The 50,899-nt window shown below is 63.2% G+C and carries 54 protein-coding genes; 17 read left to right on the top strand and 37 right to left on the bottom strand.

The window, feature by feature from the left end:
• The first annotated feature begins 441 nt into the window (after window positions 1–441).
• Window positions 442–1,200, top strand: coding sequence for a hypothetical protein (locus QRN22_RS25605; RefSeq protein ID WP_231570248.1), 759 nt, complete (start codon window positions 442–444; stop codon window positions 1,198–1,200).
• A gap of 9 nt (window positions 1,201–1,209) precedes the next feature.
• Here QRN22_RS25605 and msrC read toward each other — a convergent pair whose 3' ends face one another.
• Both msrC and QRN22_RS25595 read right to left on the bottom strand, forming a co-directional pair.
• A complete protein-coding gene (gene msrC / locus QRN22_RS25600; RefSeq protein WP_042556659.1) occupies window positions 1,210–1,692 on the bottom strand; it encodes a free L-methionine (R)-S-oxide reductase MsrC in 483 nt (160 codons plus the stop codon).
• Window positions 1,689–2,579: an ATP-binding protein gene (locus tag QRN22_RS25595; protein ID WP_042556660.1), complete on the bottom strand. Its 891-nt coding sequence runs from the start codon at window positions 2,577–2,579 to the stop codon at window positions 1,689–1,691. The genes msrC and QRN22_RS25595 overlap by 4 nt, the downstream gene beginning before the upstream one ends.
• Window positions 2,580–2,678: 99 nt before the next feature.
• Here QRN22_RS25595 and QRN22_RS25590 point away from each other — a divergent pair, with 99 nt between their 5' ends.
• On the top strand, window positions 2,679–4,988 hold the full coding sequence (locus QRN22_RS25590; RefSeq protein ID WP_042556661.1) for a hybrid sensor histidine kinase/response regulator: 2,310 nt from the start codon (window positions 2,679–2,681) through the stop codon (window positions 4,986–4,988).
• 4 nt (window positions 4,989–4,992) lie between these two features.
• Here the strand turns inward: QRN22_RS25590 and QRN22_RS25585 are convergent, their stop codons facing one another.
• The 3 genes from QRN22_RS25585 to msrB all read right to left on the bottom strand — a co-directional run bounded on the left by QRN22_RS25585 (window position 4,993) and on the right by msrB (window position 6,441).
• Complete coding sequence (locus tag QRN22_RS25585) at window positions 4,993–5,445, bottom strand: MarR family winged helix-turn-helix transcriptional regulator (RefSeq protein WP_042556662.1); 453 nt, start codon at window positions 5,443–5,445, stop codon at window positions 4,993–4,995.
• On the bottom strand, window positions 5,438–5,926 hold the full coding sequence (locus tag QRN22_RS25580) for a glutathione peroxidase (protein WP_042556663.1): 489 nt from the start codon (window positions 5,924–5,926) through the stop codon (window positions 5,438–5,440). Before QRN22_RS25580 ends, QRN22_RS25585 begins: the two co-directional genes overlap by 8 nt.
• 116 nt (window positions 5,927–6,042) lie before the next feature.
• Window positions 6,043–6,441: a peptide-methionine (R)-S-oxide reductase MsrB gene (msrB, locus tag QRN22_RS25575; RefSeq protein WP_042556664.1), complete on the bottom strand. Its 399-nt coding sequence runs from the start codon at window positions 6,439–6,441 to the stop codon at window positions 6,043–6,045.
• A 147-nt stretch (window positions 6,442–6,588) separates the two neighbouring features.
• On the opposite strand from msrB, the gene QRN22_RS25570 reads away from it, so the two are divergent.
• The 3 genes from QRN22_RS25570 (at window position 6,589) to htpX (ending at window position 9,367) form a co-directional block, all read left to right on the top strand.
• Entirely contained in the window at window positions 6,589–7,800 is a 1,212-nt protein-coding gene (locus QRN22_RS25570; protein ID WP_042556665.1) for a pyridoxal phosphate-dependent aminotransferase, read from the top strand.
• A 21-nt stretch (window positions 7,801–7,821) separates the two neighbouring features.
• A complete protein-coding gene (locus QRN22_RS25565) occupies window positions 7,822–8,268 on the top strand; it encodes a hypothetical protein (RefSeq protein ID WP_042556666.1) in 447 nt (148 codons plus the stop codon).
• 226 nt (window positions 8,269–8,494) lie between these two features.
• A complete protein-coding gene (gene htpX, locus QRN22_RS25560; protein ID WP_042556667.1) occupies window positions 8,495–9,367 on the top strand; it encodes a protease HtpX in 873 nt (290 codons plus the stop codon).
• Window positions 9,368–9,425: 58 nt separating this feature from the next.
• Here htpX and QRN22_RS25555 read toward each other — a convergent pair whose 3' ends face one another.
• A complete protein-coding gene (locus tag QRN22_RS25555) occupies window positions 9,426–10,076 on the bottom strand; it encodes a thiopurine S-methyltransferase (protein ID WP_042556668.1) in 651 nt (216 codons plus the stop codon).
• 106 nt (window positions 10,077–10,182) lie between these two features.
• Between QRN22_RS25555 and QRN22_RS25550 the strand changes: the two genes are divergently transcribed.
• Window positions 10,183–10,950, top strand: a complete 768-nt coding sequence (locus QRN22_RS25550; protein ID WP_042556669.1) for a DODA-type extradiol aromatic ring-opening family dioxygenase — start codon at window positions 10,183–10,185, stop codon at window positions 10,948–10,950.
• Here QRN22_RS25550 and pabB read toward each other — a convergent pair.
• The 4 genes from pabB to QRN22_RS25530 all read right to left on the bottom strand — a co-directional run bounded on the left by pabB (window position 10,947) and on the right by QRN22_RS25530 (window position 15,732).
• A complete protein-coding gene (pabB, locus tag QRN22_RS25545) occupies window positions 10,947–12,299 on the bottom strand; it encodes an aminodeoxychorismate synthase component I (RefSeq protein WP_042556670.1) in 1,353 nt (450 codons plus the stop codon). The genes QRN22_RS25550 and pabB overlap by 4 nt on opposite strands.
• Before the next feature lie 197 nt (window positions 12,300–12,496).
• Window positions 12,497–14,179 (bottom strand): DEAD/DEAH box helicase, encoded by a 1,683-nt coding sequence (locus QRN22_RS25540; protein ID WP_042556671.1) that lies wholly within the window; start codon window positions 14,177–14,179, stop codon window positions 12,497–12,499.
• Between the two features lie 324 nt (window positions 14,180–14,503).
• Window positions 14,504–14,902 carry an ester cyclase gene (locus QRN22_RS25535; RefSeq protein WP_042556672.1) on the bottom strand — a complete coding sequence of 133 codons (399 nt, stop codon included), beginning with the start codon at window positions 14,900–14,902 and terminating at the stop codon, window positions 14,504–14,506.
• Window positions 14,903–14,958: 56 nt separating this feature from the next.
• A complete protein-coding gene (locus QRN22_RS25530) occupies window positions 14,959–15,732 on the bottom strand; it encodes a spermidine synthase (RefSeq protein WP_156152820.1) in 774 nt (257 codons plus the stop codon).
• A 167-nt stretch (window positions 15,733–15,899) separates the two neighbouring features.
• On the opposite strand from QRN22_RS25530, the gene QRN22_RS25525 reads away from it, so the two are divergent.
• The 3 genes from QRN22_RS25525 to QRN22_RS25515 all read left to right on the top strand — a co-directional run bounded on the left by QRN22_RS25525 (window position 15,900) and on the right by QRN22_RS25515 (window position 18,366).
• The gene (locus QRN22_RS25525) at window positions 15,900–17,246 is read left to right on the top strand and encodes a class II 3-deoxy-7-phosphoheptulonate synthase (protein ID WP_042556673.1); all 1,347 of its coding nucleotides are present in this window, start codon (window positions 15,900–15,902) and stop codon (window positions 17,244–17,246) included.
• Between the two features lie 152 nt (window positions 17,247–17,398).
• Complete coding sequence (locus QRN22_RS25520) at window positions 17,399–17,566, top strand: DUF2897 family protein (RefSeq protein WP_082045928.1); 168 nt, start codon at window positions 17,399–17,401, stop codon at window positions 17,564–17,566.
• Between the two features lie 44 nt (window positions 17,567–17,610).
• Window positions 17,611–18,366 (top strand): CPBP family intramembrane glutamic endopeptidase, encoded by a 756-nt coding sequence (locus QRN22_RS25515; RefSeq protein WP_042556674.1) that lies wholly within the window; start codon window positions 17,611–17,613, stop codon window positions 18,364–18,366.
• A 52-nt stretch (window positions 18,367–18,418) separates the two neighbouring features.
• Here QRN22_RS25515 and QRN22_RS25510 read toward each other — a convergent pair whose 3' ends face one another.
• The 8 genes from QRN22_RS25510 to QRN22_RS25475 form a co-directional block, all read right to left on the bottom strand.
• Window positions 18,419–18,949 carry a hypothetical protein gene (locus QRN22_RS25510; protein WP_156152821.1) on the bottom strand — a complete coding sequence of 177 codons (531 nt, stop codon included), beginning with the start codon at window positions 18,947–18,949 and terminating at the stop codon, window positions 18,419–18,421.
• Window positions 18,950–19,066: 117 nt separating this feature from the next.
• A complete protein-coding gene (locus tag QRN22_RS25505) occupies window positions 19,067–19,654 on the bottom strand; it encodes a hypothetical protein (RefSeq protein WP_042556675.1) in 588 nt (195 codons plus the stop codon).
• Window positions 19,651–20,241, bottom strand: coding sequence for an RNA polymerase sigma factor (locus tag QRN22_RS25500; RefSeq protein WP_042556676.1), 591 nt, complete (start codon window positions 20,239–20,241; stop codon window positions 19,651–19,653). The genes QRN22_RS25505 and QRN22_RS25500 overlap by 4 nt, the downstream gene beginning before the upstream one ends.
• 2 nt (window positions 20,242–20,243) lie before the next feature.
• Window positions 20,244–21,905, bottom strand: a complete 1,662-nt coding sequence (locus tag QRN22_RS25495; protein ID WP_042556677.1) for a vWA domain-containing protein — start codon at window positions 21,903–21,905, stop codon at window positions 20,244–20,246.
• A 70-nt stretch (window positions 21,906–21,975) separates the two neighbouring features.
• Window positions 21,976–23,418 (bottom strand): aminotransferase-like domain-containing protein, encoded by a 1,443-nt coding sequence (locus QRN22_RS25490; RefSeq protein ID WP_042556721.1) that lies wholly within the window; start codon window positions 23,416–23,418, stop codon window positions 21,976–21,978.
• Window positions 23,419–23,631: 213 nt separating this feature from the next.
• Window positions 23,632–24,441 carry an OmpA family protein gene (locus QRN22_RS25485; protein WP_042556678.1) on the bottom strand — a complete coding sequence of 270 codons (810 nt, stop codon included), beginning with the start codon at window positions 24,439–24,441 and terminating at the stop codon, window positions 23,632–23,634.
• On the bottom strand, window positions 24,438–24,710 hold the full coding sequence (locus QRN22_RS25480; protein WP_179540036.1) for a DUF4398 domain-containing protein: 273 nt from the start codon (window positions 24,708–24,710) through the stop codon (window positions 24,438–24,440). Before QRN22_RS25480 ends, QRN22_RS25485 begins: the two co-directional genes overlap by 4 nt.
• A gap of 90 nt (window positions 24,711–24,800) precedes the next feature.
• Window positions 24,801–25,634, bottom strand: a complete 834-nt coding sequence (locus tag QRN22_RS25475) for a substrate-binding periplasmic protein (protein WP_042556680.1) — start codon at window positions 25,632–25,634, stop codon at window positions 24,801–24,803.
• A 98-nt stretch (window positions 25,635–25,732) separates the two neighbouring features.
• Between QRN22_RS25475 and QRN22_RS25470 the strand changes: the two genes are divergently transcribed.
• Window positions 25,733–26,686, top strand: coding sequence for an alpha/beta fold hydrolase (locus tag QRN22_RS25470; RefSeq protein ID WP_042556681.1), 954 nt, complete (start codon window positions 25,733–25,735; stop codon window positions 26,684–26,686).
• Between the two features lie 55 nt (window positions 26,687–26,741).
• On the opposite strand, the gene QRN22_RS25465 is transcribed toward QRN22_RS25470, so the two are convergent.
• Window positions 26,742–27,488, bottom strand: coding sequence for a sulfite exporter TauE/SafE family protein (locus QRN22_RS25465; RefSeq protein ID WP_042556682.1), 747 nt, complete (start codon window positions 27,486–27,488; stop codon window positions 26,742–26,744).
• An 88-nt stretch (window positions 27,489–27,576) separates the two neighbouring features.
• Here QRN22_RS25465 and QRN22_RS25460 point away from each other — a divergent pair, with 88 nt between their 5' ends.
• Entirely contained in the window at window positions 27,577–28,533 is a 957-nt protein-coding gene (locus tag QRN22_RS25460) for a LysR family transcriptional regulator (RefSeq protein ID WP_042556683.1), read from the top strand.
• Between the two features lie 10 nt (window positions 28,534–28,543).
• Here QRN22_RS25460 and QRN22_RS25455 read toward each other — a convergent pair whose 3' ends face one another.
• Window positions 28,544–29,473: an electron transfer flavoprotein subunit alpha/FixB family protein gene (locus QRN22_RS25455; protein ID WP_042556684.1), complete on the bottom strand. Its 930-nt coding sequence runs from the start codon at window positions 29,471–29,473 to the stop codon at window positions 28,544–28,546.
• Complete coding sequence (locus QRN22_RS25450) at window positions 29,474–30,223, bottom strand: electron transfer flavoprotein subunit beta/FixA family protein (protein ID WP_042556685.1); 750 nt, start codon at window positions 30,221–30,223, stop codon at window positions 29,474–29,476.
• 313 nt (window positions 30,224–30,536) lie between these two features.
• Between QRN22_RS25450 and QRN22_RS25445 the strand changes: the two genes are divergently transcribed.
• The gene (locus QRN22_RS25445; RefSeq protein ID WP_042556686.1) at window positions 30,537–32,201 is read left to right on the top strand and encodes an electron transfer flavoprotein-ubiquinone oxidoreductase; all 1,665 of its coding nucleotides are present in this window, start codon (window positions 30,537–30,539) and stop codon (window positions 32,199–32,201) included.
• A gap of 181 nt (window positions 32,202–32,382) precedes the next feature.
• Here the strand turns inward: QRN22_RS25445 and QRN22_RS25440 are convergent, their stop codons facing one another.
• From QRN22_RS25440 to QRN22_RS25430, 3 genes are all read right to left on the bottom strand, one after another.
• The gene (locus tag QRN22_RS25440; protein WP_042556687.1) at window positions 32,383–32,949 is read right to left on the bottom strand and encodes a DUF1285 domain-containing protein; all 567 of its coding nucleotides are present in this window, start codon (window positions 32,947–32,949) and stop codon (window positions 32,383–32,385) included.
• 42 nt (window positions 32,950–32,991) lie between these two features.
• A complete protein-coding gene (locus QRN22_RS25435) occupies window positions 32,992–33,597 on the bottom strand; it encodes a DUF4823 domain-containing protein (RefSeq protein WP_042556688.1) in 606 nt (201 codons plus the stop codon).
• Window positions 33,598–33,697: 100 nt separating this feature from the next.
• Window positions 33,698–34,336, bottom strand: coding sequence for a TetR/AcrR family transcriptional regulator (locus tag QRN22_RS25430; protein WP_027906448.1), 639 nt, complete (start codon window positions 34,334–34,336; stop codon window positions 33,698–33,700).
• A gap of 74 nt (window positions 34,337–34,410) precedes the next feature.
• Between QRN22_RS25430 and QRN22_RS25425 the strand changes: the two genes are divergently transcribed.
• Complete coding sequence (locus QRN22_RS25425; RefSeq protein ID WP_042556689.1) at window positions 34,411–35,544, top strand: aminotransferase class V-fold PLP-dependent enzyme; 1,134 nt, start codon at window positions 34,411–34,413, stop codon at window positions 35,542–35,544.
• 219 nt (window positions 35,545–35,763) lie between these two features.
• Here the strand turns inward: QRN22_RS25425 and QRN22_RS25420 are convergent, their stop codons facing one another.
• The 13 genes from QRN22_RS25420 to QRN22_RS25360 form a co-directional block, all read right to left on the bottom strand.
• A complete protein-coding gene (locus QRN22_RS25420; protein WP_042556690.1) occupies window positions 35,764–36,546 on the bottom strand; it encodes a TatD family hydrolase in 783 nt (260 codons plus the stop codon).
• A gap of 92 nt (window positions 36,547–36,638) precedes the next feature.
• Window positions 36,639–36,995 carry a PilZ domain-containing protein gene (locus QRN22_RS25415; protein ID WP_042556691.1) on the bottom strand — a complete coding sequence of 119 codons (357 nt, stop codon included), beginning with the start codon at window positions 36,993–36,995 and terminating at the stop codon, window positions 36,639–36,641.
• Window positions 36,996–37,029: 34 nt separating this feature from the next.
• Window positions 37,030–38,016, bottom strand: coding sequence for a DNA polymerase III subunit delta' (locus QRN22_RS25410; RefSeq protein ID WP_042556692.1), 987 nt, complete (start codon window positions 38,014–38,016; stop codon window positions 37,030–37,032).
• Window positions 38,009–38,641 (bottom strand): dTMP kinase, encoded by a 633-nt coding sequence (gene tmk, locus QRN22_RS25405; RefSeq protein ID WP_042556693.1) that lies wholly within the window; start codon window positions 38,639–38,641, stop codon window positions 38,009–38,011. Before tmk ends, QRN22_RS25410 begins: the two co-directional genes overlap by 8 nt.
• Window positions 38,638–39,702: an endolytic transglycosylase MltG gene (gene mltG / locus QRN22_RS25400; protein WP_042556694.1), complete on the bottom strand. Its 1,065-nt coding sequence runs from the start codon at window positions 39,700–39,702 to the stop codon at window positions 38,638–38,640. The genes tmk and mltG overlap by 4 nt, the downstream gene beginning before the upstream one ends.
• 3 nt (window positions 39,703–39,705) lie before the next feature.
• Complete coding sequence (gene pabC, locus QRN22_RS25395; RefSeq protein WP_042556695.1) at window positions 39,706–40,518, bottom strand: aminodeoxychorismate lyase; 813 nt, start codon at window positions 40,516–40,518, stop codon at window positions 39,706–39,708.
• Complete coding sequence (fabF, locus tag QRN22_RS25390; protein WP_042556696.1) at window positions 40,518–41,762, bottom strand: beta-ketoacyl-ACP synthase II; 1,245 nt, start codon at window positions 41,760–41,762, stop codon at window positions 40,518–40,520. Before fabF ends, pabC begins: the two co-directional genes overlap by 1 nt.
• A gap of 213 nt (window positions 41,763–41,975) precedes the next feature.
• Window positions 41,976–42,212, bottom strand: a complete 237-nt coding sequence (gene acpP, locus QRN22_RS25385; protein WP_003245177.1) for an acyl carrier protein — start codon at window positions 42,210–42,212, stop codon at window positions 41,976–41,978.
• A gap of 192 nt (window positions 42,213–42,404) precedes the next feature.
• Entirely contained in the window at window positions 42,405–43,148 is a 744-nt protein-coding gene (fabG, locus tag QRN22_RS25380) for a 3-oxoacyl-ACP reductase FabG (protein WP_042556697.1), read from the bottom strand.
• Window positions 43,149–43,162: 14 nt separating this feature from the next.
• Entirely contained in the window at window positions 43,163–44,101 is a 939-nt protein-coding gene (fabD, locus tag QRN22_RS25375; protein WP_042556698.1) for an ACP S-malonyltransferase, read from the bottom strand.
• A gap of 99 nt (window positions 44,102–44,200) precedes the next feature.
• Window positions 44,201–45,217 (bottom strand): phosphate acyltransferase PlsX, encoded by a 1,017-nt coding sequence (gene plsX, locus QRN22_RS25370; protein ID WP_042556699.1) that lies wholly within the window; start codon window positions 45,215–45,217, stop codon window positions 44,201–44,203.
• A 3-nt stretch (window positions 45,218–45,220) separates the two neighbouring features.
• Window positions 45,221–45,403, bottom strand: a complete 183-nt coding sequence (gene rpmF / locus QRN22_RS25365; protein WP_025167420.1) for a 50S ribosomal protein L32 — start codon at window positions 45,401–45,403, stop codon at window positions 45,221–45,223.
• 12 nt (window positions 45,404–45,415) lie between these two features.
• A complete protein-coding gene (locus tag QRN22_RS25360; protein ID WP_042556700.1) occupies window positions 45,416–45,943 on the bottom strand; it encodes a YceD family protein in 528 nt (175 codons plus the stop codon).
• 111 nt (window positions 45,944–46,054) lie between these two features.
• On the opposite strand from QRN22_RS25360, the gene QRN22_RS25355 reads away from it, so the two are divergent.
• The 4 genes from QRN22_RS25355 (at window position 46,055) to QRN22_RS25340 (ending at window position 50,288) form a co-directional block, all read left to right on the top strand.
• The gene (locus QRN22_RS25355) at window positions 46,055–46,633 is read left to right on the top strand and encodes a Maf family protein (RefSeq protein ID WP_042556701.1); all 579 of its coding nucleotides are present in this window, start codon (window positions 46,055–46,057) and stop codon (window positions 46,631–46,633) included.
• A 277-nt stretch (window positions 46,634–46,910) separates the two neighbouring features.
• Window positions 46,911–47,855 (top strand): aliphatic sulfonate ABC transporter substrate-binding protein, encoded by a 945-nt coding sequence (locus QRN22_RS25350; protein ID WP_197077073.1) that lies wholly within the window; start codon window positions 46,911–46,913, stop codon window positions 47,853–47,855.
• Window positions 47,856–47,953: 98 nt separating this feature from the next.
• Window positions 47,954–48,877 (top strand): sulfurtransferase, encoded by a 924-nt coding sequence (locus tag QRN22_RS25345; protein ID WP_042556703.1) that lies wholly within the window; start codon window positions 47,954–47,956, stop codon window positions 48,875–48,877.
• Between the two features lie 253 nt (window positions 48,878–49,130).
• Window positions 49,131–50,288, top strand: coding sequence for a YeeE/YedE family protein (locus tag QRN22_RS25340; RefSeq protein ID WP_231570247.1), 1,158 nt, complete (start codon window positions 49,131–49,133; stop codon window positions 50,286–50,288).
• Window positions 50,289–50,899: the final 611 nt, after the last annotated feature.

The following is a 50,899-nucleotide window of genomic DNA, read 5'->3' as shown; positions in this document are numbered from 1 at the left end:
ACCCCTGTTACCGCCGTGAAAGGGCGGTGTCCTAGGCCACTAGACGAAGGGGACGTTGCCCGGAATTTCCGGCTTCCTCGTTGTGCTTTTCAGCATTACCGTGGAAGTGGCGCGCATTCTATGGAGCCTTTCAACGGTCGTCAACCTCTCAAATAAATATTTTTAAAATCAACGACTTCACCCGGGATTTCAGCCACCCGGAGAGAGCCGTGGCCCCTTCTTGCCAGCAGTCCCTATAGAGGATGGCAGTCAAGCGTGTTGCTGCCATGCTGGCAAGTGGCCCACAATGCGAATGATCGGCGGCTCGGCTTGCCTACGGGCTATGGCCACAGGGTCTGCGCTGCTCCCCTGGCTCGGCGCAATCACCGCTAGGAGCCTACTCAACTAAGCACTACACTCGTGTCGAAAGGCGCTCTAGAGGTTAAAACGATGTCCTCGTTGATGATTACCATGGCGATAGTAGCTGGCATCACCTTGCTGGTGCTCATCGCCTATCTGAATCAACTGGCCGAAAACAACAAGCGCAAGAAGGCACGCCTCAAGGCGGACCTGGGCGAGCGCTACCGGCGTATCGCCGATCTCAACGAGCAGTTCGCCGGCCAACTGATGAGCCCGGAGCTGAAACTGCTGCTCAGCCGCCTGCAGTTGCACTTCGCCGAACGCCTGCTGGAAGTCGACAAGAAGGATGCGGCCTATGCCGCCATGGCCGAGGAACTGCGCAAGTTCATTGGCCAGGGCGAAGCCATCGCCGTTCGCAACGCGCCCTTCCCGGTGACCGATGATGAACGCGCCAAACTGGTTCGCGCTCAACTGGAAGCCCTGCATGGCCAGATCACCAAGGCGGCGCAGACCGGTCTGTTACCGGTCGATGAGGCCAAGCACTGGGCACAGGAAACTCGCCACATGCTGGCCCAGCTCTATATAGAGCTGTACGGCAATCAGGCCCGTCAGGCGCTGCAGCAGCAACAGAACGGCCATGCACGCCTCGCTCTGGAGCGCGGTGTGCAGTTCCTGCAGAAGCAGGCCGACACCGCACGCTACCAGGCACAGTTGGCGCAGTTCCAGAAACAGTTGGCGCGCGTAAACGCCACGCTGGTCAGCCCGGAGCGGCAGGAAGGCGACGAGTCCAGCGAGCTCAACGAAGGGCTGAAATCACTGGAAGGCGATGGTGACTGGAAGAAGAAGGCGCTGTACGACTAGCGCCTCCCCTCAGCAATCACTCGCCTGTAGCAGCACAGCCGCAAGGCCTTCGATACCGCGCTGGTCTGCCTCGCTGAAGCGACCGATCAGCGGGCTGTCCAGGTCCAGCACACCGATCAGCCGGCCGTCCTTGATCAACGGCACGACCAGCTCACTGTTCGACGCACTGTCGCAGGCGATATGCCCGGCGAAGGCATGCACGTCCTCGACCCGCTGGGTTTGCAGCGATGCCGCCGCAGCGCCGCATACGCCGCGGCCGAACGGGATGCGCACGCAGGCGACCTTGCCCTGGAATGGCCCCAGCACCAGTTCATCGCTCTTGACCAGATAGAAGCCGGCCCAGTTGAGCCCTTCGAGCTCGTGGAAGACGAAGGCGCTGAACTGCGCAGCGTTGGCGATGAAATCCCGCTCGCCACTCAGCAGCGCCTCCAATTGGGCGGTCAACAGCGGGTAGCCGTCGAGGCCGGCACCACTTTCACTCAAATCGATCATCGCGACGTCTCCAGCAGTTGCAGGCCCACCCACTGGCGGGCGAATTGATAGGCACAACGGCCGTTGCGATTGCCACGCCCGGTCGCCCAGCGCACGGCAAGCTTTTCCAGATCCTCGTTCCACTGCCACTGCAGGCCGTTCTCCGCCGCCTGAACCTCGATCCAGTGACGCACCACATCCAGGTAATGCTGCTGGGTGAAGGGATAGAAGGACAGCCACAAACCAAAACGATCCGACAGCGCGATCTTGTCCTCGACCGCCTCGTTCGGGTGCAACTCGCCATCGACGACCTTGGTATTGGCGTTGTCACTCTCGCGCTCCGGCACCAGGTGGCGACGGTTGGAGGTGGCGTACAGCAGCACGTTCTCCGGCGAGCGCTCCAGGGAACCGTCGAGCACGCTCTTGAGCACCCGGTAATCGCCCTCGCCAGCCTCGAACGACAGGTCATCGCAGAACAGGATGAAGCGCTGCGGCAGTTTCATCAGTTGCTCCACCACACGCGGCAGATCGGCCAGGTGATCACGCTCGATCTCGATCAGGCGCAGCCCGGCGCTGGCATGTTCGGCCAGCAGCGCACGTACCAGAGACGATTTTCCGGTACCGCGAGCGCCCCACAGCAGCGCGTGGTTGGCCGGCATACCCTGAACGAACTGGCGGGTATTGCGCGCCAGTTGCTCGCGCTGGGTGTCGACACCGATCAAATCGCTGAGGCTCATGTCCAGGCTCACCTTCAACGGCTGCAGATAGCCGCCGCGTCCTTCACGCTGCCAACGAGCGGCCAGGCTGCGCTCCCAGTCCAGCGGCTCGCGGGTGGCAGGCAGCAACGGCTCCAGACGTGTCAGAACGCTGTCGGCACGTTGCACAAAATCAAGCAAGCGGGAATCCACGGTCAGTTCCTCGAATCATCAGTATGTGAGGCAGGTGTGCCGAAAAGCAGGCCATATCGACTATGCTTGAGCAGCGATCGGAACGAGACAGCGCCTTATATGGAAATCCCACTGACACAGCGGCTGTCATTCAAACAGGCCGGTATCACCGTCATGGTGGCGTTCATCATTGGCACGCTGCTCAGCCTGGTGCAGATAGGCGTCGATTATGCCAGCGAAGATGCCGCCATCAACCGCGAGATTCGTGCGCTGATGGAGATCAGCCACAATCCTGCCGCGCGTATCGCCTACAACATCGACGCCGAACTGGCACAGGAGCTGGTCGCTGGCCTGTCACGCTCGCCCGCCGTGACGGGCGCACGCATCGTCGACAGCAATGGCGAATCCCTGGCCAGCACCACGCAGCCCCCGGCGGAAAGCAACTATCGAATCTTCAGCGACTTCCTGTTCGGCAACAGCCGCCATTTCGAAACTCGCCTGTCGGTCGAGCATGCGCCTGACGAACAACTGGGCATGCTGCAACTGGACATCGACACCTACGCATTCGGCAGCAACTTCCTCAAGCGCTCGCTGCTGACCCTAGTCAATGGTTTTACCCGGAGCCTGCTGCTGTCGGTGATTCTGCTGGTGCTGTTCTATTTCATGCTGACCAAGCCACTGAACCAAGTAATCCAGGCGCTCGCCGATCGCGACCTGCGCACCCCGGATCGCACCCGCCTGCCCTGCCCGCCCGGCCACGAGCGCGACGAGATCGGCGTGCTGGTGGATGTCGCCAACCGCCAGTTCGCCAGCATCGCCACCGAGATCGAGCATCGACGCAACGCCGAAGACCGCCTGACCGACTACCTGGGCGAACTGGAAGCCATCGTTTCCGCCCGCACAGTCGAACTGAAGGCCGCCAACAGCCGCCTCAGCCGCTCCAACGAAGAGCTCGAGCAAGCCCGGCACGACGCCCTGGCAATGGCCCAGGCACGCTCCATTTTTCTGGCCAACATGAGCCATGAGATCCGCACCCCGCTGAACGGCCTGCTGGGCATGCTGGCACTATCTCTGGAAGGTCCATTGGGCAGCGAGCAGCGCCAGCAACTGTCGATCGCCCATGATTCCGGCAAGGTGCTGGTCGACCTGCTCAACGATATTCTCGACCTGTCGAAATTCGAGGCCGGGCAGCTGGAACTGGAACGCATCGCCTTCGACCCAGGCGCACTGGTGGAAGGTACCGCGAGCCTGCTATCGCAGAATGCCCTGCCCGGCGTGGAGCTGACCTGCCTGATCGACCCGAACCTGCCTGCCCAGTTGCTCGGCGACCCGACGCGGGTGAGGCAGATCATCAGCAACCTGCTGTCCAATGCCCTGAAGTTCACCCGTGAGGGCCGCGTCGATATCCGCATCAGCGCGGAGGCGGAGCGGGTTCGCATCGAGGTCTGTGACACCGGCATCGGCATCCCCGCCGATGCCCAGGCACGTATCTTTCAACCCTTCACCCAGGCAGGCGCGGACATCACCCGGCAATTCGGCGGCACAGGCCTGGGCCTGGCGCTGACCCGACGCCTATGCGAAGCCATGCAAGGCCAGCTGGAACTGCAATCCACGCCCGGCAGCGGCAGCCGCTTCACCGCAACGCTGCCACTGCCGAGCCTGCAGGCGGCGCCAACAGCACCTCGGCTATCTGGGCGTGTACTGGCGATCTGCGCAGCCGACACCGGCCTCGCCGAACTGCTGCCCACCCTGGTGGAAAGCTGGGGCCTGGATTACCGGCGCCTGGACAGTGCCGAACAGGCCAGTGACATCGATGCCGACGTGCTGATCAGCGACTGCCCGAGCTGCATGAAGCGCCTGCGCCAGCGCACGGCGACGCCGATCATTCTGGTGACTGCCTACGGCAGCTTCCTCGACACCGAACAGGCCATCGCGCTATCGCCGCTGGAGCAGGTCGCCAGGCCCCTGACCCGCCAACACCTGCTACAGGCGCTCGGCCACGCCCTGCAGGAGCCCGCTGAGAACCCGGCAGGCTCACAGGCACCTGCCGCGGCGCCACGCAAGCAGGCGCGTGTATTGCTGGTCGAGGACAACCCGGTCAACCAATTGGTGGCCAAAGGCATGCTCAGCAAGCAGGGCATCGACGTGACGCTGGCCAACAACGGCGAGCAGGCACTGGAACGACTGCAGGAGGAGACCGTCGATCTGGTGCTGATGGATTGCAACATGCCGATCATGGACGGCTACGAAGCCAGCCGACGCATTCGCGCCAACCCCGCCTGGCAGCATCTGCCGATCATCGCCCTGACCGCCAACGCGCTTTCCGAAGAGCGCGAGCGCTGCCTCGCAGCAGGTATGAGCGATTACCTGGCCAAGCCCTTCCGTCGCGAAGAGCTGCTCGGCCTGCTCGACAAGTGGCTGCCAGCCTGACGGTTCAAGGCACCTGAAGACTGCGCATGCGCTGCAGCAACTGATCCAGTTGCGCGCGCAGCGGCTCCAGTTCCGCGCTGTCGACAGCGTGTTCGCAGAGCAGTTCGCGCTTCAGTTCTGGCACTTGGGCGCGCAACTCGCGCCCAGCGGCGCTGAGCCCCAGATGCACTTCGCGCTCATCCTCGGCACTACGTCGACGCTGCACCAGGCCGGCTTGCTGCAGGCGCTTGAGCAGAGGCGTCAGGGTGCCCGAGTCGAGCAGCAAGCGTTCGCCAAGAGCCTTCACCGTCGGTTGCTCAGGCGGCGTTGCATCCCACTCCCAGAGCACCAGCATGGCCAGATACTGGGGATACGTCAGTTGCAACCTGTCGAGCATCGGCTTGTAGGCACGCACCACCATGCGGGAAGCGGCATACAGCTTGAAACACAGCCGCTGATCGAGTTGCAGTTCATCCATCGAGCAGCGCTTCGATGGCAGCGCTCAGCGCCTGGGGCTTGGTGGTGGGCGCGTAGCGTTTCACCTGGCGGCCATCGCCACTGATCAGGAACTTGGTGAAATTCCATTTGATGCGTTGCGTGCCCAACAGGCCGGGCGCCTCGCGCTTGAGCTGCACGTACAGCGGGTGCGCGCCATCACCATTGACCTCGATCTTGCGAAACAGCGGGAAACTGACGCCGAAATTCAGCTCGCAGAAGCTGGAGATCGCCTTCTCGTCACCCGGCTCCTGCTTGCCGAACTGATTGCAGGGAAACCCCAGCACCACCAGCCCTTTGTCGGCGTACTGCTTCCAGAGGCTTTCCAGGCCCTGATACTGCGGGGTGAAGCCGCACTGGCTGGCGGTGTTGACCACCAGAATCGCCTTGGCGCCGAAATCCGCCAGGCTCTTACGCTCGCCGCTGATCGTGATGCAGGGTATCGCCAACAGGTCTTGGGTCATGGGTGCGGGCTCGCCGGGGTAAAGGAGCGAGAAGAATAGTCGGCAATTGAATTGCACACAATTCAATTGCTCAAAAACAAGGCCCGTCATAAGCGGGCCGAATGATGACTCGCGCTCTACGCCTGGCGTGGCACGTGCTTGAGCGACACCGAGTTGATGCAATAACGCAACCCGGTCGGGCGCGGGCCATCGGGAAATACGTGTCCCAGGTGAGCGTCACAGTTGCTGCAGCGCACTTCGATACGGTGCATGCCGTGGCTGAAGTCTTCCAGCTCGGTGATGACCTCGGCGTTCAGCGGCTGGAAATAACTCGGCCAGCCGCAGCCGGAATCGAACTTGGCATCGGAGTCGAACAGTGGCGTGCCGCAGCACACGCACTGGTAGACGCCAGGCACCTTGCTGTCGTGGTACTCCCCAGTGAACGGACGTTCCGTGCCGCCCAGCCGGCAGACGTTGAACTGCGTGTCCGACAACTCCTCGCGCCAGGTTTCCAGTGGTTTTTCGAGCTTGCTCACAGGCCGTCCTCCTCGGGATAAAAAAGCCCTATCTGTATCTTTGCCCGACTCAGGCTGACACGTATGATTCGACACCTCAACCCGCCACGGCTCGCCGCCGCCTCGGCCCGCTGAAGGCCGCACCTCTTCGATTCGGGATTCTTCACCATGCAGGTCAGCAAATCCAACAAGCTCGCCAACGTCTGCTACGACATTCGCGGTCCGGTGCTCAAGCACGCCAAGCGTCTGGAAGAAGAAGGCCAGCGCATTCTCAAGCTGAACATCGGCAACCCGGCCCCCTTCGGTTTCGAAGCACCCGATGAAATTCTTCAGGATGTGATCCGCAATCTGCCTACTGCACAGGGCTACAGCGACTCCAAGGGCCTGTTCAGCGCGCGCAAGGCGGTGATGCAGTACTACCAGCAGAAGCAGGTGGAAGGCATCGGTATCGAGGACGTCTACCTCGGCAACGGCGTATCCGAGCTGATCGTCATGGCCATGCAGGCACTGCTCAACAACGGCGACGAAGTGCTGATCCCGGCCCCGGATTACCCGCTGTGGACCGCTGCCGTGGCCCTTTCCGGTGGTAACCCGGTGCACTACCTGTGCGACGAACAGGCCGGCTGGTTTCCGGACATCGCCGACATGCGCGCCAAGATCACCCCGAACACCAAGGCCCTGGTGCTGATCAACCCGAACAACCCCACCGGCGCGGTCTACTCTCGGGAAGTACTGCTGGACATCGTCGAGCTGGCGCGCCAGCACAACCTGGTGGTGTTCTCCGACGAGATCTACGACAAGATTCTCTATGACGAAGCCCAGCACATCTGCACCGCCTCCCTGGCGCCGGACGTGCTCTGCCTGACCTTCAACGGCCTCTCCAAGTCCTATCGCGTGGCCGGCTTCCGCTCCGGCTGGGTAGCCATTTCCGGGCCCAAGCACCGTGCCACCAGCTATATCGAAGGCCTGGATATACTCGCCAACATGCGCCTGTGCGCCAACGTGCCGAGCCAGCATGCGATCCAGACCGCCCTCGGTGGCTACCAGAGCATCAATGACCTGGTACTGCCCAACGGCCGTCTGCTGGAACAGCGCAACCGTACCTGGGAACTGCTCAACGACATTCCGGGTGTCAGTTGCGTCAAACCCATGGGCGCGCTGTATGCCTTCCCGAAGATCGACCCCAAGATCTGCCCGATCCACAACGACGAGAAGTTCGTGCTCGACCTGCTGCTCTCCGAGAAACTGCTGGTGGTTCAGGGCACCGCGTTCAACTGGCCGTGGCCGGACCACTTCCGGGTCGTCACCCTGCCCCGCGTCGATGACCTGGAGCAGGCGATCGGCCGAATCGGCAGCTTCCTCAAGACCTATCGCCAGTAACGGCATCGGGGACCGAGAGCCATGGACCTGCAGATAGACGACTTCTACAAGGACGCCGCCAGCGGTCTGCTGGCGCTGTATCAGGTATTCCCGCGCAAGGCCGCGTTGTACGTGGAAGACCTGATCGGCCGCGAGGAGCCGGATGAGTTCGGCCTGCCGAGCAAACGCCACCAGGCCTGCCTGGACGCTCTGCTGTGGCTCGCCGACGAGGGTTACCTGCGTTACGAGTCGACTATCGGCTACGACGCAGTCGACCAGGCGGTCCTGACGGAAAAAGGCTTCCTGCGTCTGTCGCGCAGCCTCCCCCACGCCCTGCCCGATGGCGAGGTGCCTCCTCCGGCAGTACACCGGGTGATGGCTACCCTGGCCTTTCAACTGCGTGAAGCCCTGGCTCAGCAACATGGTGAACGGATTGCGCGACTGACCCGCCAGCTCTTCGAACAGCGCGCTGCAGCGCCCCGCTCCTAGCGGCAGAGGTGCCGGGAAAACCGCAATAAACGCGGTTTTTCTCGGCCTCGATTGAAATAAACCGGAAAAACCCCATCTAAGCAGCTGTCCCCCTGCTGCGCAGTGGTCCCTGACAGGGGCCGTGCGACACAGTTTGAAATAGTCACTCGGTTGAATAGCCACAGGGCGAGCCCTTATATAGCCGCCGTATCGAGCCTGTATTTCCCGTGAGGAGTCGTTTCACACCATGATGCGCATTATGTTGTTCCTGGCTACCAACTTGGCGGTGCTGGTCATCGCCAGCATCACCCTCAAACTGCTGGGGGTTGATCGCTTTACCGGCCAGAACCACGGCAGCCTGCTGATTTTCTGCGCCGTCTTCGGTTTCGCCGGCTCGCTGATCTCGCTCTTCCTGTCCAAATGGATGGCGAAGATGAGCACCGGCACCGAGATCATCACTCAACCCCGCACGCGCCATGAACAGTGGCTGCTGCAGACCGTCGAAGAGCTGTCCCGCGAAGCCGGCATCAAGATGCCGGAAGTGGGTATCTTCCCGGCCTACGAGTCCAACGCGTTCGCCACCGGCTGGAACAAGAACGATGCACTGGTCGCCGTCAGCCAAGGCCTGCTCGAGCGCTTCTCGCCCGATGAAGTGAAAGCCGTACTGGCCCACGAAATCGGCCACGTCGCCAATGGCGACATGGTTACCCTGGCGCTGATCCAGGGCGTGGTGAACACCTTCGTGATGTTCTTCGCCCGCATCTTCGGCAACTTCGTCGACAAGGCGATCCTCAAGAACGAAGGCGGTCACGGTATCGGTTACTTCGTGGCGACCATCTTCGCCGAGCTGGTACTGGGCATCCTGGCCAGCATCATCGTCATGTGGTTCTCGCGTAAGCGCGAATACAAGGCGGACGAAGCTGGCGCCCGACTGGCCGGCACCGGCGCCATGATCGCTGCACTACAGCGCCTGCGTGCCGAACAGGGCGTTCCTGTACAGATGCCTGACAGCCTGACCGCTTTCGGTATCAATGGTGGCCTGAAGAACGGCCTGGCCGGCCTGCTGATGACCCACCCCAAGCTGGAAGATCGCATCGAAGCCCTGCGCCGCCTGGGCTGATAGCGACACGAACGAAAAAGGCGACCGCGAGGTCGCCTTTTTTGTGCCTGCCATTCGCTCAGAGCAGCCGCAATCGATAGACGCGCTCATCCATGCGAGTGAGCCCTCGGGCAGTGAATCGTTCCTCCATGGCGTCCTGGCTTTCCAGCAGTTGGCTATCCCAGACACTGCCGGACCAGCCGCTCACCTCCTCATCGCTGACGGAAAAGGGTGGCCCGTTCATCAACGACTGATCGTAGTCCAGGGTCACCAGCAACCCCTGGCTTCCTCCAGGCAGCACGCTCTGCAGATGGCGGACATAACGCTCGCGCATCTCGGCTGGCAAGGCGATCAGAGCTGCGCGGTCGTAGAACAGCGCACAATCTGCGAGCTGTTCGCTGCCGAGCGCGAAGAAATCACCACAGTACAGCTCGATCCTTCCGTGCCGGTAAACCAGAAATGCCCCCTCCTGAGTGACCGTCGCGTCCAGACCCTGCTCGGCGAAGAATGCCTCGACGGCGGTGCGTGCCAGCTCCACGCCAATCACCCGATGCCCCCGCTCGGCCAGCCACACCATATCCAGGCTTTTGCCACACAAGGGCACCAGCACCCGAGCGCCATCCGCTGCCGTAAAACCAGGCCAATAGCGGCGCAGGAACGGGTTGACCTCGGCCGCATGAAAACCGATCTGATTATTCTGCCAACGCGTTTGCCAGAACGCTTCCTGCATGATGCCTCCACGAAACAATCGATAAAACAGATAAAAACAGCTATCAAATAGCCGTTGTTCACCCAGCCTAGCTGATAGATCATCATCCTACCTTCAGGAGATCATCATGTTACCCAGCCTGTTCATTTCCCATGGTTCACCCATGCTTGCCCTGCAGCCAGGCGCCAGCGGCGTTGCTCTCAGCCGTCTTGCTGGGGAGTTGCCGAAACCACGCGCCATCGTGGTGGTATCGGCGCATTGGGAAAGTGCCGAATTGCTGGTGATGAGTGCGGCTCAACCGCAAACCTGGCACGACTTCGGCGGCTTCCCCCCGGAACTCTATCAGGTGCAATACCCGGCGCCCGGCAACCCGCAACTGGCAGAGGACATCCTGCAGTGCCTGAAGACCGCCGGCCTGCCTGCCCGTGCCGATGAGCGCCGGCCGTTCGACCACGGCAGTTGGGTACCGCTGTCGCTGATGTATCCGCAAGCGGACATTCCGGTGGTGCAGGTGTCGCTGCCAAGTCACAAGGGCGCAGCCCTGCAGGTGCAGGTTGGCGAGGCGCTGGCCGGGCTGCGTGAGCAGAACGTGCTGCTGCTCGGTTCCGGCAGCATCACTCACAACCTCGGCGAACTGGACTGGCGTGCCGCTCCGGAAACGGCGACGCCCTGGGCTGCGGAGTTCCGCGACTGGGTGGTCGACAAGCTGCAGCGTGATGACCTGCAGGCGCTGCTCGACTACCGCCAGCAAGCGCCTCATGCCCGTCGCAATCACCCCAGCGAGGAGCACCTGCTGCCGCTATTCTTCGCCCGCGGTGCCGGCGGCACCTGTCAGATCGAACACCAGGGTTTCACCCTCGGAGCGCTGGGCATGGACATCTACAGCTTCGCCTAGCAGAAGCGCTCCAGGGTGCTGAGCAGGACCTGCACCTTGGTAATCGACTCCTGATACTCGGTCTGCCAGGCCGAGTCGGCAACGATACCGCCACCGCCCCAGCAACTCATGGTGCCGTGCCTGGCCAGCAGGCTGCGGATGGCGATGGAGCTGTCCATCTCGCCGCGCACGTCCAGATAGAGCAGCGAACCGCAATACAGACCGCGCCGGGTGGGCTCCAGTTCGTCGATGATCTGCATTGCGCGAATCTTCGGCGCGCCGGTGATGGAGCCGCCCGGAAAGGCGCCCAGCAACAGGTCCAGCACATCCTTGTCGGCAGCCAGCTCACCGGTCACCGCACTGACCAGATGATGTACGTTCGGGTAGCTCTCCAGTGCGAACAGCTCGGGCACGCGCACCGAGCCGATCCGGCAACTGCGCCCCAGATCGTTGCGCAGCAGATCGACGATCATCAGGTTCTCGGCGCGGTCCTTGGGGCTTTCGAGCAAGGCGCGGGCATTGTCCGCATCCTCCTGATCGCTGCGCCCACGGGGCTGAGTCCCCTTGATCGGTCGGGTTTCCACCTGCCCCCTGCTGACCCGAATGAAGCGCTCTGGCGAAAGGCTCAGCACCGCACCGCCATCTGCCAGCGTCAGGTAGCCGGAAAACGGCGTCGGGCAGGCCTGGCGCAGGGCGCGGTAGGCCTGCCAGGGCTCACCCTGGTAGCTGGCACGAAAGCGCTGGGCGAAGTTGACCTGATAGCAGTCACCGGAAGCGATATAAGCATGAATGCGGGCGATGGCACGGGCGTACTCATGTGCCTCGATGTCGGCCTGGAAGGGCCCAAGCAAGGCGAATGGCGCCTCTTGCGACGCGACTGGTGGCGTGCACCGGAACAGGGCGAGCAAGCGCGCCTGCTCGCTGCTGGAGAGCGATGGGTGAAACACCAGTTGGCTGGTCTGTGCATGGTGGTCGCTGATCAATGCCCAAGGGTACAAGCCGAATACGGCGTCGCCAAGACCCAGGTCATCCCTGGCCTGCTCGGGCAGCGCCTCGATGCGACGACCGAAATCATAGCCGAGGTAACCGAGCAGGCCACCCGCGAACGGCAACTCGAGCCCGGCCGGTAGCTCGGCCTCACCCAGAGCCGCCAGCCCCTCGCGCAGGCGCGCGAAGAAGTCCATGCCTGACTCACCCTCCTCCGCGCTCAGCGTCGCCTGAGGCCAGGCGCTGAGCAGGTCGTAACGCCCACGCGACGCGATCGGCCGACCGGAATCCAGCAACACCGCACCCGGTGCCTGGCGCACCCGTTCGAAATAAGCGGCGGGATCTGCCTGATACGGCAGGGAGTGGACGAGACAGGTAGGCATTCAATGCATCACACGGACAAGGACGGCCGATTGTAGAGCCGCAGAGGGGATAGTCCTAGGGTCTGTTGCCGTTTCAGCACGACCGCGCCACAGCGGCAACAGACGCTGGCTTCCAGCGCCTGGCTGAACGAGCTTTTCGAGGCCCGGAAACGACTCGGGGGAGCCAATGGCTCCCCCGAGTTCTACAGCATCGCGGATCAGTCTTCGCGATAACGACGCAGCTTCAGCGGCTTGCCGGCAACACGGGTGTCCTTGAGCTTGCTCAGCAGACGCTCGAGGCCATCTTCCGGCAGCTCCACCAGGCTGAAGCTCTCGCGGATCTGGATCCGACCGATCGCTTCACGAGCCAGACCACCTTCGTTGAGGATAGCGCCCAGCAGGTTCTTGGCAGCGATGCCATCACGCGCACCCAGCGCGGTACGGCAACGCGCACGACCTTCGCCCAGCGGCATCGGCGCGCGGCGCTCGCGGGAATCGCTACGCTCACCACTGCGCTCGCCCTCACGCTCGCGACGCTCACGCGGAGCACCACCAACGCCCGGCACCAGCGGCTGCTCGCGCTCGACGCTGGCCAGATCCAGAGGCTGACCATTGGTAGCCTTTTTCAGCAGCGCAGCGGCCAGGGCACGTGGCGTGCAGCCGATGTCAGCGGTCAGGCGATCGAGCAGCTCACCATGGCTGGCCTCGGCATCGGCAACCAGCGGCGCCAGGCCATTGGTGAGCTTCTTGATGCGCGCATCGAGAACCTGCTGGCCGTTTGGCAGTTTGACTTCACCAACCTTCTGACCCGTTACTCGCTCGATTACCTGCAGCATGCGACGCTCGCGCGGCGTTACCAGCAGCAGCGCACGACCTTCGCGACCGGCACGGCCGGTACGACCGATACGGTGCACGTAGGACTCGGGGTCGTACGGCATGTCGACGTTGAATACGTGGGTGATACGCGGCACGTCGATACCACGGGCAGCGACGTCGGTAGCGACGACGATGTCCAGACGGCCATCCTTGAGGGACTCGATCACGCGCTCGCGCTGGTTCTGGGCGATGTCACCATTCAGGGCGGCAGCCTTGTAGCCTTTGGCTTCCAGCGCAGCGGCCAGATCCAGCGTCGCCTGCTTGGTACGCACGAAGGCGATCAGCGCGTCGAATTCTTCGACTTCCAGCAAGCGCAGTACGGCGTTGGTCTTCTGATCGGCATGGATCATCAGATGCGCCTGCTCGATACGCGAAACGGTCTGCGTCTTGGCCGCGATCTTGATGTGCTGCGGATCACGCAGGTGCTTTTCAGCGATGGCGCGGATCGAGTGCGGCAGGGTCGCGGAGAACAGCACGCTCTGGCGGCTTTTCGGCATGGCTTCGAAGATCACTTCGAGGTCATCCATGAAGCCCAGCTTGAGCATTTCGTCCGCTTCATCGAGCACCAGGTACTGGATGGTCGACAGCACTTTCTCGTCGCGACGCAGGTGGTCGACCAGACGGCCCGGGGTGGCAACGATAACCTGCGCGCCCTGGCGGATGGCCTTGAGTTGCGGGCCCATAGGCGCACCACCGTAGACGGCGACCACGTTGAGGCCGGGCATCTGCTTGGAGTAGGTTTCAAACGCGGTGGCGACCTGCAAAGCCAGCTCGCGGGTCGGCGCCAGAATCAGCGCCTGGGGCTCGCGCTTGGCCGGATCGATTTTCGACAGAATCGGCAGCGCGAACGCTGCGGTCTTGCCGGTACCGGTCTGAGCCTGGCCGATCATGTCCTGGCCGGAGAGAATCACCGGAATGGCCTGGTACTGGATGGGCGAAGGCTCTTCGTAGCCGACGGCGGTCAGGGCGGAGAGAATATTGGCGTGAAGGCCGAGTGCGGCGAAGCCGCCGGTTTCCTGGGTCATGGGTCTGCCTCTAGTGCATCCGCAAAGACCCATGTTCCAAAGCTGCACATGCCATGTAGGACCTTGTGGGTCACCCTGGCAGCCATGTCGGCGGGGATTTGCGAAAACGTGGTGAAAAGTGAATCGTCAAGATAGCCCGCATGGCGGACTGGCTGCCGAAAATAGCTTCCGGGCGAGTTGCACTACTTGAACGTGGCCATGAATTGGCCGGCGCGTACTATACCGGAATTCATATAGACGTGTGCGTTTTTTCACACAATAAACAGTCCATTGCGGCCCGTCAGACAACCTGCGGCATTGTGCCACGGGCCGTATTGCCGGTGGTCAGACCCTGCTCGTCAATTGCGCCTCGATGGCGGCTTTATCCACCACCGACCAGACTTCGGCGATCTTTCCGTCGCGAAACGCGTAGAACACGTTTTCGCTGAAGGAAACTTTGCGACCATTGCCTGGCAGATCGAGAAAGCGGCCTTTCGGTGCGCAATGAAAATCCAGGCGACTGCCGATGGTCGATTCTTCACAAGTCAGCAGACGGATGTTGAAGCGCAGATCGGGGATTTCCTGAAAGTCGCGCTCGAGCCTCTCTCGGTAACCGGTGAGGCCCAGGCGACGACCGTTGTGCACCGCGTCGTCGTGAACGAAATTCCCCAGGTTCACCCAGTCCTGACGATTCAGGCAGTCGATATAGGCGCGGTACACCGCCGGAAGGTCTTGCTCACTCATGGTAATACTCCGTCAGAATGGTTTACTGACAGTGCATACGCCGGTTAATTCCTGATTCAGCTGGCCATGCGCACGGCGTCGATCAATGGCTGCAGCGAATAACCCAGGCGCGCCTGCAAGGCTTCGGCGCGGCGGCTCACTGCCTCGCGGTCGAATTGCTGGTCCAGCTCGGCGGGCACCAGCACCACCACATTGCCCTCGATCACCGGGCACTCCCAATAATGCCGGTGATAGAGGCCACGCAGCAGCGCAGCACCCAGCGGCTTGCCGTCGTCACCGGCCCACTGGTTGATGATCAACCAGCCGCCCGGGTTGAGCTTGGCGCGGCAGTCATCGAGAAAGCGCCAGGCCAGATGACCGACACCCGGACCGGTGTCGGTATAGAGATCGACGAAGATCAGGTCGGCACTCTCCGCACTGGGCAGCAGCTCCATGGCATCACCGATGCGCATGGTCAGGCGCGGGTCGTCCTCCAATCCCAGGTATTCCATGGCCAGGCGTGGCACATCGGGGCGCAGCTCGATGGTTTCGACATCGTCGAGCGGCAGGAACTTCAGGCACGCCTGGGTCAGGTTGCCGGCCCCCAGGCCAAGGAACAACGCAGTCTCCGGTGCCTCGTGGCACAGCGCGCCAGCGAACATGGCGCGGGTGTAGTCGTACTCCAGCCAGCTTGGATCGGCAGTGAACACACAGCTCTGCTCGATCGACTCGCCGAACTCGAGAAAGCGGTATTCTCCGATTTCCACCACGCGGATAACGCCAAAGGCGTCGTGCACCTCGGCCAGCACGACCTCGTCCTTCATTTCCTCCACCGGAGGCAAGCCAGGCATACGCAGATTCTCCACCATCGCGTTCCCCGGCTCAGGCCGGGCTGGCATCGATTGTCGATGATCGCGCGCACTCAGGTCACGCGATAAATGCCTGACGATAGCCTCAGCGCGCCTTGGCACACCCGGCGATCGGTTACCATGGCCGATCACCAACAAGAGATGCCGCCATGAGTCAGCCCTGGAGCCCCGATAGCTGGAGAGGCAAAGCCATCCAGCAACAACCTGTCTACCCGGATGCCGCGCAACTGAGCAAGGTCGAGCAGACCCTGGCCAGCTTCCCGCCGCTGGTGTTCGCCGGCGAGGCGCGGGAACTGCGCAAGCAGTTCGCCGAGGTGACCCAGGGCCGGGCGTTCCTGCTGCAGGGCGGCGATTGCGCGGAGAGCTTCGCCGAGTTCAGTGCGGCGAAGATCCGCGACACCTTCAAGGTGCTGCTGCAGATGGCCATCGTCATGACGTTCGCAGCTGGCTGCCCGGTGGTCAAAGTCGGGCGCATGGCCGGCCAGTTCGCTAAGCCGCGTTCGGCCAATGACGAAACCATCGACGGCGTCACCCTGCCCGCCTACCGTGGCGATATCGTCAACGGCATCGGCTTCGATCCGGTCAGCCGTGCTCCCGACCCTCAGCGCCTGCTGCAGGCCTATCACCAGTCCACTGCCTCACTGAACCTGTTGCGCGCCTTCGCCCAGGGCGGCTTCGCCGACCTTCATCAGGTCCACCAGTGGAACCTGGACTTCATCGCCAACTCGGCACTGGCTCAGAAGTATCACCAGCTGGCCGATCGCATCGACGAGACCCTGGCGTTCATGCGCGCCTGCGGCATGGACGGCGCGGCGCAGGTTCGCGAAACCAGCTTCTTCACCGCCCACGAAGCCCTGCTACTCAACTACGAAGAAGCCTTCGTACGCCGCGACAGCCTGACTGGCGGCTTCTACGACTGCTCGGCACACATGCTGTGGATCGGCGATCGCACCCGCCAGGTGGACGGCGCCCATGTCGAATTCCTGCGCGGCGTGGGTAACCCCATCGGCGTCAAGGTTGGCCCGAGCATGACCGACGAGGACCTGATCCGCCTGATCGACATCCTCAACCCGGACAACGACCCAGGTCGCCTCAACCTGATCGTACGCATGGGCGCCGACAAGGTCGAAGCCGGCCTGCCACGCCTGATCCGCACCGTGCAGCGCGAGGGCCGCCAGGTACTGTGGAGCAGCGACCCGATGCACGGCAACACCATCAAGGCATCGAGCGGCTACAAGACCCGCGACTTCGCGCAGATTCTCGCTGAGGTTCGTCAGTTTTTCGCCGTGCACCATGCCGAAGGCAGCTATGCCGGCGGCATCCATATCGAGATGACCGGCCAGGACGTCACCGAGTGCATCGGCGGTGCCAAGCCGATCACCGAAGCCGGTCTGTCGGACCGTTATCACACCCATTGCGACCCGCGGATGAACGCCGATCAGTCTCTGGAACTGGCGTTCATGATTGCCGAGACGCTGAAACAGGTCCGCCGCTAGCGCGTTAGAGGCAACGGTGGGTCAGGCCACATTGATTCACCGTCATCAGCCCGCCTGAAGCTGCTTTAACCTGAACGAAGACAACCGACAGACGGTCTTCTGTACAGAGCCGATCGACACCGAGGCTCACCTATCCATAGAAGGAGTCGCACATGCCCTGGTATGCCTGGTTGATCCTGATTGTGGCGATCGGCTCCATCGTCGGTGGCCTGTTCATGCTGCGTGATACGGCGAAGAAACTGCCACTCAGCGACGAGCAACTGAAACGCATCCACGAGCGCAACGTCGAGCAGGATGCCAAGGACGCTCAGGATCGCTGATCCCATTCGAGCGCTGTAAACTGCGTCTCCGCTCAGGAGGCGCAATGCCCTTATCTCTTCGACTGCTATTGCCGCTTTGCCCCCTCGCCACCGGCGTGACCCTGGGCTTCATCGAGCCTGTGGGGCTGTCAGTCGCCTGCCTGTTCATCGCCCTGGTACTTGCCCCCAACCACCTGCCTGCGAGGATCCGGGACAGCCTGGTGATGATTGCCAGCCTGTTGCTGGCCGCGCACCTGCTGCCCGGCTTCGCCCCCTGGGTCCTGGGCGAGCCCGAGCGGATCAGCAGTGACGCGCCGCCCTACCTGCTGCGCCTTTCGTGGGACAAACTGCTGGTGGGTTGCACCCTGCTCGCCTGGTGGCTCGGCCAGCCCTCGCGACACGGCGACAAGCCGATGCTGGCCGTGCCGGTGTATGCGGTGACGCTGCTGGCGGTCCCCGGTCTGGCATTGTCGCTGGGCGTGGTGGGCTGGCAGCCGAAGTGGCCCGACATGCTCTTGCCCTGGCTGATCATCAACCTCGGCGTGGCCGTATTGGCAGAGGAGTTGCTGTTTCGCGGCCTGCTGCAGAGACGTCTGGTCGAATGGCTGGGTACCTGGCCGGGGATTCTCTGCGCCTCCCTGCTGTTCGGCGCTGCACATATTCCCTTCAGCCCCTGGTTCGCCGTGGTGGCGACCGTCGCCGGGCTCGGCTACGGCGTGGTGTTTCACCTGACCGGCCGGCTGAGCGTGGCCATCGCGTTGCATGGCCTGGTCAACCTGCTGCACTTCACGCTGCTGAGCTACCCGCTGCGTATCAGCTGACCGCCACGGCCGGAAACCGGTACGCTGGGCGATTTTGCTCGTGCAGCCCTGCCTAACGGCGGAACTCGAAATGCAGCTCGGCACCCTCCACCGAATTGGAAAACTCGGTACCCGCCTCTCCGGTGAGCAACCTGCCACTCAGCTGGAAAGGGTTGAGCGAGGGTTTCTTCTCTTCGAAAAAAGCCGGCAGGATTGGCGCGATACCGTCATCCGCCGCACGGTTTTCAGCATCGAGCTGGGCAGCCAGTTCCTTCGGCAGGCTCAAATCGAGCTTGGTCTTGGGCGGCGCCGCCTGCACGACCTTCTGCGGTTTTTTCTCGGTCTTGGCTCGCTCTGCCGCCTTTTTGGCGGGCGCAGCACGCTTGGCTTCGTCTGCTGCATCTGCGGCCGGCGCCTGCACCGCTGGCGCCGCCTCTTCGGGTGCAGCCTTGGCCGGCTGCTCGGCGGGCTCGGCTGGCTTGTTCGGGGTCTGGCTGGCGGCGACCGCCGGCTCACTGTTCTTGCGCGGCGTCTCCCCGCCCTGGTCATCGGAACCACAGGCGCTCAGAAGCACGGCAAAAAATATCGGCAATAGGAAACGCATCGAGGTCATCGCGGCAGTTCACGCAGTTGCGGTTAAAGACTCATTCTAAAACGCCTGAAGAATAACGCCAGCCGGGCTGCCGAATGGCAGCACCGCCTGTCGATGCCCATCGATGCGTCATGGTTGCGGCAAACGCAACAGCTCGGCCTCGACGTCCAGATCGGGGTACTGCTCTTTCAGGCGTGCCGCCCGCTGCTCGGCCTCCCCCCCTTCGCCGCGCGCCCGCAGATCGGCGATCTCACGCAGCGCGCTCGACACATTGCCCGGCAGTGGCGCCATCTTGGCCGTCATACGCGCGACGATCTTCGGCGCCTCGGCCGCTTCGCCCATCACCGAGCTCGAGGCGGGGCTTGGCGGTGCCTGCAACGCCATCGGCGCCGGGGCCTGACGCTGCATCACCGTGGGCGGCGCATCATAGGCAGGTGGAGCCTGCTCGAGCGTTTTCAGGCTCAGACCAAGCCCCAGCCCGAGCAACGCCAGGCACCCGAAGGCTGCCGACCAGCGCCCGCGCCCCGATGCGCCAGCCAACCAGCCCAACAAACGCTGCCAGGCGCTTTGCGCCTGTGGCTCGTGTGCTCTTGCGGCCTCGGCGGCGGCAGCCAGAATACGGGCATCGAGTGCCGACGACGGCCGCTGGCGATCGTACTGGCGCACGTGCCGCAGCAGGTCCTCGTCACCCTCGAAATCGTGCCGGTGATCGTTCATGGAGATACCTCTTCGGCCACGCTGAGCAGGCGACGCAGTTTCTGCATCGCATAGCGCAGGCGACTTTTAACCGTTTCTGCCGGCGTGTGGGTCAGCTCGGCAATCTCGTGCAATTCCAGGTCGGCGTGGGCGCGCAACAGAAAGACCTCGCGCTGCTCCGCGGGCAGGTCATCGAGTGCAGCCTGGATCCGCGCCTGATCCTGGCTGAGGCTCAGTTGCCGCTCAGGATCGGGATCGCCGCTGGGCTGATCATGCAGGTGCTCGTCGAACACGTCCTCGTGCTGCTGACGCTTGCCATGCTTGCGCCAGTGGTCGATCAGGCGGTTGCGGGCGATCTGGTAGAGCCAGGTCTTGAACAGCACTGCCACCTCGCGCTGCAGGGACTCGCTGCGGATCAGGCTCATCCAGGTGTCCTGGAATACCTCTTCGGCGACCGCGTGATCGCCGCACAAACCAAGCAGAAATCGAAACAGACCGAGGCGGTGCCGCTCGTAAAGCTGCGTGAACGACGCGGCATCGCCGCCCCGGTAGCGGCGCAACAACTCAGCATCGCCAGGCTCTACGGCGGTTGGGGGATTGGCGGTCACACTCAGTCGACTCCGGTAGCACGGGAATCGCCAGTTTGCAGGCTTTGCGCCAGTTCCACCAGTTGCACGAACTCGTTGCGCAGACCGAACGGATCGTCGCCACGACTGCCCCGCGCCAGCGCCGCCGTAGCGGCCCAGTCGAAGTTCCCGGTGTAGCTGCCCCCGCTCAGTTGCTGGGCGAAGGCTGCCACGGAGGCCGCGAAACGCAGGTCCTCACTGGCCTTGCTGATTGGCGTGTAGGACACAGGCGCCTCGATGGCCGTTTCCAGCAGGCGGCTGTGATTCTGCTCGGGCGTCTTGTAACGGATGCGCAGCCAGGCCAGCTCGCTGTCGCCCGAGCTCGCTTGCGCCGCCTGCCGATAGCGCAGCGGCTCCAGCCAGCCCTCGTTGCCGACCGGCACGATCTCGTACAGCGCTGTCACGCTGTGCCCGGCACCGATGTCGCCGGCATCGACCTTGTCGTTGCTGAAGTCTTCACGCTTCAGCGCGCGGTTCTCGTAACCGAGCAGACGGTACTCGCTGACTCGAGCCGGGTTGAATTCGACCTGAACCTTCACATCCCGGGCGACCGTGGCCAGGGTCGAGCTGAGCTGTTCGACCAGCACCTTGCGCGCCTCGCGCAGGTTGTCGATGTAGGCGTAGTTGCCATCGCCAGCATCGGCCAGCTGCTCCATGAGCCGCTCGTTGTAGTTGCCCGTACCGAACCCCAGGGTGGTCAGCGAGATACCGCTCCTGCGCTTGTCGACAGCGAGCGCCTTGAGGCTCTCGAAGTCGCTGATGCCGACATTGAAGTCACCATCGGTGGCCAGCAGGATGCGATTGATGCCGCCTTCGATGAAGCCCTTCTGCGCCTGTTGGTAGGCGAGCTGAATGCCCGACTCCCCCGCCGTCGAACCGCCGGCCCGCAACTGCTCGATGGCTGCGCGGATAGCCGCCTTGCGCGAGCCGGACGTTGGCTCCAGCACCACGCTGGAGTCACCGGCATAGACCACCAGCGAGACGCGATCCTGGGCCCTTAATTGATCGACCAGCAGTTTAAGGGTGCTCTGCACCAGCGGCAGGCCCTCGGGGCGATCCATCGAACCGGATACATCGACCAGGAACACCAGGTTGGCGGCCGGCAACTCGGCGACTTGCAGGTCGGACGCCTTGACGGCGATGCGCAGCAAGCGGCTCTGCGGGTTCCAGGGCGTCACCGCCAGCTCGCTGCCGACCCCGAACGGTGCGGCACCTCTGGGCATCGGATAGGCATAGGGAAAGTAATTGACCAGTTCCTCGAGGCGCACCGCCTCGGCCGGTGGCAGCCGCCCCTCGTTCAGGAAGCGCCGCACGTTGGCGTAGCTGCCGGTATCCACGTCGATGCTGAAGGTGGATACCGGCGCCTCGGCGACGGATTGCACGGGATTGGCGGCCAGACGCTGGTACTGCTCGCCGCTGGCCTCGGCGACCGACGCATGAGCCTGATCAGCGGCCAGTGGCGCTGCCATGCGCGTCATCATCGGTGCGGGACGAACCTGCTGCTGGATCGATGCCACTTCACTGACAGTTGGCGGCTCGCTGCGCGGCGCCTCGCTGGCATCTTCATGGCTGGCCGTGCAGGCCGTCAGCGACAGCACGACACCGCTGGCAAGGCCGCACAACAGAGGCTGGGCAATCATTTTCATGGTGCATCTCCTGGATCGAAAGAGTCGCTCTGATCCAGTAGACGCACGGCTGACCTGATTCGGGTTAACGCTAGAAGCTGCTGGCGGCTGCCTCCTGACAGAGCTGGCTGGCCAGCATGCCGAGGGTCATCAGGGCGCGCTCCGCTTCGCGGTTCCAGGGGATCCCGCAGTTGAGGCGCACGCAGTGGTTGAACTGCTCGGTGTTGCTGAAGATCAGCCCCGGGGCGATGCTGATACCCTGCTGCAAGGCGCTGACGTGCAGATCCTTGGTGTTGACCCGCGCCGGCAGACTGACCCAGAGAATGAAGCCGCCATTGGGCCGGGTAATCTGCGTACCCTCGGGGAAATACTGTTGCACCGCCAGCTGGAAGGCACTCAGGTTCTTGCGGTATTCCTGACGGATGTGCCGGAGATGACGGTCGTAGCCGCCATTTTCCAGGTAAGCGGCCACCGCCATCTGGGTGACGCTGCAGGCCGAATGGGTGGTGAACATCTGCAGCCGCTGGATTTCGTCCTGATACTTGCCGGCAATGATCCAGCCGATGCGCACCCCAGGCGACAGGGTTTTGGAAAAGCTCGAGCAATACACCACACGCCCTTCCAGATCCCCGGCCTTGAGCGCCTTGGTGCGCCCCTGTTCGAACATCAGTTCGCCGTAGATGTCGTCCTCGACGATCTGGATATCGAAGTCGCTGGCCAGGCGCAGCAGCTGTTTCTGCCGAGCCTCGGGAATGGTGCCACCCAGCGGGTTGCTCAGGCGCGCAGTAAGCACCAGCGCCTTGATCGGCCACTGGCTGGCAGCCAGTTGCAGGGCCTCGACGCTGATCCCGGTGGTGGGATCACTGGGAATCTCGATGACCTTGAGCCCGAGCAGATCGGCCAGTTGCAGCAAACCGTAATAGGTCGGCGACTCGGTGGCGATCAGGTCGCCGGGGCGCGTCAGCACCCGCAGGGACATCTGCAGGGCGTCCACGCAACCGTGGGTGATCACCACCTCGGAGGGATCGACCAGCACACCGGCATCGCGCATGCGGATCGCCACCTGGCGGCGCAGCGGTTCGAAACCGGGGCTGAACATGTAACTGAAGGCGCGCGGGCTCTGGAAGCGAGTGACCTTGGCAAGCTGCTGATGCAGGGCGCGAACCGGCAGGTAGTCGACATGAGGCACCGCCGCACCGAGGGGAAACACACCTTCTCTGCGCGCTTCGCCAAGCACCTGATTGATGATGCTGCTGCGCGTCACCAGGCCGGGCCGTTCGACCCGCGCGATATCCGGTGTATCGGCAGTCAGCGCAGGCGTCTGGTGCACGTAGAAGCCGGACTGCGGACGTGCCCGAATCAGGCCCAGGTCTTCCAGATTGGCATAGGCCTGCAGCACCGTGGCATGGCTGACGCTGAGCTGGGCGCTGAGCTTGCGCACCGATGGCACCCGCTCACCGGGCTGATAGACGCCACGACGGATATCATCCGCCAGCTGCTGAGCGATACGCTGATAGAGCAACAGATTGGTCATGGCCGCTTCATCCCGGGACTGAACCATAACAGTACTCCAACTGAATGTTTCTGTACCGGTACAGCCCTGAAATATCTCGACGATACAGCCGCTTGGTTCGGGAATGATCTTTCCAGGCCGCTGATGACGACCCGAGGGTAGAAGCCAGCGCAGACGGTCATGAAAAACCCCGCACTGGCAGCCAGTAGCGGGGTTGTTCCTGCGCCATGGTCTCTAGCGAGTCGCGCCCAGCCGCCCCTGCTCATCGGAGAACACGATCTCGACGCGACGGTTCTGCGCCTTGCCCTTGGCCGAAGCGTTTTCAGCCACCGGGAAGCTCTCGCCAAAGCCTTGCACCTCGATGCGCCCGGCATCGATGCCCAGATCGATCAGCGCATCGGCGACGGTCTGCGCGCGATCCCGAGACAGCTGCAGATTTTCCTCGCGCTTGCCGCTGCTGTCGGTGTAACCCTCTATGCGCAGCACGCGGCGCGGGTTCAGCTGCAGAAACTGCACGAGCTTCAACACGGTGCGATTGGCGCTGGTCTTGAGGTGCGCTTCGCCCGCGTCGAACAGCACGTCGCCGAGGGTCATCACCAGACCGCGGTCGGTCTGCGCAGTGGCCAGGCTGACGATCTGCTCTTCGAGCCAGGCATTCTGCTCCTGCACGCTGGTCAGCTTGGCTTCACGCAGCGCCAGTTGCAGCCGCTGACGCTCGAGCTCCAGGCGTGCAGCACGCTCCTGATCCAGAGCGAGCTGCGCATGCTCACGGGCAATCTCGCTGTAGCGCTGGCTCAGGTAGGCGTAATGGGCGACGTCGTCACCGCTGCCCCAATAGCCGGACAAGCGCTCGGCACGCCCAAGAGACTCGCCGGCACGAATGACATCCTTGGGCGCGCTACGCAGCACCTGAGGATCCTCCCTGACCGACTGGAAGCTGCTACGGGCAGCGTCGAGCGCAGCGCTGTGCTGGTCATCGAAACCGGCGCAACCGCTCAGAACGGCGCCAACCAGCGCCACGGCACTCATCCGCGACAGGCTCATGGCATGGCTCCCAACTGATCGCGAAGCCGCTTGATATGGCGGTTCAGCTCGGTCAATTGCGCCTGGCTGCGCAGCGTCAGCACCCGTGCCTCGGCCAGGCGCGCATCCAGCTCGGCCTGTTCGGCCTGGACACGAGCAGTGCGGTACGCCTCCTCGTCCATGGCCGAACGCGCCCGGGCAAGCTTGTCCTCGGCCTGGGTGAGCTCGGCGACGGTTTCGCCGGCAGCCACGGTGCGAGCCTGCTCGATCACCTGTTCGGTGAGGCGCATCTGCTCCGAAGGTGCAGGGTCGGTGGCACAGCCTTGAAGCAACAGCAGCGCCAGCGCGGCGCCGGTATATCGATAGATCACAGGTACGTCCTACTGATTCGGAACACTACTGGCAGCGGGTTGCGGCTGTTGTTCCTTCCAGCGCTGCAAGTTGCGTTGCAGAAGGGTTTGCGGCACGCCAGCGGCGGTGAATTCTGTCATTTTTCTGGCCAGCTGTCCGCGCAGCCAGGGGTCGTTGCACGCCGAGTTGTGCGACAGCGCCAGGTGCAGCCCCTCGCTGGAAACCGGCGGATCGAGCACCTGCAGATCGTCCTGCAGGCCCAGGGTCGAAGCCAGCGCCTGCCCCGGATAGCGCTCGTAGAGCACGTAGTCGGTACGCCCCAGCAACAGTTTCTGGAACGCCTGGGTCAGGCTGGAAACCCCTTCGAGGGTCAGGTTGTCCTTGGCATAGGTGTCGAACGTCTGCCCGAAGCTGTTGTTGACCAGCGTGTCACCGGTACGCCCCTGCAGATCGGCCCAGCCGGCATACGGGAAATCGCTGCCCTTGCGCACCCAGACCACGCTCGGCGTCGACAGGAAAGCTGGGTGAACGAAGTCCATGCTTTCCAGCCGTGATACGGTCAGGAAGGCGCCGGCGAGCATGTCGATACGCCCGGTTCGCACATCCTCCTGCGCCCTCGACCACGGCCCCGCGTAGACCACCTCGATGCCGACACCGAGCTCCTCGGAAACCGCCTTGAGCAGGTCGACGGTGGCACCGATCAGTTGCCCCGGGTTCTGCGGGTCACGCCACAGGTAAGGCGGGTACTCGGGGTTGCCGGTCGCGACCAGTCGCTCGCATTTGCCGGCAGCCTGCGCACCACCGGCCAGCAGCGAGCCGGCAAGCAACAGCACAGCTGACCTGATCAAACCTCGCTCACCCATTGGCACTCTCTCGATTCAGATATCGGCCGGACAGCCACCGGCACAAGATTCGTGACATGCTAGCTCATACTCCTTCGATATTCAGCGATAAACGCCGCATGAAGAAAATGATTCTCGCCGTATTCGTCGTCATCGCCCTCGCCGCAGGCGCGGTGCTCTACCTGTCGCCCGCGGCGCAATTGACGGCCTATCAATCCATCGAGCAGTGGCGCGCCGGGCTGCACGAGCGCAGCGTCAGCGTCAACGACCTGAACGTCAGTTATTACGAAGGTGGCCCGCAAGGTGCCGAGACCGTGCTGCTGGTTCACGGTTTCGGTGCCGACAAGAGCACCTGGCTGTGGTTCGCCCGGGATCTAACCGAGCGCTATCACGTGATTGCCGTGGACCTGCCCGGCTTCGGCGACAGTGGCCGGCCGCACGGCAGCTACGATGTCGGCACCCAGGCCGAGCGCCTGGCAGCCTTTGTCGATGCACTGTCGATAAGACGCCTGCATCTGGTTGGCCACTCCATGGGCGGGCATATCGCAGCGCTCTATGCGGCCCGCTACCCGGAGCAGGTCACCAGCCTGGCCCTGATGGCCAATGCCGGCATCGATGCGCCACGGCGTAGCGACTTCTTTCGAGGTCTGGAGGAGCGCGGCGACAACCCCCTTGTGGTGGAAAGCACGCTGCAGTTCGATCAGCTCCTCGACTGGCTGTTCGTCGCCCCGCCCCAGTTGCCGGAGCGCATCCATCAGTACCTGGCGCAACGTGCCGTCGACGACAGCGCCCATCAGCGCGTGGTTTTCGACCACCTGCGCCAACGCTACCTGCCCCTCGAGCCCGAACTGCCACGAATCAGCGCCCCCACGCTGCTGCTCTGGGGCGATCAGGATCGCATTCTGGACGTATCCAGCATCGAGGTGATGAAGCCGCTGCTGGCAGACCCGAGCGTAGTGATCATGAAGGGCTGCGGTCACGCGCCGATGCTCGAGCGCCCCGAAGAAACCGCGGCCCAGTACCTGCAATTCGTCGGTACCCATGGGGCACAGGCCACGGCCACGAAACAGTAGCCGGACGCGTAACCAGCCTGTTCCGGCGAGACAGCGAATGGATCGTCTCCTGCCGTCAGAAGAAAGGCCGCGAGATCAGCTCGAGCCCCAGAATCAGCAGAAACCACAGGAAGCACAGACGGAAATGCCTTGGACTCAGGCGCGCACGAATCGACTGCCCCAGCCACATCCCCAGCAGCGCCGGGATGACCGCCAGCGAAGACACACCCAACTGGTCGACGCGAAAGGCTCCCTGCAACAGCAAACCGCCCGCCAGCGCCAGGGTCGACACCGTGAAGGACAGGCCTAGCGCCTGCACCAGTTCGTCCTTGCTCAGGCGCAGCGCCTGCAGATAGGGAACCGCGGGCATCACGAAAACCCCGGTGCCCCCGGTGATCAGCCCAGTGACGATCCCCACCAGCGGCGACAGCGTTCGCTCCCATCGCGCGGGTACCGAGACGGCCGGAGACACCAGGGCATAGCTGGCGTAGGCCAGCAGCGCGCACCCCAGCCCGAAGGCAGACCAGGATGGATCGACCCGCACCAGCAGTGCCGTACTGCTCAGGGTGCCCAGCAGGATACCCAGCGCCATCGGCCACAGGCGGCGCAACAGACTCACCGTCGCCGGGCCCGCCAGGCTCTGCCAGAGGTTGCTGACCAGCGAGGGGATGACCAGCAGGGCCGCAGCCGCCGCTGGCGACATGAAGGTCACCAGCAGGCCCATGGCAACCGTGGGCAGGCCCATGCCCGTCACGCCCTTGACCACTCCGGCCACGAGGAAGATCAACATCAGCGGTAGCAACAGGGACAAGGATTCGTTCATGCGCCCATTTGGCCTGTCAGAGCGCTTTCGCACAATCAGGATCTTTCATCGTATCCTCTGGTTTTTCCGAAGGCTGAGGAGCGCTGACATGCGACCGGATCTGGCCGACCTGCGCCTCTTCCTGTGCGTGCTGGAGGCGGGCAGCATCACCCGCGGTGCAACCCTGGCGAACCTTGCCCTGGCCTCGGCCAGCGAGCGGCTGCGCAACCTCGAGCGCGATGCAGGTGTGCCGCTGCTACTGCGCCTGCCGCGGGGCGTAGCGCCGACCGAAGCAGGTGAAGCTCTGGCGCACCATGGCCGCCTGATCCTCGACCAGCAGTCGCTGCTTCAGGACGAGTTGCGTGACTTCGCCAACGGCGCGCGGGGCACACTGCATCTGTATGCCAATACCGCGGCGCTGACCGACTTCCTCCCTCCCCGACTCGCTCCCTGGTTGGCCCAGCGCCCAGGGCTGCACCTCGAACTCAAGGAGCGCACCAGCGCCGAGATCGTCGGGCTCATCGGCAGCGGCCTGGCCGAAGCCGGTATCGTGTCCGACGCCGTCGAGGCCCAGGGCCTGCACATGCAGCCTGTGGCGAAGGATCATCTGGTTCTGATCATGCCCACCGAGCACCGCCTGGCAGACCAGACCACGCTGCAACTGGCCGATGTGCTCGACGAGCCCTTCGTCGGCCTGGCAGCAGGTAATGCCTTGCAGGACCACATCCTCGATCACGCCCGCTCGGCTGGCGGTGAGCTGACCCTGCGCATTCGCCTGAAAACCTTCGAGGGCCTGTGCCAGATGGTCGCCCATGGTGTCGGCCTGGGCATCGTCCCGCTGACCACCGCCAGCCGCTACCGGCGCCGCCACGGATTGCGGACGGTATCCCTGAGCGATGACTGGGCACGCCGTCAGTTGTGCCTCTGCTTCGGTTACTGGCAGGCGCTGTCCCCGCCCATGCGCAGCCTGCTCCTGCACCTTGGCGTCACCGCCGAAGCCGCCCTTGCCCGAGGGCTGGCAGGCAATAAAAAACCCGCTCGAATGAGCGGGTTCTCTGGGTGCTGAAACAGCTGGATCAGACCAGCTTTTCCAGCTCCGGGACGGCTTCGAACAGATCGGCGACCAGGCCATAGTCGGCAACCTGGAAGATCGGTGCTTCTTCGTCCTTGTTGATCGCGACGATCACCTTGGAGTCCTTCATGCCAGCCAGGTGCTGGATGGCACCGCTGATGCCCACCGCGATGTACAACTGCGGGGCGACGATCTTGCCGGTCTGGCCGACCTGCATGTCGTTCGGCACGAAACCGGCGTCGACCGCGGCACGGGAAGCACCGACCGCTGCGCCGAGCTTGTCGGCCAGGGTGTACAGGTGCTTGAAGTTGTCGCCGTTCTGCATGCCGCGGCCACCGGAGACCACGATCTTGGCAGCGGTCAGTTCCGGACGATCGGACTTGGCCAGCTCCTCACCGACGAACGCCGACTTGCCGGCATCGCCGCCCGCCGAAACGTTCTCGATGGCAGCGGAACCGCCTTCGGCCGCCACGGCGTCGAAACCGGTGGCACGCACGGTGATCACCTTCACGGCTGCGGAGGATTGCACGGTAGCGATGGCGTTACCGGCGTAGATCGGACGCTTGAAAGTGTCCGGGCTCTCCACGGAGACGATCTCGGAGATCTGGTCGACGTCCAGCTGTGCAGCGACGCGCGGCAGGATGTTCTTGCCGTTGCTGGTGGCGGCAGCCAGGACGTGGCTGTAGGCCTTGCCGAGCTCGGCAACCAGCGGCGCGACGTTTTCCGGCAACTGATGAGCGAATGCGGCATTGTCGGCAACCAGCACCTTGGCGACGCCAGCGATCTTGGCAGCCGCTTCAGCGGCAGCGCCAACGCCCTGGCCGGCGACCAGTACGTGGATGTCACCACCGATGGCCTGTGCGGCAGCGACGGTGTTGAGGGTCGCTGGTGCCAGCGCGGAATTGGTGTGTTCAGCGATAACCAGGATAGTCATTTAGATCACCTTCGCTTCGGTTTTCAGTTTCTCGACCAGTTCGGCAACCGACTTGACCTTGATACCCGCACCGCGTGCAGCTGGCGCTTCGACCTTGATGGTCTTGACGGTGGAGGCAGTGGAAACGCCCAGCGCGTCAGGGGTCAGGGTTTCCAGCGGCTTTTTCTTGGCCTTCATGATGTTCGGCAGCGAGGCGTAACGCGGCTCGTTCAGGCGCAGGTCGGTGGTGACGATGGCCGGCAGGTTCAGCGCAACGGTTTGCAGACCGCCGTCGATCTCACGGGTGACGTTGACCTTGTCGCCGCTGACTTCCACCTTGGAGGCGAAGGTACCCTGGGCGTAGCCGGTCAGCGCAGCCAGCATCTGGCCGGTCTGGTTGTTGTCGCTGTCGATGGCCTGCTTGCCGAGGATGACAAGCTGCGGCTGCTCCTTGTCGACCACTGCCTTGAGCAGCTTGGCGACCGCCAGGGAGTTCAGCTCTTCGGCCGACTCGACCAGCACGGCGCGATCGGCGCCCAGTGCCAGTGCGGTACGCAGTTGTTCCTGCGCCTGGGCAGGGCCGATGGAGACGACCACGATTTCACTGGCGACGCCCTTCTCTTTCAGGCGCACGGCCTCTTCAACGGCGATTTCGCAGAAAGGGTTCATCGACATCTTGACGTTGGCAAGATCGACGCCACTGTTGTCCGGTTTGACGCGAACCTTGACGTTGTAATCGACCACTCGTTTGACAGCTACAAGAACCTTCATGGATTCCTCGTTACTCTCCGGTGAATAGGAATGTCGCCAGAAGCGAGCATGCGGGTGATGCAGACAAGCAGACACCATAGCTCAGGCGGCGAGCGCAAAACCGCCCGTATCTTGACCGTCACACCTGGCTCGGTCAATACGCCCTGGCTGCGAGCCATTCGTGTTGTAGCTCGATTCTAGCAGGCCTACAGAAAATTCAAACAAACGTTTGTATTGGCCCTAATCGAGGCTGGCTATATACTGCGCGAGCGTGCCTTGGGAAGGTTGCTGGCTCGCCATGAAAAATTAGAGAGCCTTGATGAGGAGATAGCCCGTGGAACGCGAATTTATGGAGTTCGACGTCGTCATCGTCGGCGCTGGCCCTGCCGGCCTGTCCGCCGCTTGCCGTCTGAAGCAGAAGGCCGCCGAGGCTGGCCAGGAAATCAGCGTCTGCGTGGTCGAGAAAGGCTCCGAAGTGGGTGCCCACATCCTTTCCGGCGCGGTCTTCGAGCCACGCGCCCTGGACGAACTGTTCCCCGACTGGAAGGAACTGGGCGCGCCGCTGAATACGCCGGTCAAAGGCGACGACATCTACGTGCTGAAAGATGCCGACAGCTCCGTCAAGGTTCCGGGCTTCTTCGTGCCCAAGACCATGCACAACGAAGGCAACTATATCATCTCCCTCGGCAATCTGTGCCGCTGGCTGGCCCAGCAGGCGGAGAATCTCGGCGTGGAAATCTACCCGGGCTTCGCCGCTCAGGAAGCGCTGATCGATGAAAGCGGTGTGGTTCGCGGCATCGTCACCGGCGACCTGGGCGTCGACCGCGAAGGCAACCCCAAGGAAGGCTATTACACCCCCGGCATGGAACTGCGCGCCAAGTACACGCTGTTCGCCGAAGGCTGCCGTGGCCACCTTGGCAAGCAACTGATCAAGAAGTACAACCTCGACAGCGAAGCCGACGCCCAGCACTACGGCATCGGTATCAAGGAAATCTGGGACATCGACCCGAGCAAGCACCAGCAAGGCCTGGTGGTGCACACAGCCGGCTGGCCGATGGACATCATGGGCACCGAGAACACCGGCGGCTCCTTCCTCTATCACCTGGAAAACAACCAGGTGGTGGTCGGCCTGATCATCGACCTGTCCTACGCGAACCCACACCTGTCGCCGTTCGACGAGTTCCAGCGCCTCAAGCACCACCCGGTATTCAAGCAATACCTGGAAGGCGGCAAGCGTGTCGCCTACGGCGCCCGCGCCATTGCCAAGGGCGGCCTGAACTCGCTGCCAAAGATGGTATTCCCAGGTGGCGCCCTGATCGGCTGCGACCTCGGCACCCTCAACTTCGCCAAGATCAAGGGCAGCCACACCGCCATGAAATCCGGCATGCTGGCTGCCGAGGCCATCGCCGAGGCCCTGGCCGCTGGCCGTCAGGGTGGCGACGAGCTGGGCAACTATGTCGACGCCTTCAAGGCCAGCTGGCTGTACGACGAACTGTTCCGCAGCCGCAACTTCGGCGCGGCGATCCACAAGTACGGCGCCGTGGTCGGTGGCGGCATCAACTGGGTCGACCAGAACCTGTTCGGCGGCAAGCTGCCCTTCACCCTGCACGACGACAAGCCGGACTACGCCTGCCTCAAGCCTGCGGCCCAGAGCAAGAAGATCGACTACCCGAAACCGGACGGCAAGCTCAGCTTCGACAAACTGAGCTCGGTGTTTCTGTCCAACACCAACCACGAAGAGGAGCAGCCCTGCCACCTCAAGCTGGCCGACCCGAGCATTCCGATCGACAAGAACCTGCCGCTGTACGACGAACCGGCGCAGCGCTACTGCCCGGCCGGCGTGTACGAAGTGGTCGCCAACGACGATGGCAGCAAGCGCTTCCAGATCAACGCGCAGAACTGCGTGCACTGCAAGACCTGCGACATCAAGGACCCGGCCCAGAACATCACCTGGGTGGCGCCGGAAGGGACGGGTGGGCCTAACTACCCCAACATGTAAGGATCTGCGCACAATCTGCTGCGCGTCGGCCCTGCGGCGTTTAAAACAGGCTCGGAATGCTCATTTACAACTCGTAAACTCCGCTTCCTCGCCTGTTTTTGCCTTGCAGGGCTCTAGCTCGCTAGATCGTGCACAAATCCTGACTATTGAAAGGCTCCCACGGGAGCCTTTTTCATGGGCCCTATTCCAGCGGCCCGATGGGAAAGAACACGCCACCACTCCACACGCCCAGCCATGGCTGGCCGTCGATTTCACGGGTTTGCGCCAACTCGACCAACTGGTAGAAAACGTTGCGATGGATCAGCGCGTCCAGGTTGGCGCGCACGTGCACGTAGGGCGATGGTTCCTGAGTCTGCGCGTCCAGCTCGACCCGCAACGGATGCTCATCACCCGCCTCGACCTCGTCGCCGACATTGCTGACGAAGCGCAGCACCTGCCCTTCACCCTGCCCCGTCACCTGCAGGGAGATTGCCACGAAAGGCGCGTCATCGACCTTGATGCCGACCTTCTCTACCGGCGTGACCAGAAAGTAGTCGTCGCCATCACGGCGAATGATCGTCGAGAACAGCCGCACCATGGCTGGCCGACCGATGGGCGTACCCATGTAGAACCATGAGCCGTCGCGGGCGATACGCATATCGATATCGCCGCAGAAATCGGGATTCCACAGATGCACCGGCGGCATGCCCTTGCTGCCTGCTGGCGGAATCTGCGCCAGCAGATCGCCGGCCTTGTCGCGTTCACTCATTACCCTTCCTCACGCTCCGAGGAGCACCAGGCGGCAGTGCCCTCAACGACTGAATCCGAGCAGTGTACGCGCATAATCCTCGAGCGGCGCCCGGATCAGGTCTTCGGGCCTGGCGTCGTAGAACGTCAGGAATCCGCCACGACTGTGAATTCGCGCGGTGTCCACCAGATAGCGGGTGTTGGTTTCGATCAGCATCAACTGCAGCACGCTGCGGTCGGTACCGAGGCGATCGAAGGCCTCCTGATCTTCCCACTCCTCCATGGTGCCGATGCGGTCATCGGCATAGGCGAAACGGGTGTAGAGCAGATAGTGGGCACCGGCGGCGCGGGCTTCGCCCAGCGCCTCATCCAGGCCGACAGGCGCCTTGGCGCGACGTACCATGGGAAAGTATTCGACGAAACCGCGGAACGCTTCCTCGGCCACCACATTGGGCCGCGGATAGGCGTGCTTGCCACTTGGCGCGAAGTGGCCCTGAGCGATGTAGATGAACGAGTCACCCTGCAGCCGCCAGGACGCCGAGCGCCGCACCTTGCTGTGATCCAGCACGCCAGCATCACGCAGGTGGTAGGTGGCGCCATCGGCCATGTCGCTGACATTCATGCAGCCAGCGAGGCTCAGCAATAGGGCCAGGGCGAACAGATTACGCATGTGAACTCTCCCGAGACCGGCGACGGAAAACCGGCGAATGACTGCTCCAAGCAGGTTTCGCGCCAGTCGGCTCACTCGTCGCCCGAATCGGCCGGAGGGGTCAGGCGGGAGGCGTCTCGCTGTCTCGCTTGCGCTTGTTGCCCATGCGCACGCCGATATCCATCAGGAACTGGAAGAAGCCTTCCTGATCTTCCAGCACATTGCTCCAGAACGGCGAGTGATAGAGCGCCACGGCCCCATGCACCAGTGCCCAGGCAGCGCAATAGTGGAAGTACGGGGGTACGTCTTCGAGCTTGCCCTCGGCGATACGCCCCTTAATCAACTGGGTGAGGCGCTCGAAGTTGGAGGCGCGGATGCTGTGCAGCTGCTCCACCAGCTCAGGTACCTGATTGCCCTTGACCACCTTCTCTTCCAGGCGATCGAACAGCCGGTAGCGTTGCGGGTCGCGCATGCGGAATTCGAAATAGGCCCGCGACAGCGCTTCCTTGTCACGGTCGATATCGGACGAATGCAGCAACTCGTTCAGATCACGCTCGTAGTCGAGCATCAGCCGCAGGTAGATCTCCGCCTTCGACTTGAAATGCTTGTAGATGGTGCCTTTGCCGATACCCACGGCGTCGGCAATCATCTCCACGGTCACGCTGTCCTCGCCCTGCTCGAGGAAGAGTTTCAGAGCAATGTCGAGAATCTCCTGCTCGCGGCGGCGAAACTCACGGATCTTGCGGGGTTCTTTCTGCATAAGGAAATGACAAGGTCGTAATTCAAGTCCGGTATTATGCCTAACTAACGCCAAATTGCACGGATCACGCGCTCATGAATGCCATCATCGACGAGTTTCCCCAACCGGACGATCTCTACTACCTGAACCACGCTGCGGTCGCCCCCTGGCCGGCACGCACCGCACGGGCCGTAGAACGCTTCGCCCGGGAGAACATCACCACCGGCGCCCGTGATTATCCGCAATGGCTGGAAACAGAACGGCGCCTGCGCGAGCGCCTGGCGCGCCTGCTCAACGCCCCCTCGCGAGCCGACATCGCGCTGCTCAAGAACACCTCGGAAGCCCTGTCGTTCGTGGCCTTCGGTCTGGACTGGCGCGACGGTGACCAGGTCATCATCAGCACCGAGGAGTTCCCATCCAACCGCATCGTCTGGGAAGCGCTGCGCCCGCAGGGCGTTGAAGTCGTCCAGGTCGACCTGCAGGACGGCGATGCCGAAAGCGCCCTGCTCGCCGCCTGTACGCCGCGCACCCGCCTGATGGCCATCAGTGCGGTGCAATACGCCAGCGGTTTGCGCCTGGACCTCGATCGCCTGGGAGCCGGCTGCAGGCAGCGCGGCGTTCTGCTCTGCGTCGATGCCATCCAGCAGCTGGGTGCCATGAGCATGGATGTGCAAAGCAGTGGCTGCGCCTTTGCCATGGCCGACGGCCACAAGTGGTTGCTCGGCCCTGAAGGCCTGGGCGTGTTCTATTGCCGTCAGGACCTGCGCGAGCAGTTGACCCTGCACGAATACGGCTGGCACATGCTCGAGCACGCTGGCGACTACGACCGTGACGACTGGCAGCCGGCCCGCAGCGCCAGACGCTTCGAATGCGGCAGCCCCAACATGCTCGGCGCCATGGCGCTGGAAGCGAGCCTTTCGCTGCTCGAGGAGGTCGGCATGGCACACGTCGAGCAGGCGGTGCACGAGCGCGTGCAGTGGCTGCTCGACGGCCTGCGGGACATCCCGGGGGTGCAGATGCGCAGCATCGTCGAGCGCGAAAAGCGCGCCGGCATCCTGACTTTCGCCATGGATGGCTGGGATAATCGCGCGTTGCACGAACGTCTCAAGCGCGAACAGATCATCTGCGCTCAGCGCGGTGGGGGTATCCGCTTGTCGCCGCACTTCTACACCGAGCCGCGGATCATCGAGCACACCCTGAAGCTGCTGCGTCAGCTTGCCAGCGAATAAGCACTCAGCAGCGGGAAAAGTATTCCAAATCCGTTTAAAGGCGGGGATGGACGTCTGCCGCACATGGCCAATACTTCAGATACCGGTGCGACATACCCCCCCAAGTGTCGCAGCGGCCGGAGTGCCGAGGACCGCGCACTTCGCTTGACTCCTAAAGGTCTTGACCCGGCTTCTGCGCGAAACCGGGTTTTTTTTGCGCGCGATCCCGGTGGCGACGACTCAGGCCACCCGGGCCAGCGGGAACAGGCGCTTGAAGTTCTCCCCCGTCTGCCGCGCCAGCTCTTCGTAACTGACACCACGCAACACCGCCAGGTACTCGGCGACATCACGCACGTACTCCGGCAGGTTTGGCTTGCCACGATGGGGAATGGGCGCCAGATAAGGGGAATCGGTCTCCACCAGCAGGCGATCGGCGGGCACCTGACGGGCGACTTCGCGCAACGCATCGGCATTGCGGAAGGTGACGATACCGGACAGCGAAATGTAGAAGCCGATATCCAGGGCCGCCCTGGCCATCTCCCAGTCCTCGGTAAAACAGTGCAGCACGCCGCCCTGGGGCAGCGCCGCCTCGCGCAGAAGCGCCAGGGTGTCGGCACGGGCCTCGCGGGTATGCACGATCACCGGTTTGCCGGTGATCTGAGCGGCTTGCAGGTGCAGGCGGAAAGCCTCCTGCTGCAGCTCAGCCGCTTCCGGTTCGTAGTGATAGTCCAGGCCGGTTTCACCGATGGCGACCACCCCTGGGTGGTCCAGCTCGGTGAGCAGCCAGTCCAACGCCGGTGCGCTGCCTGGCTCGAGATCGAGCGGATGGATGCCGACGGAGCAGTCGACGTCGGCGTAGCGCTGCGCCAATTCGCGTACGGTGGCAGCGTTATCGGCACTCACGCCAATGCACAGGAAGTGGCCGACACCACGAGCGCGGGCGGCTGCCAGGGCTTCGTCCAGCGAACCGCCGCGGGCGGCCAGGTCGAGACGATCGAGGTGGCAGTGGGAATCTATGAGCATAAATCAGAGCCTCGAGCGGCAAGCGTGGCGACGCACGGGATCAGGCAGACAGCGAGGCCTGCCGATCATCCGTGACCACCTGCTTGCCGTCGTTACATCGTATGGGTGGGGCGATCGGACTTGAGGGCGCCTGCCAGGTAGGTCTCGATCTTGTTGCGGGCGGTGTTGTCACCCTCGTTGAACTGTACGCCCACGCCTGCAGCGCGGTTGCCCTGGGCGCCCTTCGGAGTGATCCACACCACCTTGCCGGCGACCGGGATCTTTTCCGGCTCGTCCATCAGGTTGAGCAGCATGAACACTTCATCGCCGAGCTTGTAGCTCTTGTTCGTGGGAATGAACAGGCCGCCATTCTTGATGAAGGGCATGTAGGCGGCATAGAGCACGGATTTGTCCTTGATGGTCAGGGACAGGATGCCGTTACGGGGCCCCAGATTGGGTGGCAAGCTCATGCGTGATTCCTGATGTCGAAACGTGGTCTCGATTCTAGCCCGGTCCAGGCAGGCTTGCCCACTGCACCAGCAAGGCTTCGAGAAGCAGAACACGGTTGAGGTTGGCCTTGCCCAGCACTTTCTGCCGCTGCTGCAGCAACCACTCCTGAATATTCAACACTTTGCCCTGGGGCGCTTTCTGCGCCAGGTACTGCACGACCTTGCTCATGTCCGTCGGGCCTAGCCCCTGTTCGTCCTGGGTCAGCTGGTAGCGCAGGATCAAATGAGCCCAGTCACAGAACCAGTCGAACAGCAGCGGCAGGGGCACGGCGTTCCAGCTCTCGGCCAGCTGGCTGGCGGAAATCTGCTGCTTGTGCAGCTTCTTCACGCCTTCGGCGACCAGCGCACGCTGCTCACGCACGCCTTGTGCCTGCAGCCTGACCGCTGCCAGCGGCGAACCTGCAGCCAGGTACAGCAGCTCGCGGATTTCCTGCTCGGAAGTGCCCGGCAGCGCCTCGCTCAACCACTGCAAGCTCACCGCTTCGCTGGGCAGCGGGCAGGCCTGCTGTACGCAACGGCTCTTGATGGTCGGCAGCAGACGGCTCGGCTGGTGACTGATCAACAGCAGCACGGTGTCGCCCGAAGGCTCCTCCAGGCTCTTGAGCAAAGCGTTGGCGGCGTTCAGGTTCATCGCCTCGGCAGGCTCGATGAGAATCACCTTGCGCCCCCCGAGCTGCGCCGTCTGCACCACGAAATTGACCAACGCACGCACCTGATCGACCTTGATCGGTTTGTCGGCCTCTTCCGGCTCGAGCACGTAGTTGTCCGGGTGGCTGCCGGCAGCCAGCAGATGGCATGACTTGCACTGCCCGCAGGCCTGCTGCGCCACCGGCGACTTGCACAGCAACAGCGCCATCAGGCGCTCGGCCAGCGCCCGCTTGCCGATGCCAGCGGGGCCATGCAGCAGGTAGGCGTGGGCATGTTGCGCGCGCCCGGCGAGTTGCTGCCAGAGCTCCGCCTGCCAGGGATAGACATCAGCCACGCTGCAGCTCCAGCAATTGCGGCAGCAGCGCATCGAGGTCACGTTGCACGGCCTCGAGCGATTGGGCGGCATCGAGAATGCGATAGCGCGCCGGCTCGGCCCTGGCCCGCTGCAGGTAGGTACTGCGCACAGCTTCGAAGAAATCGCGACCTTCCTGCTCGAAGCGGTCCAGACGGCCACGGGCAGCCGCCCGTGCCAGGCCGACCTCGACCGGCAGATCGAACACCAGAGTCAGATCCGGGCGCAGCGCACCCTGAACGAAATTCTCCAGCTGGGCGATGCGCTGCACATCCAGGCCACGACCCCCGCCCTGATAGGCGTAGGTCGCATCGGTGAAGCGGTCACACAGCACCACCGCACCACGCTGCAGAGCCGGCACGATCACCTGGGCCAGATGCTGGGCGCGTGCCGCGAACACCAGCAGCAGCTCGGTATCGCTGGCCATGCGTTCGTCACTGGGCGCCAGCAGCAGCTCGCGTACTCGCTCGGCCAGCGGGGTGCCGCCGGGTTCGCGGGTCAGCAGCACATCGACGCCCTGCTCGCGCAACAGCGCCGCCAGGTACTCCCGATTGGTGCTCTTGCCGGCGCCCTCGGGGCCTTCCAGGGTGATAAACAAGCCGCTCACTGGTTGTCCTTATCGCTGTTCTGGGGAGTTGGCGCAGGGCTGGAACGGTAGTCCGCACGGCGCTTCAACTGATATTCACGGACGGCACGGTTGTGCGCGTCGAGGGTTTCCGAAAAGACGTGGCTACCGTCGCCACGGGCGACGAAGTACAGGGTCTTGCCCGGCACGGGGTGCAGCGCCGCATTGATCGCCTCACGGCCGACCAGGGCAATGGGCGTCGGCGGCATGCCGTCGATGGTATAGGTGTTGTAGGGCGTTGGCTCACGCAGATGGGCACGCGTGATGCGCCCCTGGTAGCGTTCACCGAGGCCGAAGATAACCGTCGGGTCGGTCTGCAGGCGCATGCCGGTGGCCAGGCGCCGCACGAACACCCCGGCGATTTCGCCACGTTCCTCGGGCACGCCGGTTTCCTTCTCGATCATCGAGGCCATGATCAGCGCCTCGTAGGGATCCTTGTAAGGCAGAGAATCGGCGCGGTTCGCCCACTCTTCGTCGAGTACCACCTGCAGACGCTTGTGAGCCTGCTTGAGCAGATCCACATCGCTCATACCGCGTACATAGCGGTAAGTATCGGGGAAGAAGCGCCCCTCGGGGTTGAGGCCCGGCAGGCCAAGCTTGGCCATCAGCTCGGCATCGCTCAGCTCACTGAGGGTCAGTTCCAGCTTGTCCTGACGCGCCAGCGCTGCACGCACCTGACGAAAGCTCCAGCCCTCCACCAGGGTCAGGCTGTACTGCACCACTTCCCCCCGACGCCACAGGTCGAGCAGATCACGCGCGCGCAGGTCGGGGGTCAGGCGGTATTCACCGCTGTGCAGCGGCTGGCCCTGCAGGTTGAAGCGCCAGTACAGGCGCAACCACAGTGCACCGTCGATCACACCGTCCGCTTCCAGGCGATTGAGCACGCCACCAGGCGTGGCACCGACAGGCACTTCGATCAGGCGCTCCTCACCGAGCGCCAGAGGCTGCTCGAGGGCGCGGTGCTGTTGCCAGGCCACGAAGCCCAGGGTGAGACCGGCCAGCACCACGGCAATTTCCAGCAGCAACAGTAATTTGCGAATCACGAATCAGCAGTCCAGTAGATGACGAGCAATGCCCTGCAGTTTACGGGTGAGCGGCCCGACCGGCCAGTGACGGCCTTGCAACTCGCGGACCGGCCACACGCCGTACAGGCTGTTGCAGAGAAAGACTTCATCCGCGGCCAGCAGTTCGTCCATCTGCACATCGCCCACCTGGCAGCTGACACCCAGGGCCTGCGCCTGCTCCAGCAGCTCGGCACGCATCACCCCGGCCACGCCGCAGCGGCTCAACTCGGGAGTCGAGAGCACGCCATCACGCACCAGGAACAGATTGCTGAACACCGCCTCGACCACCCGCCCCGACACATCGCGCATCAATCCTTCAGCGTGCTCGGCGTCCTGCCACTCGGCGCGGGCCAGTACCTGCTCCAGGCGATTGAGGTGCTTGAGGCCGGCCAGCAGCGGCTGCTCGGCGAGGCGGGTTTCACAGGGAAACAGGCGAATACCGTTGTCGCCGTGCTGCGGCGGGTAAGCCGGCATGGCGCCAGCCTGAAGGATGTGTCGTGGTGATCCGGCAGATGGAGCGTACCCCCGCTGGCCATCACCGCGGGTGACGATCAGCTTGGCAACGCCCTGCCCCAGCTCGGCACAGAAGGCCGACAGCTCGCTGCGCAGGCGCGCGGCATCCAGATCGATGCGCAGCCGTGCACAGCCTGCCGTAACCCGTGCCAGGTGGCGCTCCAGCAGTACCGGGCGACCGCCCTGCACGGCCATGGTCTCGAACAGGCCGTCACCGTAGGCCAGGCCGCGGTCCACGAGGGGCAGCGACGTGGCCAGCCGGCCATCGACCCAGGTGAGCATCAATCAGCGTACCGGCGGAATACCAGCGAGCCATTGGTACCACCGAACCCGAAGGAGTTGGACAGCGCCACCTCGATCGGCATCTTGCGTGCTTCGTGCGGCACGAAGTCCAGGTCACAGCCCTCGTCCGGCTCATCCAGATTGATGGTCGGCGGTGCTACCTGATCACGCAGGGCCAGCACACTGAAGATCGCCTCCACCGCCCCCGCTGCACCCAGCAGGTGACCGGTCATCGATTTGGTCGAGCTGACGGCCAGGGCGTGAGCATGATCGCCGAACACCGACTTGATCGCCGCCACTTCGGCCTTGTCGCCAGCCGAGGTCGAGGTGCCGTGGGCGTTGATGTATTGCACGTCCGACGGCTGAACACCCGCATCGCGCAGAGCGTTGGCCATGCAGCGCGCCGCACCGGCACCGTCTTCGGGTGGCGAGGTCATGTGGAAGGCGTCGCCGCTCATGCCGAAACCGATCAGCTCGGCGTAGATGGTCGCGCCACGGGCCTTGGCGTGTTCGAGCTCCTCGAGCACCAGTGCTCCGGCGCCGTCGGACAGCACGAAGCCATCACGTCCCTTGTCCCACGGGCGGCTCGCCTTGGTCGGCTCCTCGTTGCGGGTGGACAGTGCGCGAGCCGCTCCGAAGCCGCCCATGCCCAGACCACAGGCAGCCATTTCGGCACCGCCGGCGATCATCACGTCGGCCTCGCCATAAGCGATGTTGCGCGCCGCCATGCCGATGCAGTGGGTACCCGTGGTACAGGCGGTGGCGATGGCGTAGTTGGGGCCCTGCAGACCCAGGTGGATCGACAGGAAACCGGAAATCATGTTGATGATCGAGCCAGGCACGAAGAACGGCGAAATACGCCGCGGCCCTTGCTCCTGCAACGACTTGCAGTTGTTCTCGATGTTGGTCAGGCCGCCGATGCCGGAGCCCATGGCCACACCGATACGATCACGATTGGCGTCGGTGATTTCCAGGCCGGCATCGCGCGCCGCCTGAAAGCTGGCCGCCAGACCGTACTGAATGAATAGGTCGAGCTTGCGCGCCTCTTTGGCGGACAGATACGGCTCGACATCGAAATTCTTTACCGAACCACCAAAGCGAGTGGAAAAGGCGGAAAGATCCGTGTGTTCGATCAGGCCGATGCCACTGCGGCCGGCCAGAATGCCCTGCCAGCTGCTCGGCACATCGTTACCCAGCGGCGACAACATGCCCATACCGGTAACCACGACGCGTCTACGCGACACAGCAATCTCCTCTTATCAGGTTTTTCGACGCCTCGATGCACCTGGCAAGCCTTTGCCCAGGCATTGATCATCTGGCGATTGGCTCGGCGTGCAGTTTCACCCGAGCGAAAAAACGCCGCTGGCGTTTCTCTTGAATCTACAGCGAGCCGTCAAAGAAAAGCCGCACGCCTTTACAGACGTGCGGCTTTTCCAATTCGGGAAGCGACGAACTGCTTACTGAGCGTGAGCAGTAACGTAGTCGATTGCTTCCTGAACAGTGGTGATCTTCTCGGCTTGTTCGTCCGGGATCTCGGTCTCGAATTCTTCTTCGAGAGCCATCACCAGCTCAACGGTGTCAAGAGAGTCGGCACCCAGGTCTTCAACGAAGGAAGCGCTGTTGGTTACTTCTTCTTCCTTCACGCCCAGTTGCTCGGCAACGATTTTCTTGACGCGTTCTTCGATGGTGCTCACGTGTTGTCACTCCTATTGGACAAATCCAGCCAGCTGGTTGTGCCGGCAAGTGTATAGAAAGGGTTTTCGGCTTTTCAAGCTGAAAGCCGATGGCGGCCACGGAAATACCTCGACGACCCTTCATGCAAACCAGCAATTTTGCTACCAAGTTTGTATCGGATCGAAGACGTTCGCCGATGGCATCGCCCGTATTCAGCTCATGTACATCCCGCCGTTCACAGGGATAGTAGCCCCTGTGACGTAAGCTGCACCATCGGAAGCGAGGAAAGAAACCACGTTAGCGATCTCTTGCGCCTGCCCCAAACGGCCCAGCGGAATCTGTGTCAGCAGCGCTTCGCGCTGCGCTTCCGGCAATTCACGGGTCATATCGGTGTCGATGAAACCCGGTGCCACCGCATTGACGGTAATCGAACGCGAACCAACCTCACGGGCCAGCGCACGACCGAAACCTTCGAGGCCAGCCTTGGCCGCTGCGTAATTCACCTGGCCAGCGTTGCCCATGGCACCCACCACCGAACCGATGTTGATGATACGCCCGAAACGCGCCTTGGTCATGCCGCGCAGCACAGCCTTCGACAAACGATAGAGGCTGTTGAGGTTGGTATCGATGACGTCATACCACTCGTCGTCTTTCATGCGCAGCATCAGGTTGTCGCGGGTGATGCCGGCATTGTTGACCAGCACCAGAACCTGACCGAAATCCTTCTGGATCTTTTCCAGGGTGGCCGCGACGGATTCGTCGTTGCTCACGTTGAGCATCAGGCCAGTGCCTTCGATGCCGTTTTCCTTGAGGGTAGCGGCGATGCGCTCGGCACCGGCCTCGGACGTAGCGGTACCGATGACCACGGCACCCTGACGACCCAGCTCCAGGGCGATCGCCTGGCCAATGCCGCGGCTTGCGCCAGTGACCAGTGCAACCTTACCTTGCAGACTCATAGCATTCTCCTAGTTCAGGCCAGTGCGGCGCGCGCAGCGGCAAAGGCCTCGGGGGTGTCGAGGTTGTGCGTGTTGACGCCCTTGACACAGCGCTTGTTCAGACCCGAGAGCACTTTGCCCGGGCCGCATTCGACCAGATCGGTGACACCGTGCTCGCCAAGGCGAACCATCGACTCGACCCAGCGTACCGGGCTGTACAGCTGAGCCAGCAGGTCGCGCTTGAGGGTGTCCAGATCGGCCACCACATCGGCGCTGACGTTCTGCACCAGCGGGATCTGCGGCGCCTGCCAGGCGATGGCGGCGACGGCTTCGGCGAAGCGCTCGGCAGCCGGACGCATCAGCTCGCAGTGCGACGGCACGCTGACCGGCAGCGGCAGCGCACGCTTGGCGCCACGGGCCTTGCAGGCCTCGACGGCGCGAGCCACGGCGGCCGCGGAACCGGCGATGACCACCTGACCAGGCGCGTTGTAGTTCACCGCGCTGACCACTTCGCCCTGTGCAGCTTCAGCGCAGGCAGCCTGCACGTCGGCATCTTCCAGACCGAGGATCGCTGCCATACCGCCCTGCCCGGCCGGCACGGCCTGCTGCATCAGCTGACCACGCAGTTCGACCAGTTTCACCGCTTCGGCGAAGCCGATGGAACCGGCAGCGACCAGCGCGCTGTACTCACCCAGGCTGTGCCCGGCGACGAACGCGGGGCGCGCGCCACGTTCCGCCAGCCACAGACGCCACAAGGCGATGGAAGCAGCCAGGATCGCCGGCTGGGTCTTGTCGGTCTGATTGAGCTGCTCTTCCGGGCCCTGCTGAGTCAGTGCCCACAGGTCATAGCCCAGGGCGCTCGAAGCTTCGCCGAAGGTATCGAGGATCAGCGCGTGCTCTGCGCCGTGTCCGGCCAACATGGTCAGCGCTTGCGAGCCCTGACCGGGAAAGACGAATGCGAGGGATGCAGACATGGAACGGTTCCCTTAGTGATCTTCTCGTCGAAAATTAACGCTCACCCTTCGGCAAGCGCTCGAAAACTGAAATTTTGGATGGCTGCCCATCGCAAGTGGTCACATATTACGGATCAAGTGCTCGATCCGACCACTCAGTCGCTGCGGCAAATTCTCCCGTACATCGGTCATTGCCCGGCGAATGGCGCTCTTTATACCATCCGGCCCGGCACTGCCGTGACTCTTCACCACGATGCCCTGCAAGCCGAGAAAACTCGCACCATTGTGCCGCGCAGGCGCCAGCTCGCCACGCAAACGACGCAGCAGCGGCAACGCCAGCAGACCCGCCACGCGCCCCAGCAGCGTGCTGCGAAACAGCGCCTCGAACCGCGACACCATCATGGTCACCAGCCCTTCGCTGGACTTGAGCAGCACATTGCCGACGAAACCGTCGCACACCAGCACATCGGCATCGCCGCGATACAACCCGTCGCCCTCGACGAAGCCGACATAGTTGAGCCCCTCGATGCCTTCGAGCAGCGCAGCGGCCTGCTTGACCTGCTGATTGCCCTTGGTTTCCTCGCTGCCGACATTGAGCAGACCCACCCGCGGCGACGCCATGCCCTGCACCTCGACAGCCACCGCCCCCATGATCGCGAACTGACAAAGATGCTCGGCCGTGCAGTCGACGTTGGCGCCCAGGTCGAGCAGATGGCAAACGCCATTGCGACTCGGAATGGCCGCGATCATCGCCGGCCGGTCAATACCCGGCAGGGTCTTGAGCACATGCCGCGACAGAGCCATCAGCGCACCGGTATTGCCCGCACTCACGCAGGCATGCGCCCGCCCGTCACGCACCATTTCCAGGGCCACGCGCATGGAGGAGTCCGGCTTGCCGCGCAGGGCCTGGCCTGGACGCTCGCCCATATCGATTGACTCGGCAGCATGCTCGATGCGCAGGCGCGAGTGATCGACACCGGGAATTCCAGCGATCAGGGTTTCGATAAGGGGGGCTTGGCCAACGAGGACCAGATGCAGCGAGGGGAACTCGGCCAGACAGGCGATGCTGGCTGGAACAATGCAGTGGGGACCGAAGTCCCCACCCATTGCATCAATCGCGATGATCGAAGCGGACAAGATTTACTCGTCAGCGCCCTTGTCGATCACTTTGCGACCACGGTAAACGCCTTCCGGCGATACGTGGTGACGCAGGTGAACTTCACCGGTGCTCTTCTCTACGGACAGAGCGTTACCCTCGAGCGCGTCATGCGAACGACGCATGTCACGGGCGGAACGGGATTTTTTGTTCTGCTGAACAGCCATACTAGTAAACTCCTAAACGTTTGGGTCACGCTTTAACTGTGCCAATACACTGAACGGGTTGGACCGCGTCACCCCGTCCTCGCTCGATTCGGGCTCATCAAGGCCCGCCGGCTGCTGGCAATCTTTCGGGTCATGAACCGGCACGATGGGCAAGGCGAGCAACAGCTCATCCTCGACCAATGCCAGCAGATCCAGAGGATCTTCACCCATTTCCAGTACGTCATAGCCTTGCGGCACGGACTGGGTATTCGCGCCTTCCTTCACCACAGCGTAATCACACTCGCTGAGGATCGGTAAGGTGACCTGATCCAGACAACGCTGGCAAACCATCTTGACTTCGACCTCCAGCTGGCTGTGTATGACCACAGCATGGCGCTCGTCACGCTCGAAGACGAACTTCGCGCGCACGTTGCCGCCATTATCGGCAAGAGGGTCGCAGAGCCGCGACAAATCGGCCAGCAGTAACTCACCCTGAAGGGTGGCACCACGATCGGCGAGTTTGCGTGGATCAACGTGAGGTGGAATCGGGCCATTTGACATAGGCGCCGCATTCTATGGATGCAACCGTGCGCTGTCAAAGGAAATTCCGCCTGTCCAGCCCCTTTGCCGACAGCTAGAATTCTCTGCCCATTGCACACGAGGTCAACGCCGATGTCATCCCTGGTTCTCGCCTCCAGCTCCCCCTACCGCCGCGAGCTGTTGAACCGTCTGCGCCAACCCTTCGAGTGGGCTGCGCCAAGTATCGATGAAGCACGCCGGCCTGACGAGTCCGCCGAGGCGCTGGTGCGTCGTCTGGCCAGGGAAAAAGCCCAGGCGCTGGCCGGGCGTTTCGCTTCGCACCTGATCATCGGCTCCGACCAGGTCGCCGTGCTCGATGGGCAGATACTCGGCAAACCCCACGATTACCAGCGCGCCCACGCACAAATCAGTGCGGCAAGCGGCAGGAGCGTCAGCTTTCTTACCGGCCTCGCGCTGCTCGACAGCCGCGACGGTTCCTGCCAGGTCGATTGCGTTCCTTATACGGTGCATTTTCGCACCCTGAGCGCAGAGCAGATAGAGCGCTATCTGAAAGCAGAAGAACCTTACGACTGCGCTGGCAGCTTCAAGGCCGAAGGCCTGGGCATCAGCCTGTTCCGCAGCACCGAGGGTGCCGACGTCAACAGCCTGATCGGCCTGCCCCTGATCCGCCTGGTCGAGATGCTCGACGTCGCCGGCTTACAGGTACCCTGAAATGCTTTCTTACAACTACTGAAACGCCAGGCTACGCCGTCTTCACGCCCCCACTCGGATACCGGCATTGCGCCAGCTCAAGGCTTTCAGGGCGGCGTGAATGCTGAAGCATCGGCCTGCCTGCAATTCTATCTAAGCTAATTCCTTTAAATTATTGGCCTCGTATTTTTTAGATCGCCTAGTTTGCCTCTACCGGATCACCGGACACCCTGCTGAACCCAGACCGTCCCGTGACCCGCCTCATCCGTGGCTGGCCACGCCATAGATGAGGCTTATCATGTCCCTGCTGCGCCCCATGCTGATCGCCGCCAGCCTGCTGCTCGCCCTGCCCCAGGCCCACGCTGAAAACCTGCGTATCGGCTACCAGAAGTCTTCGACCCTGATCAGCATCCTGAAAAGCCAGGGCACGCTGGAGAAGGCCCTGGCCGATCAGGACGTGACCATCAGCTGGCACGAATTTCCCAGTGGCCAGCCGCTGCTGGAATCCCTGAACGTCGGCAATATCGACCTGTCCGCCGACGTCGCCGATACCGTACCGGTATTCGCCCAGGCAGCCGGCGCCGAGCTCACCTACTTCGCCCAGGAAGCCCCCTCGCCGGGTGCCCAGGCGGTGATCGTGCGCGAAGACTCGCCGATCAAGACCCTGGCCGACCTCAAGGGCAAGCGAATTGCCGTCACCAAAGCCGCCGGTAGCCATTACCTGCTGATCGCCGCACTGGCCAAGGCCGGCCTCAAGTTCAGCGATATCCAGCCCGCCTACCTGACACCCGCCGACGGCCGCGCCGCCTTCGAGAACAAGCGCGTGGATGCCTGGGTGACCTGGGAGCCGTTCCTCAGCGGCGCCCAGCAACAACTGCCGACCCGCACCCTGGCCGATGGCGAGGGCCTGGCGGACTACCAGCGCTATTACCTGACCAGTACCCGCTTCGCCAAAGCCAACCCCAAGGTGCTGGAAATCGTATTCGCCGAGCTGGAAAAGACCGGCGACTGGGTACGCAGCAACCCTCGTGAAGCCGCCGAGCTGCTCGGCCCGCTGTGGGGCAACCTGGACCCGGCCATCGTCGAGAAAGCCAACGCACGCCGCAGCTATCAGGTTCGCGCCGTGCTGCCGGGCAGCCTCAACGAGCAGCAGAAGATCGCCGACGCCTTCTACAAGGAAGGCCTGCTGCCCGCGCCAGTGGATGCCGTGGACGTCGCCACCTGGGCACCAGAGAAGCGCTGACAGCAGGGCGCATCGCAGGGAGGGCCAGGACGATCAATAAGAACTGCCACGACACAGCCCCAACAACGCCTATCGCATCAGATGAAAAGGAGCCTCACATGCACATTCGTTCCCTGTTCGGCGCCGGCGTGATCGCCGTCGCCAGCCTGCTTTCAGCGCCCACCTGGGCGGCCAGCGAGTTTCTGGTCAGCACCGACTGGCTGGAGAAGAACCTCGACAATCCTAAAGTACGCATCATCGAAGTCAGCGTGGTGCCTGGCGTGTATGAGCGCGGCCATATTCCCGGCGCGGTCAACCTGGCCTGGCACAGCGACCTCGTCGATCCGGTGAAACGTGACATCGCCAGCCAGGAAGCCCTGCAGAGCCTGCTGCGCAAATCCGGTGTTTCGAACGACACCACCACCATTCTCTACGGCGACAACAACAACTGGTTCGCCGCCTGGGGCGCCTGGGTGTTCGATGTCTACGGCGTGGAGAACGTGAAGCTGCTCGATGGCGGGCGAGTCAAATGGGAAGCGGAAAAACGCACCCTGAGCAACCGCGCCAGCAGCCCGGGCAACGGCAACGTCACCCTCAAGGCTGCCAACAAGGAGCTGCGCGCCTTCCTGCCGGACGTACTGGCCTCCGCGGAAAAACGCAGCGACGCGCAACTGGTGGATATCCGTTCCGCCGACGAATACAACGGCAAGGTCTTCGCCCCGCAGGGCGTTCAGGAACTGGCCGTGCGCGCCGGCCACGTGCCGGGCGCCGTCAACGTTCCATGGGGCCAGGCAGTCGCTGCCGACGGCACCTTCAAGTCCGCTGAAGAGCTGAAGAAAGTCTACGCCGCCGTGGGCATCGACGGCAGCAAGCCGATCATCACCTACTGCCGTATCGGCGAGCGCTCCAGCCACACCTGGTTCGCCCTGAAGAAAATCCTCGGCTACGACGTGCGCAACTACGACGGCTCCTGGACAGAATACGGCAATGCCGTCGGCGTACCCGTGGTCAACGTCGCCGGCACGGTCTGGGGCGGCAAGTAACCCTCGGCAGAACACCCTTTGACGGGGCGGACGCGCCAGGCATGGCGTCCGCTCCTTTTTCATGGCCTGCCATCCATGGCGACCACCCTACGGGCCGTCGCAAGCGACGTTAAAAATCGCTCCCGCCGATTTTTCATGGGCGTCCTCGACGGGTCCCGTAGCCCGGTGTCGAGCGAAGCGATACCCGGGATCAGCCCCGGTCATTACCTGCCCGATTCCACCCAACGGACAACCGTCAATGGAGCGACCTCACATGCCCACCTTGCGTACTGGCAGCGCCACCCTGATTCTGTTCGCCCTGGCCACAGCCGCCTGGTTGCTGGCCACGCCGAGCAACGAGGGGCGGGCGCTGAGCTTTTCGCTGCTGGCAGGCGGCCTGTTCGGCGTGCTGCTGCAACGTTCGCGCTTCTGCTTCTTCTGCGTCAGCCGCGATTTCATCGAGCGCCGCGACCCGAGCGGGCTGCTCGGCATTCTCGCCGCCCTGGCGGTCGGCACCCTGGGCTATCACGCGGCCTTCGGCGCTTTCCTGCCGGACCCAACCAATGGCCGCTTGCCGCCGGATGCCCACATCGGCCCGCTGAGCTGGGTACTGGCGCTGGGCGCCACCCTGTTCGGCCTCGGCATGGCAATTTCCGGGTCGTGCATCAGCGCCCACCTGTACCGTTTAGGCGAAGGCGCCATGGCCTCGGTGCTGGCTCTGCTCGGTGCACTGGTGGGGTTCTTTTTAGGCTTTCTGAGCTGGAACACCCTGTACCTGGCGAGCATTCAGGAGGCACCGGTGATCTGGCTGCCGGCTCAGCTCGGTTATGGCGGCTCGTTGCTGCTGCAACTGGCGCTGCTGGGCGGCCTGGCGCATCTGCTGCTGCGCTACCGCAAGGATCAGGAACCCCGGCAAGCGCAAGATGGCCTGCGTGAGCTGCTGTTCGGCGCACGCTGGCCAACCTGGGTTGGCGGCATCCTCATCGGCACACTGGCGCTGGCGGCCTACCTGCGCGTCGGCCCGCTGGGCGTCACCGCCGAGCTCGGCAGCCTGTCGCGCACCGCCGCCAATGGCCTGGGCTGGCTGCCCGAACGCCTGGAAGGCCTGGACGGATTTTCCGGTTGCGCCACGGTGGTGAAAGAAACCCTGCTGTCGAACAATGGCCTGTTCATTCTCGGGCTGGTCCTCGCCGCCTGGGCCAGTGCCCTGCTCGCCGGCGATTGCGCACCGCGCTGGCCAGGCGCCCGGGAAGCGCTGCGCAACGTGGTCGGGGGCATACTGCTCGGTATGGGCGGCATGCTCGCACTCGGCTGCACCGTCGGCACCCTGCTCTCCGGCATCATGGCCGGCGCCGCCTCCGGCTGGCTGTTCGCCGTGTTCTGCTTCATCGGCCTGATCGCCGGGCTGCGCCTGCGCAAGGTGATTGGCTAACGACAAAACCGCAATCGTGAAATCCTGCAGGGTGGGTCACGCTCTATCGACCCACCAGGCCATTCAATGCCGATGGTGGCTGGCGACATCGATACGCCCTTGAACTGCGCTCCGAGCGGGGATCGCAATGGTGGATGAAAAGAGCGCCGGCCACGCGCCCCGATCCACCCTACGGGCTGAAGCCCACCCTACTTCCCAGGGGCATGAACCGTAGGGTGGCGCTTTAGCCCACCAAAGCCATTCAACGCCGACGGTGGCTGGCTGTTTAAAGCATGCGGTTCGGGGCTTTGGGCTGTGGGCGTTGTCGGTGGTGGGCTGAAGCCCACCCTACTTTCCAGGGGCATGAACCGTAGGGTGGCGCTTTAGCCCACCAAAGCCATTCAACCCGATGGTGGCTGGCTGTTTAAAGCATGCGGTTCGGGGCTTTGGGCTGTGGGTGTTGTCGGTGGTGGGCTGAAGCCCACCCTACTTCCAAGGGGCATGAACCGTAGGGTGGCGCTTTAGCCCACCAAAGCCATTCAACACCGACGGTGGCTGGTGGCTCAGAGCATGCGATTCGGAGCTTCGGGCTGTGGGCGTTGTCGGTGGTGGGCTGAAGCCCACCCTACTTC

The organism is Pseudomonas sp. MEJ086 (assembly GCF_030209025.1).
Lineage (GTDB): Bacteria > Pseudomonadota > Gammaproteobacteria > Pseudomonadales > Pseudomonadaceae > Aquipseudomonas > Aquipseudomonas fulva_A.
This window is presented reverse-complemented; position numbering and strand designations above follow the sequence as displayed.

Excerpts from the sequence above, each read along its gene's own strand:
- QRN22_RS25605 (WP_231570248.1), top strand. The coding sequence starts at position 442 with ATGATTACCATGGCGATAGTAGCTGGCATCACCTTGCTGGTGCTCATC.
- msrC (WP_042556659.1), bottom strand. The coding sequence starts at position 1,692 with ATGATCGATTTGAGTGAAAGTGGTGCCGGCCTCGACGGCTACCCGCTG.
- QRN22_RS25590 (WP_042556661.1), top strand. The coding sequence starts at position 2,679 with ATGGAAATCCCACTGACACAGCGGCTGTCATTCAAACAGGCCGGTATC.
- QRN22_RS25585 (WP_042556662.1), bottom strand. The coding sequence starts at position 5,445 with ATGGATGAACTGCAACTCGATCAGCGGCTGTGTTTCAAGCTGTATGCC.
- QRN22_RS25580 (WP_042556663.1), bottom strand. The coding sequence starts at position 5,926 with ATGACCCAAGACCTGTTGGCGATACCCTGCATCACGATCAGCGGCGAG.
- QRN22_RS25570 (WP_042556665.1), top strand. The coding sequence starts at position 6,589 with ATGCAGGTCAGCAAATCCAACAAGCTCGCCAACGTCTGCTACGACATT.
- QRN22_RS25565 (WP_042556666.1), top strand. The coding sequence starts at position 7,822 with ATGGACCTGCAGATAGACGACTTCTACAAGGACGCCGCCAGCGGTCTG.
- htpX (WP_042556667.1), top strand. The coding sequence starts at position 8,495 with ATGATGCGCATTATGTTGTTCCTGGCTACCAACTTGGCGGTGCTGGTC.
- QRN22_RS25555 (WP_042556668.1), bottom strand. The coding sequence starts at position 10,076 with ATGCAGGAAGCGTTCTGGCAAACGCGTTGGCAGAATAATCAGATCGGT.
- QRN22_RS25550 (WP_042556669.1), top strand. The coding sequence starts at position 10,183 with ATGTTACCCAGCCTGTTCATTTCCCATGGTTCACCCATGCTTGCCCTG.
- pabB (WP_042556670.1), bottom strand. The coding sequence starts at position 12,299 with ATGCCTACCTGTCTCGTCCACTCCCTGCCGTATCAGGCAGATCCCGCC.
- QRN22_RS25540 (WP_042556671.1), bottom strand. The coding sequence starts at position 14,179 with ATGACCCAGGAAACCGGCGGCTTCGCCGCACTCGGCCTTCACGCCAAT.
- QRN22_RS25535 (WP_042556672.1), bottom strand. The coding sequence starts at position 14,902 with ATGAGTGAGCAAGACCTTCCGGCGGTGTACCGCGCCTATATCGACTGC.
- QRN22_RS25530 (WP_156152820.1), bottom strand. The coding sequence starts at position 15,732 with ATGCCTGGCTTGCCTCCGGTGGAGGAAATGAAGGACGAGGTCGTGCTG.
- QRN22_RS25525 (WP_042556673.1), top strand. The coding sequence starts at position 15,900 with ATGAGTCAGCCCTGGAGCCCCGATAGCTGGAGAGGCAAAGCCATCCAG.
- QRN22_RS25520 (WP_082045928.1), top strand. The coding sequence starts at position 17,399 with ATGCCCTGGTATGCCTGGTTGATCCTGATTGTGGCGATCGGCTCCATC.
- QRN22_RS25515 (WP_042556674.1), top strand. The coding sequence starts at position 17,611 with ATGCCCTTATCTCTTCGACTGCTATTGCCGCTTTGCCCCCTCGCCACC.
- QRN22_RS25510 (WP_156152821.1), bottom strand. The coding sequence starts at position 18,949 with ATGCGTTTCCTATTGCCGATATTTTTTGCCGTGCTTCTGAGCGCCTGT.
- QRN22_RS25505 (WP_042556675.1), bottom strand. The coding sequence starts at position 19,654 with ATGAACGATCACCGGCACGATTTCGAGGGTGACGAGGACCTGCTGCGG.
- QRN22_RS25495 (WP_042556677.1), bottom strand. The coding sequence starts at position 21,905 with ATGAAAATGATTGCCCAGCCTCTGTTGTGCGGCCTTGCCAGCGGTGTC.
- QRN22_RS25490 (WP_042556721.1), bottom strand. The coding sequence starts at position 23,418 with ATGACCAATCTGTTGCTCTATCAGCGTATCGCTCAGCAGCTGGCGGAT.
- QRN22_RS25485 (WP_042556678.1), bottom strand. The coding sequence starts at position 24,441 with ATGAGCCTGTCGCGGATGAGTGCCGTGGCGCTGGTTGGCGCCGTTCTG.
- QRN22_RS25480 (WP_179540036.1), bottom strand. The coding sequence starts at position 24,710 with ATGCGCCTCACCGAACAGGTGATCGAGCAGGCTCGCACCGTGGCTGCC.
- QRN22_RS25475 (WP_042556680.1), bottom strand. The coding sequence starts at position 25,634 with ATGGGTGAGCGAGGTTTGATCAGGTCAGCTGTGCTGTTGCTTGCCGGC.
- QRN22_RS25470 (WP_042556681.1), top strand. The coding sequence starts at position 25,733 with ATGAAGAAAATGATTCTCGCCGTATTCGTCGTCATCGCCCTCGCCGCA.
- QRN22_RS25465 (WP_042556682.1), bottom strand. The coding sequence starts at position 27,488 with ATGAACGAATCCTTGTCCCTGTTGCTACCGCTGATGTTGATCTTCCTC.
- QRN22_RS25460 (WP_042556683.1), top strand. The coding sequence starts at position 27,577 with ATGCGACCGGATCTGGCCGACCTGCGCCTCTTCCTGTGCGTGCTGGAG.
- QRN22_RS25455 (WP_042556684.1), bottom strand. The coding sequence starts at position 29,473 with ATGACTATCCTGGTTATCGCTGAACACACCAATTCCGCGCTGGCACCA.
- QRN22_RS25450 (WP_042556685.1), bottom strand. The coding sequence starts at position 30,223 with ATGAAGGTTCTTGTAGCTGTCAAACGAGTGGTCGATTACAACGTCAAG.
- QRN22_RS25440 (WP_042556687.1), bottom strand. The coding sequence starts at position 32,949 with ATGAGTGAACGCGACAAGGCCGGCGATCTGCTGGCGCAGATTCCGCCA.
- QRN22_RS25435 (WP_042556688.1), bottom strand. The coding sequence starts at position 33,597 with ATGCGTAATCTGTTCGCCCTGGCCCTATTGCTGAGCCTCGCTGGCTGC.
- QRN22_RS25430 (WP_027906448.1), bottom strand. The coding sequence starts at position 34,336 with ATGCAGAAAGAACCCCGCAAGATCCGTGAGTTTCGCCGCCGCGAGCAG.
- QRN22_RS25425 (WP_042556689.1), top strand. The coding sequence starts at position 34,411 with ATGAATGCCATCATCGACGAGTTTCCCCAACCGGACGATCTCTACTAC.
- QRN22_RS25420 (WP_042556690.1), bottom strand. The coding sequence starts at position 36,546 with ATGCTCATAGATTCCCACTGCCACCTCGATCGTCTCGACCTGGCCGCC.
- QRN22_RS25415 (WP_042556691.1), bottom strand. The coding sequence starts at position 36,995 with ATGAGCTTGCCACCCAATCTGGGGCCCCGTAACGGCATCCTGTCCCTG.
- pabC (WP_042556695.1), bottom strand. The coding sequence starts at position 40,518 with ATGCTCACCTGGGTCGATGGCCGGCTGGCCACGTCGCTGCCCCTCGTG.
- fabG (WP_042556697.1), bottom strand. The coding sequence starts at position 43,148 with ATGAGTCTGCAAGGTAAGGTTGCACTGGTCACTGGCGCAAGCCGCGGC.
- fabD (WP_042556698.1), bottom strand. The coding sequence starts at position 44,101 with ATGTCTGCATCCCTCGCATTCGTCTTTCCCGGTCAGGGCTCGCAAGCG.
- rpmF (WP_025167420.1), bottom strand. The coding sequence starts at position 45,403 with ATGGCTGTTCAGCAGAACAAAAAATCCCGTTCCGCCCGTGACATGCGT.
- QRN22_RS25360 (WP_042556700.1), bottom strand. The coding sequence starts at position 45,943 with ATGTCAAATGGCCCGATTCCACCTCACGTTGATCCACGCAAACTCGCC.
- QRN22_RS25355 (WP_042556701.1), top strand. The coding sequence starts at position 46,055 with ATGTCATCCCTGGTTCTCGCCTCCAGCTCCCCCTACCGCCGCGAGCTG.
- QRN22_RS25350 (WP_197077073.1), top strand. The coding sequence starts at position 46,911 with ATGTCCCTGCTGCGCCCCATGCTGATCGCCGCCAGCCTGCTGCTCGCC.
- QRN22_RS25345 (WP_042556703.1), top strand. The coding sequence starts at position 47,954 with ATGCACATTCGTTCCCTGTTCGGCGCCGGCGTGATCGCCGTCGCCAGC.
- QRN22_RS25340 (WP_231570247.1), top strand. The coding sequence starts at position 49,131 with ATGCCCACCTTGCGTACTGGCAGCGCCACCCTGATTCTGTTCGCCCTG.